Here is a 57,671-nt window from a genome sequence, read left to right as displayed (position 1 = left end):
TGGTAACGATGAATTCTGGCGAGAAGTTCTCGGTGATCGTCTCCCCCTCGGCGGTTATTTTAAGCGCGGACAAGCGATAGCCCTGCCAGTGCAAAATAAGTTTCGCCAGCAGGTTAAGGCTTGGGACAGCACCAGGATCTTGACTATCGCGACCATTGAGAATCAAAGGAATCACGGGCGGCTCGGCTCCAGCAAACAGCAGTCGCCCCTGATCATCATGAAATTGACGTTTGAAGATAAATGGGCTTGCCTGGAAAAGCTGCGAGCCGGCAGTCAACTGGCGCTCAATATCGGGCGAGTCACTCGGCCCCAAAAGCCACGCCGCCGACGCGGATGTGCCGGTATACAGATAGATTTGCGCCACGCCGGTCACCACTTTGCCGGTAAATAATTGCTTGATCTGGTCCAAACTGAGGAAAAAAGTGCTGCTGCCAAAATTCAGATCCAGTCCGGGGCGCGGCGCAATGGCCAAGGCCCGATAGTCTTGATCTTGGCCTAAAAAGCCGACACCGTAAAAATGTAGTCGCGAGGCCACCTGCTCGATCAGCGCCACGATTCGATCGCCGGAAACAGGCTGCTGGGAAGGTGTCGGTCGCAAAATCGTATCCTGGCTAGTTTGGTGCTGATAGGTGAACCCATTTAATTGATAATGCTTGACTGTCACCTGATCATCAGGTGCCGCGACTAAGCCCGAACCAGGCGCCCGCACACCGGCCAAAAGCGGTACCGTCTGTAATTCTGGCAGATTATCGTCACCGCGTGTTATGCTCGCGCCGCTTGTTTGCCTTGTGCCGGACTGCTTTTGTGCTGGCTGAAGCACTGCCGCATGCGCCACAGTGGTCGAAGATCCGCTCCCGCGCCAAGCCACCACGCTGCTGCCAGCCACCATCAACAACAACCCCCACAATAGACAAACACCAATTTGTTCTTGTTTCATTTCGACAAAGCTCCTTACCCTGATTGACGTTCCTCCATCTGATCCCGTTGCGAACACCACCTTGTGTCCCGACAACTGCAATTGATTTTTCCCATGTTTCAATTGACAAAAAATTGTTTATATTTTCATTATGGCTGCAGCGTGGTCGTTGACAACCAGGTCCAGCGGCAATAGTTGTCGGATAAGCGCCAGAAAAAAACACAAACCAGATTGGCTTGTGTTTTTGATGACGCAATAGATTGCTGATTGGATCAAAGGCGCTCGGTGCGGAGATACTTGATCGTCGCGCCGGTAAGCAAGGAAACGATAATCAAGCCCATTGCCACCATCGTCAGATTTTTCCGATCACCCGTTTGTGGTAAGGTCGCCTTTTTCGGATTCTTAGTGGTCGCACCACCAGTTTGGGGCAAGGTTGGTTTGACCGGGTCAGTTGGGATACTTGGTTTCGTTGGTTTTTCAGGCTTAGTTGGTTTTTCAGGTTTGGTTGGCTTATCTGGATCCACTGGCTTGCCACCATCATCCGCAACGACGGTAATCACGACCGTCCGGCTGATTCTGCCATTGCGATAAGTCAGTTCGTATTTGCCGACCCGGTTAACGTCCACGGTGCCCAGCACGTTGATCTGCTCAAAGGTCAAGCGCTTGTTGTTGTTGTCAGTCGCGCTGATAAAATTATCCTTGGCCTGCCAGTCGGCGCCTTGCTTGATCGTGGTTGCGGGCACAACTTCCAAGCTGGTGTGATCGATCACTGGCGGCACGACGGTTGGCTTTGAAATCGTCACGTCTGCCTCGGCCGTCGCTGACCCATAAGTGTAGACCAAATGGTAAGTACCCGGTCGACTCAGATCAAGTTGCCCGACTGTCGCACCATTCTGACTGATCGTAATCTTAAACTTCGAATCCTGACTAATTTGCGTTAAATCGACGGTCTGCCCATCCTCATCGGTGATCTTGGCAACGTTGGCCAGCGGATCCCAAGTCGCGCCAGTGGTGAGCGCAACGTTCTTTTCTTTGAGCGCTATACTGGTTTGATCCTCTTTGAAGACATAGTTAACTTCAGGATTCGATTCCGACAGTGTCCCGGTCTCATTGGTTGGCTTCTCGGTCAACAAGTACTTCTTTGCACTCAAACCAGCCACAATGGAACTGACGTCAGGATTCTGCGTCAAATCGTAATCATCGCCGACATTCCCCGTGAGTTGGTAGGGGTCGTGTAACACGTCATTGGTACTCTGACTGACGAAATTGACGTTTAGGTGTGTTGCGATGGGTTCCGATTGCTTGATCCTATAGGGACGAACCACACCACTCGAATAGTTCTTCAAACCGCCGTCAGTGTTTTTAGGATCAAACATCATGACGAGGTAGCCCTCTGGCTCTTTTAAATTGGACCAGATGATCTTTTCCCCATCCGCACTGAGCTCGCCATCAGCATCACTTTGTTGCTTTCGGATCGTCCCTTCTGATGTGAGCGGACGATAATTTTGGATAAACCACGTTTTATCGTTGTTCGCTTGCGGGAGCAGCTTGATTGGCTCCCCGTCGATTCCCGTCAATGACTCGATCGTGGTGCTGGTTTGATAGCCATCTTTTTGATCTGCTGGAATCTCCACCACAGGTAAAATAATCTGGTTGCCGGTCAAAAATGTTTTAGCAGAAAATCCCGAATAATCGCGAATTCGATTAAATGAAAACTGTCCGCCTGAGAACTTTGTTTTTAATTTTGAAACGTCAGATAGGTCGGTGTTCATGACTGTAAGATTAACGCTGGAAATATTATTCAATTTTGCTAAGGCATTAGCATTTCTCAATTTGCCCCGTTTCAATACAGATGAATCCACCTGAACAGATGAATCCACCTTAATCTTATCGAAAAACTCTTGCTCCATTGGTGCACGATAATCAAAACTTTGTAAATTTACAGCTTTTTCAATTCCCTGAAAAGATTCGGTTTCCAAAAAAGCATTGTAAAATTCTTCGGCGTATTTAACCGGTACATTCTTGTCCGCTAAGGCGGTCCACATAGAATCAAGCGGTGCCCCAGTTAGCTTCTCTTCAAGAATTGACGGCTGAATATCAGCTGGATATGGAAATGGCCATTGCTCACGTGGCTTAGTCACAAAAGACTTGTCTATCTTACGGTTCAACATGTACTGGACAATAATCTGAAAGTTCCTATCTGGCATCCACGAATCAATGTCATCTGGATCAGTCACTTTCTCATCCTCATCCTCCACAGGAGTGAAATTGGTCGGGCCCGCATCCACCGGCTCTCTTTGTGGTGTCGGAACAACCACGGCGTGAACTGGCTGGGCCCGCTTCGTCCCACCGACCGCCAAAATAAGACTTAAAAACAATAGCACAAACAGACTGGTTTTTCGTTTCATGGTTAACTCCCCCTGAATTGAATGACAAAAAACGCAACCACTCAAAAAGGCGGTTGCGTTGTGCACGCAATTATGTTGATATCCACCCCAATGAATAGTTTCCCAATAGTCAAAAATAACTGAATTATTATTCCCATTCAAGCGTATCTTCAGCGGCGCTAACCCGCGTCACCACTAGCTTTCTATGCTTCAACTGCCGTTTTGGCGGGGAGTTTGGCGGGGCTTAGTTGATCGTACTTCACCGCCTGATTCCCCACGAACCGCACCTGATTCTGACCCGCCGTTTTGATCGTAATATTACCCGCAATCTGTTCCGCGATATCTGCATCCAGCCCGCCCCACAAGTGCGAGTAGTGCTTCAGCGTAATCTCCGGCGACGAATGCCCTAGGCGCTTAGATAACACCAGCACCGAGACGTTGAACTCATTGATGAGATACGACGCGTGACTGTGGCGCAGTCCTTTGCCTTCGACTGGGTGCACCTGTGCCAATTTGGCATAGCGGTGGATAATCCGCGAAATCGTCGATTTAGTCATCGGCAAGCCGTCGTAGGTCATGATGAAGTCATCAACCCCACCCAGCCCGAAACTTGTCTGTACGGCACGCCAACGCCGCAGAATTGCCACGGTGTCATCGTCGTGCGTCAAGATGCGCTTGCCGCTGTCTGTCTTCGTGTAGTCGTGGCGTTCCCAGTCATGCCGGTTCTTCATCACCAGCATGTGATCAACGTGTAGCCGCTTCTTGGCGAGATCAACATCCCGCCACCACAGCGCCGTTCCTTCGTTGATCCGCACGCCAGTCAGGAAGTACAGCCACAACATCACGAAGTTCAGATGCCCATAGATATCATTAATGCAAATTTGCGCGATAACTTGTTCAAACTCGGCTTTCGTCCAAAACGGCACGCTGCTTTTGGCCTTGGGAATCGCCTTGACTCGCTTCGACACATTGCTGGACAGATACTGCATCTGCACCGCGTGATCGAGGGACTTGCGGAAGCAGCCGAACACCAATCCAGCATAGCCTTGCGAGTAGCCCGCACCACCGTCCTTTTCATCCGTGAGCAGCCACGTGCGGAAGTTCTGCACGTCAGTGATGTCGATATCGCGCAGCAACTGGTCGCCAAACCGTGCGATACAGATATCAAAACTGCGATTGCGGACAGCAAAGGTGCTTTCCTCCACATCGGTCTTATACGCTGGAATATACGCGTCCTTCATGAACTGACGGTAAGTCATGCGGAAGTTCGTAAACCCATGCGCCTCATGATATTCACGCTTCACCCGCGTCAGTTCCTTGTTCGCCGCAAACGCGGTGCTGAATGGCATTCCTTGACTGTCCTTCCGCCCTTTCTTGCGGACGCGCTTACCACTCATCTTGTCGGTGCCTAACTCGGTTTCATAGTAGAAGTTACCTTTGACGTCTATGAACACGCCTGGATATTTGGTTTTACTCATTCTCAACAGCTCCATTCATCGGTGATCCGAGAATGGACTCAACGACAGAACGCGGTACGCGCCCTAAGTTTCGGTTGAGATACAAGGGATAACCCTTTTGTACCATCCTTTGCTTCGCTTGTCTAATGATATCGCGCGCAGTATGCTGCTTAAATCCTAATGCCATCAGATCTTGATAGCAGACAAAACTCTTATCCAATTACGTCACTTCCTTCTCGTTGATTGAAGTGAGATAATCAAACCAGATAGAACCCATATCTTATCTGTGAAGAGTGACTACTTGCTTTGGTCGGCGTAGTCGCTCTTTTTTGATGTCTCACTTGGTTCTGCATCCGTCAAAACGCCATTACGGTGGTGCTGATAGTGATGGATCAAATCCCAGTGGCGCTGCGTCAGCTTGCCGCCGTCAATGATTGCCTTCAGCTCGGTGGTGCCGTTGTACTGATCAATCAGCTGCAACATCTTCAGCGATGGCGCGACCTGCTTCTTGAGCCAACGGGTAATATGCGCGTAACTCAATGGTTCAGGATTGGTTGACAGTCGCAGCTTGTCGCGATAATTGCCGATGAAAGCATCCCAACGCGGATCTGTCGTCCACTGACTCTTGGCTTTGTGGCTCGGCGTCAAAAAGCGAAGATAACGGTTGATGATACCGAACACAACTTTCTCAGGATCCCGCTCTGCCAACAAATTCTTAATTGCCGCAGCGGCGCGTTTGCGACGTAGCCGGACTTCAAACCGCGTGCGTATCGGCTGGTCTTCTATCGCAATCTCAGGGTGCTTCTGGTGTTGCTCAAATGCCTTGTCATAAATACAGAAGTACACCTCACTTTGCGGTGACCCCAGATACAAAGTTCTGCCCGACACCGCCCACTGCTTGGTGCGATTATCTCGGAAGCCATGAAAGCGCGAGGTGAATTCATCACGGTCACACTTCTCAATCAAAGTTGGCACGTCGAGCAAACCATTACGATCATTGATAGCGAGGTCAATGCGTGTGAAGTGACCGCCAAGGGCGATACAGGTCTCCAAGAAGTCGTACCAAGTTCTGTTCTGCTGACGCAAATACGATTCAACGTAGCGGCAGCCTTGGCCCTTCAGCTCAATCATCGTGCCGCTATCTTCGCTTGGATCATAGCCGTCTGCATTGACATCTTGATACGGTGACAGCAACACGTCGATTTCACCACATTTGAAAGTGGCACTGTAACCATAGCGTGCACCTTCTTTGAGATTAAAGTGATTCAGGTTAATCTGGAACAGTTCGGTCACCATTTCCTCATAGTCGTGCGACTTGAATGTGACGCCCAAGTAATCAATACATACGTCAATGTTGTTCTGGCCGGTCAGTGACCGCAGCGCTAACGTCAACCGCAGCCGTGCTTGTTCGTTAATCGGCTTATTCCCCGTCAGCAACTGATTCAAATGCGATCGACTGTAAGCAGCCGTCTTCGCTAATTGACCTTGAGTAATCTTATGCGTGCGCATCTCATCATGAAACTGGTTTAGCCAGTCGGTATTCGTCATCCCGCCGACTAAGTTCAAATCTTTCAGCATGTTAGCTCCTTTCGAAGTAACCTGACAGCAAAGCCGCCTTTCTGCTTACGCAAAGTGGCTTGCCATCGGCGCTTTCGTCCTACTTACGTGTATTTTGTCTCTAATATTTGCCCCCCTATTAGAGACCGGGGGCTTGTGGCGGCCGGCTAACGCTGACCGCCACCGCTCGCGCTAGCGGCTTTCGCGCTGCACGCCGCGCACGGCGGCGTACGTTGCAAGACCCTTCCGGAAGGTCTGTGAGAACTTTCGCTCTCAACATATACAGACGGTTTGTAGGACGCGTTTTGAAACTGAAAGTTGAACTGTAACGGGATCTTAATGTTCATTACCGAATTACGTGACTACTGCCCCGAAGCCATGCTATGAAAATTCACTCGCTAACAATATCAGCTGCATGGTGCAAAATGACCGTAAATTGCAAGAACAAGTTAGCCAGTCGTTGAGGACAATCCCAGAACAGGCCGTTATCAAATAGAAGTTGTGGCGCTAGAGAGACTACTGGGCCATGCGGCGAACGCGCCGAGCTTCGGCCTCAAAGTTTTGCTGGGGTGTGCAGTAGCCCTGTTGTTTGCGAGACAACTGATTCAAGCGGTCTTGCGTGGCCTGCACTTGACTAGGGCTAATGTCATCTAGGGACATGCCCTTAGGGAAGTCCTGGCGGATCATCCGGTTATGTGCCTCGTTGGTGCCACGGTCGCAGGACGTGTAAGGATGGGCGTAGAAGATCTCAGTTTCCGTCCCAGCAAAAGCAGTATTTAAGGCGGTGAACTCGGGTCCGTTGTCGGCTGTGATGGTCTTGATGCAAGCTCCTTATTCGCGCTTGATTCCACGCAATGCATAGCTCACAGAGTCTGCATCTCGTCCTTCGATCAAGCGGAGAAGTTGGCAACGGGTCTTGCGCTCAATCAGAGTCAAGATGACGCTCTCCTTGCCATTGCGTTTACCGACAATGGTATCCATCTCCCAGTGACCGAACTGCCTGCGTCGTTCAACGACCTTAGGCCGTTCCTCGATACTGCGGCCAGCCAGGCGCTTAGCCTTGGTGTGGTGCTGGTGAGAGGTCTTCCGCTTAGTCTTCTCCAACAGGTCGATATTTCGAATCTCTAGGCGTTGGTCGTCAATGTACTGATACAAAGTCGAGGCACAAACAAGCTCTTCAGGAGTAAACAGCTTGTGTCGCTTGGCATAGCCGATTGAAGCATCCGGCGACCATTTGTCCTGCTTAGCTCGCTGTACGTACCAGGCTAAGAAGACCTGTACGCTGGCGAACTTGTCAGGACGATGGCAGCTCAAGCGTGCAGTCTCGTAACGTGCCTGAGCAGCCTCTGTCAGGTATTGTCGATGGTAGACGCGCTTGCCATTACTCTTCTTGACCTGATCTACTGTACCTCGCTTGATTTCATTATTAATGGTCTGCGGGCAGACGCCAATTTCAGCAGCAATCCAACGATTGGACTTCCCAGCTTGGCGGAATCCGGCCACTTTTCCGCGCTCGAGTGATGTTAAGTGCTGACCTTTTTGGCGGTGTGTGCTATCCTGTTTCTGCATCAAGACAATATCCTCTTCCATTGTTTGTGTAGGAACTTCAATGATACAGGATATCTGTTCTTGATGTTTTTTATTGTCCAAAAAATTTTGAGACAGTGGCTAACTTGATTCTAAAATGCGCGTTTTAAATTAACTAGCACAACGGGTTTTACTATATACACAGAATCAACACACCGAATAGATGAGTGGTTAAATCAATAAAAAACTATCCACGACACTGATTTGCTTAATCCAACAATTCTAGTTTGGAAAGTTATCTGTCGTGCATAGTTTTTATTTTTTCTAATTTTTCTAATTTTCATTGTCTTCTTCACGGGCATATTTTTGCTTTATTTTTTCCGCATCTTTTTCAACCATCAGCCCATCTCTAATTTCAATAATCCGGTCACAGTACTGAACCAAGCGAATATCGTGTGTCACCATGATGATCGCTTTGTTTTTTTCCTTTGATTCTTTAGCCAAAATTTCTACAACTTCAAAAGCTCGTTCTGAGTCCAAGCTAGCGGTTGGTTCATCTGCCAAAATAATTGTAGGATCATTATATAACGCACGTGCAATCGCCACACGCTGACGTTCTCCGCCTGACAATTCCTCTGGATATTTTTTTACCAACTTAGAAACTCCTAGTTGATTAAATAATTTATCTTTCGATAAGTGCTGTTCCTTGCTACTAATTTTATCGACCAATTTCAGCTGATTTTCGACACTTAAAAACGGAATCAAATTTGAAGCTTGCAAGATAAAGCCAATTTTTTTAAACCTCAACTTGGCCCGCGTTTTTTCTTTTTCTTCACTAAAGTTTTCACCGTTGATTTTAACTTGACCCTCAGTAGGTGACTGTAGTCCCCCTGCAAGCGTAAGAAAGGTACTTTTTCCTGAACCAGAAGGGCCAATTATTGCGACAAATTCGCCTTTTTCAACTTTGAAATTTGTTGTTTTTAATGCTTCGATTGTTGTGTCGCCGTCTTTGAACTGTTTTTTAACATCAATGAATTCTATTGCGCTCACACTATCACTCCTAACCTATCGCCTTTAGAGGATCGATCTTTACAATCGTCCTAACTGAGAATAACGCACCTGAAACTGCGAACAATAGCATCAAAATACTAACACCTATCAAAAATAAGTAATTATTTTGATACGGAACCGCGGCTGGCAATAGAAAAGATGTCAAAATACTTGTTAAAGCACCTATTACAACACCCACAAAAGCCAATAAGAATGTTTGAACAATGACAGATTTAGCAATGTAGCCGCTCGAAATTCCTTGTGCCTTCATGACGCCAAATATTTTTTGCTTTTGCATGGTCAAGACATACACAAAAATACCAATAACAATTGCCGCAATAACAATAAGAAACCCAATCATAAAGCCAAAAGTAAGTACTTGTGCACTGTACCCTGGTAAATCATTGATGAAATTGCCCACTGAAATTTTTTCTAAATCATCAGGATATGCGGCAAGAGGTCCCCTAATCACAATGCCGTTGATTCGCGCATTCTCACTCGTATCCTCTTTTTCAAAGCGAATTTCTTGAAACGCGTTAATGCTCGTGTATAACACTGGTGAAACGCTAAATTTTGCATTTTCTGTAAAACCAACTACTGTGAGCTTTTTTTCATTCCCCGAAAGCGAAAGCTCATCACCTATTTTAATGCCGTATTGCTCCTTCACACTACTATCAGCAACCACTTCATCATTTGAAGCAAACATCTTTCCCTCAACTATTTTAGGTGCTAAGAAGCTGTCTGCCTCAATCCCCAAAAAACTAACGTCAATTTTTTCATTATCTTCTGAAGAATTGTCAACGATTACGCCAGGTGTTTGTGCAAGTAAGGCTTTATTTTTGGCATCTACATTGTCTAATTCCTTTCTGGCAATCATTGACATATTTAAATTTGAATTGGCTTCTTTACTCAATAAAATCGTATCTGCCTGCCATTTATCAATAGCTGTTCGATTGTCTTGTGCAAGTCCATAAGCAAGTCCTGTCAAGAAAAACACCAAATAGGCGATTAAGAACATTACGCCCATTACCAAGCTATATCTTAATTTAGCATGTTTTATTTCATTCCAAGCTAAAAACATATTGTCACCTCTACTAAAAAATGTTTATTTATATACGCTTAATAACATAACCACAACCCGTTGTGCTAGTGAATGCTGAACTAGGCTGCCGTAAATGACGAATCCCCAGTAACTTTGTAGTTAATTTGATACAACTTTGACGCCTTGGTAATAAGGTTCTTATGTCAAGATTTCGGCGCGCATTTTAGAATCAAGTTAGCCACTGTCTCAAAATTTTTTGGAAAATAAAAAACATCAAGAACAGATATCCTGTATCATTGAAGTTCCAACACAAACAATGAAAGAGGTATTGTCCTGATGCATGAACAGGATATCACACGTCGTCAACCAGGTCATCATTTGTCTCAAATGGAACGCGGTAGAATTGCAGAACTTTACGCCACCGGCACCTCCAAACGCGAAATTGCTGCCAAAATTGGCGTCTGCCATCAAACCATCAATAATGAGATTGACCGAGGGACTGTCAAGCAGGCTAAGCGCATTAATGGCATTAATGGCAAACTAATCTATCATACGGAATATAGTCCTGAAGCTGCTCAGACGCGCTATGAGACCGCACGTCTGAATTGTCATAGGCCGGATAAAATCGCCGCTACAAGCCACTTCCTGGCCTGGTATGTTAATCAGGCCAAGACTGAACACTGGTCGCCTGATGCAGCCGTTGGCGCCGCACGGCGAGCCAAGCTATTCACCCCTGAGGAGATGGTGTGCACAACCACTTTATATCGCTACATCGATGATCAACGCTTAGAAATTCGAAACATCGATCTCGTGGAGAAGGCAAATCGGCGGACCAAGCAACACAAGAGCACTAAGCATAAGCGCCTAGCCGGCCGCAGTATTGAGAAGCGTCCTAAGGCTGTCGAACGCCGCAAGCAGTTCGGACATTGGGAGATGGATACCGTTGTCGGGAAACGCAATGGCCGTGAGAGCGTCATCCTTAGCCTGATTGAGCGGAAGACTCGTTGCCAACTTCTCCGACTGATCGACGGCCGAGACTCGGACTCTGTGGAGTTTGCGTTACGAGAAATCAAGCTTGAGTGGGGTGACTGTCTGCGCACGATTACCGCAGACAATGGCCCGGAGTTCTCGACTCTGAATAAGGCCTTTGAGGATACAGATACAGACATCTTCTACGCGCATTCATACACCTCATGCGATCGCGGCTCCAACAAGGCCCACAATCGCATGATTAGACGTGACTACCCAAAAGGCGAGTCGCTGGATGATGTTAGTCCCAGCCAGGTGCTGGCTACCCAAGACCGTCTTAACGGGCTTCCCCGGAGAAAGCTAGACTACCGTAGCCCCTAGGAGTGTTTTGAGACCGAAGTGCGCCGGACTCGGCGTTCAGCACAACACGTAAGCTAAACAATGAACCACTCATAAGATAACAGACTGTTCTTGGGAGTGTCTCAACACCCCGGCTAACTTGTTCTTGCAATTTTGGGAATTCTTTTTTCCCCGCTTCGTTCATCAGTAAGCTCCTCTATTATGGTGCTATTTTGACGATAGACATCGTCGGTCGTGTAGTCCCTTGTCCAAGTATATCAATTATAAATTAGGAACTCAATGAACTGCCCAACATAGACTGCACAAAAATAGACTGCCTCCAGATAGATACATGTATCGCTTTTTTCGTAGATTTGAGTTAAACAAAAAAATCCCCGCCAACTCAGCCCTCAATCGGCCCAAACTTGGCGGGGATTTTGGCGGGGAACGTAACAATTCCCCCGCCAATCATATCCTTTGCATCTCCCGAAAGCGCCGTTAAATCAACATTCCGGGTTCAATTTACATGTACCTTTTATTCCCCAATAATAAACTCAACTGTATTATAACACGGGACTTATTCTAGTCAAGGTGAATTTTTTACCAATTTTGCCAGCCCTTTACCCGAAGCTGGGAACCACTTGCTGACACTGGTTATCTCTCCATTTTTCATGAAAAAATCTTTTTTTGTTGGTCGTTCCCCCCGTCATTCGCCATCCTTCACAACCACACCGCCGCGTCGTTGCTTCGCGGTGATGATTTGGCGCCAGAGGCCGATGACTTGGCCGACGAGCAGCGCGCTGAGAATGGTGCCGTAGCCGTAGTTGGCGCCCATCAGGATGCCGAGAATAATGAAGATCACGTCCATGGCGATGCGAGTCCAGCGCACGGGCCAGTGTAGCCGGGTGCTGCCGAACATCATCAGGCCTTCCAACGCGCCGTAGCCCAGCCGCCCATACATGTAGATCGCCGAGCCCGATCCGAGGAAGAAGATGCCCAGTAAACTGAGGATCAGGCTGGGCCAGTTTTGAGCGGTGATGAAGGCGTTAAAGCCAGTCAACAAGTCCACGGTCAGTCCGACGCAGGTGGCGTTGATCACACTGCCAACGCCTAACAGCCGCCGATCCAGGAAGAACAGCACGATCAACATGATCACGTTGAACGCGACGATCAGATTGCCCAAGGACCAAGGAATGAAGGTTTGCACGCCAGCCAGAAAGGTACTGAGCGGATCGATGCCGACCCCAGAATCCACCAACAAGGCGATGCCCAACCCAATCATAAAAGTCCCCACCACCGTGATCACCAAGCGCCGTAACATTTTCATCATCCCACTGACCCTTCCTGAAGCGTACCAATTATTAAAGCGGTTACATTGTATTTATTTTAACACATTGTTCCGACGATTTCGCTGGAAAACAGGCTGGCGGCCAAATAATTTATTTTTCTCAGTGGCGAGCGAGTTATTTAGGCTGCTGGACCGCCCGTTATTTAAGCCGCTGGATCACTCGTTGCTTAAGCTGCTGGCCCGCTCGTCGCTAGAAGCCGCGCCCGGTCTCCGTCGCAGGACTGATTTTGCTTAAGGGATGGTTAAGATGAGCGGGAATGATTGGGCGAGCCGCGGCGGGCTTGGTATAATGGAGCTAGCAATTATTAAATGAAAAACGAGGTTCGATCATGAAATCATTCTTGAAGAAAATCATCGCAACCATGGGCTTGACGCTCTTAGTCGGCGCGGCAGTCGGCTTCAGTCACGCCAACCACCAAACCGTGCTGGCGGCGGACGGCAGCAGTAGCGCCACTTGGACGGAACCGGTCCTGACTCTGGGCACCTCACTGACCGCGGCGCAAAAGCAAGGCACGATTGACACCTTGACCGCCAAAATCAGCGGCAACTATCAAACGATCACCGTTAACGGCGCGACTTTGGTCAAGTATCTCAATCCTTCTGGTTCAACTTTTACCACCAGTTCTGGCGTTTGGTCCAGCGCCCTGATCGAGAAAACGGCGACCGGAACCGGGATCAATGTGCAGATCCTCAATTATAATGGGCGCAACAACATCACGACCATCACCGCCGACCAGTACAAAAACGCGGCCTTGACCGCCGGCGTGACTGACGCGAATATTTACGTCACCTCCGCGACCCCGATCGACGGTTCAGGCGCACTGGCCGGTGTTTACGCCGCTTACGCTTCCACCGGCAACACGCTCAATCAAAGCCAAGTGACCGCCGCTCAGGAAGAAATGTCCACCCTCAGCGACATCAACAGTGCCAATAAAGATAAAGACGGTTACTCCGACGCCCAACTGAACAACGCCGTCGCCGCCGCCAAGAAAGAGATGGCCGAGAAAGGCAGCAACATTTCCACCGGCGACATCACCACCATCGTCAATAATCAGCTGACCAACAACGGCATCATCAACATCATCACCGACAATCAAAAGACCCAGATCATCAACATGTTGGTCAAGATCCGCGATTCGGGCGCCCTTGATTCGGCCGGTTTCAAGGAACAAGCCAGCAAACTGATCAGCAACATCCAGACTAACGCCAAATCGATTTTCAACAAATTAGACACCGAAGAAAACCGCAATTTCCTCCAGAAAATCGGTGACCAACTAGGCAAATTCTTCCAAAGCCTCTGGCAAACCATCAGCGGCTGGTTCAAGTAATTCAAGGCCAAAGTGCTGAAGCGGCAATTTGAGTCGCTTCATGATTCGACGATCAAACGACCCAGCAATTTGAGAGTTCACTGATTCGACGATCCACGGATTTAGCGATGCAACGATTTAACGAACAGACGGTAACGAAATTGGGCTTCAAAAAAAACCGATCGTCATCTGGCCAAGTAGCGCCGATGACGATCGGTTTTTTTGTTGAAGAATTATTGGCATGGTGGATATTGTGGTAAAAAAATAACCGCGTCCAACTTCTGACCAAGTTGCGGTTATCTAAGTAACATTCAGTCACCGTGTTTTCACGGTCCTGGGGAGCAGTCTTTGTCGCGACTGCTCTTTCGATGTCTTCATTATGGCAGATGAACCCAAATTCGCAACTTAGAGAAATCACAAAAATTTATCAGCGTCTTCTTGAACGAACAGCCAAAATCGTAAATCTGTCTGTTCCTTTTCTTTCCATTAGCTGATAGACTAGGTGTCACAGGGTAAGTTGATGCGGTGACTAATCTGATTCGAAAGGTTGTGGTCTTATGGCCAATACGATCATTCTTAGGTCGTAAATCTGGAGAAAGGAGTAGTCTGATGTCCGTCAAGGATGTCATCGTCTTGTTGTTCATGGCCGGAACTTTTGTTGTTCAGGTTGTTCAACTCGCGATTGATCTGATTAAATTAGGTCAAAAAAAATAACCGCGTTCAACCTATGATAGTATCGCGGTTATTTAAGCAATAACCAAGTCACCGTGTTTTCACGGCCCTGGGGAGCAGTCGTTGTAGCGACTGCTCTTTTTATATCTTCATTATAGCAGATGAACCCAAATTCGCAACTTAGAGAAATCACAAAAAAACACGCAACTTCTTGAACGAACAGCCAAAATCGCAAATCTGTCTGTTCCTTTTCCGCATATTAGCTGATAGACTAGATATTACAGGGTAAGTTGATGCGGTGACTAATCTGATTCGAAAGGTTGTGGTCTTATGGCCAATACGATCATTTCTAGGTCGTAAATCTGGAGAAAGGAGTAGTCTGATGTCCGTCAAGGATGTCATCGTCTTGTTGTTCATGGCTGGAACGTTCGTCGTTCAGGCCGTTCAGCTCGCGATTGATCTGATTAAATTAGGTCAAAAAAAATAACCGCGTCCAACTTCTGACCAAGTTGCGGTTATTTAAGTAACAACCAGTCACCGTGTTTTCACGACCCTGGGGAGCAGTCGTTGTCGCGACTGCTCTTTTTATATCTTCATTATAGCAGATGAATCCAAATTCGCAACTTAGAGAAATCACGAAAAACCACCAATATCTCATCGAACGAACAGAAAAAATCGTAAATCTGGAGAAAGGAGTAGTCTGATGTCCGTTAAGGATGTCATCGTCTTGTTGTTCATGGCCGGAACTTTTGTTGTTCAGGCTGTCCAACTCGCGATTGATCTAGTCAAATTAGGTCAAAAAAAATAACCACTCAACTTTTGACAGAGTTATGGTTATTTTTTAACTAAAATAATCAGTCACCGTGTTTTCACGGCCCTGGGGAGCAGTCGGTCCAACGACTGCTCTTTTTATATCTCCATTATAGCAGATGAACCCAAATTCGCAACTTAGAAAAATTACGAAAAACCACCAACAGTCTCACCCACCGCACCAGACAAAATCGCAAAACTGTCTGTTCCTTTTCTACATATTAACTGATAGACTAGGTGTCACAGGGTAAGTTGATGCGGTGACTAATCTGATTCGAAAGGTTGTGGTCCTATGACCAATACGATCATTTCTAGGTCGTAAATCTGGAGAAAGGAGTAGTCTGATGTCCGTTAAGGATGTCATCGTCTTGTTGTTCATGGCCGGAACGTTCGTCGTTCAGGCCGTTCAGCTCGCGATTGATCTAGTCAAATTAGGTCAAAAAAAATAACCGCGTCTAACTTCTGACAAGTCGTGGTTATTTTTGTAAAAAATAATCAGTCACCGTGATTTCACGGCCCTGGGGGAGCAGTCGGACCAACGACTGCTCTTTTTATATCTTCATTATAGCAGATGAACCCAAATCTGCAACTTAGAGAAATCACACAAAAACACGCAACATTTCATCGAACGAACAGAGAAAATCTCAAATCTGTCTGTTTCTTTTCCACATACTAACTGATAGACTAGGTGTCACAGGGTAAGTTGATGCGGTGACTAATCTGATTCGAAAGGTTGTGGTCTTATGGCCAATACGATCATTCTTAGGTCGTAAATCTGGAGAAAGGAGTAGTCTGATGTCCGTCAAGGATGTCATCGTCTTGTTGTTCATGGCCGGAACGTTCGTCGTTCAGGCCGTTCAGCTCGCGATTGATCTAGTCAAATTAGGTCAAAAAAAATAACCGCATCCAAACTTTTGACAAAGTTGCGGTTATTTTGAACAAATAATCAGTCACCGTGTTTTCACGGCCCTGGGGAGCAGTCGTTGGCGCGACTGCTCTTTTTATATCTTCATTATAGCAGATGAACCCAAATTCGCAACTTAGAGAAATCACAAAAAAACACGCAACATTTCATCGAACGAACAGAGAGAATCGTAAATCTGGAGAAAGGAGTAGTCTGATGTCCGTTAAGGATGTCATCGTCTTGTTGTTCATGGTCGGAACTTTTGTTGTTCAGGCCGTTCAGCTCGCGATTGATCTGATTAAATTAGGTCAAAAAAATAACCGCGTCCAACTTCTGACCAAGTTGCGGTTATTTAAGTAACAACCAGTCACCGTGTTTTCACGGCCCTAGAGAGCAGTCGTTGGCGCGACTGCCCTTTTTACATCCTCATTATAACAGAAAGGCCCAAATTCGCAACTTAGAGAAAGCACAAAAACCGACATCCCACCGCACGAACAGACAAAATTGTAAATCTGTCTGTTCCTTTTCTATCCATTAGCTGATAGACTAGGTGTCACAGGGTAAGTTGATGCGGTGGCTAATCTGATTCGAAAGGTTGTGGTCCTATGACCAATACGATCATTTCTGGGTCGTAAATCTGGAGAAAGGAGTAGTCTGATGTCCATCAAGGATGTCATCGTCTTGTTGTTCATGGCGGGAACGTTCGTCGTTCAGGCCGTTCAACTCGCGATTGATCTGATTAAATTAGGTCAAAAAAAATAACCGCGTCCAACTTCTGACCAAGTCGCGGTTATTTTGCAACAAAATAATCAGTCACCGTGTTTTCACGGCCCTGGAGAGCAGTCGGTCCAACGACTGCTCTTTTTACATCTTCATTATAACAGATGAACCCAAATTCGCAACTTAGAGAAATCACAAAAAAACACGCAACATTTCATCGAACGAACAGAAAAAATCGTAAATCTGGAGAAAGGAGTAGTCTGATGTCCGTTAAGGATGTCATCGTCTTGTTGTTCATGGCTGGAATTTTTGTTGTTCAGGCCGTTCAGCTCGCGATTGATCTGATTAAATTAGGTCAAAAAAAATAACCGCGTCCAACTCTTGACAGTATCGCGGTTATTTTAAACAAATAATCAAGTCACCGTGTTTTCACGGAGCTGGGGAGCAGTCGAACCAACGACTGCTCTTTTTATATCTTCATTATAACAGAAAGACCCAAATTCGCAATTCCGAAAAAAGCGAGGGATTGGGGTTAATTTTCCGTATTAACACCGTCATCCCCGCCCCTGATTTCCGGTGGAAACTTGATCGAGATCAATTATTTACCGATTCGCTTGATGTAGACTAGAATAGTAGTGGAAAGTAGGCAATCAGAATGGCGAAATTAACAATTACATTGGAACCGCTGGCCTGTCCAGCTTGTTTCGAGCATATTCAAGCACAACTGGAAGAGCAGTCCGGCGTTGGCGAGGTCGGCGCCCTTTTCGAAAAGAACGAACTGGAGCTCCAGTTCAACACGCAGACCACGACGGCGGCCAAATTGGCGCAGGTGGTCACCGATCTCGGTTATAATATTGCCAGTACCAAAATCGACTGAGCGAAAAGCTCCATATAACAAACAACAAACAACAAACAACAAACAACCACGCGGCTTCGTTTTTGGATCAAAGCTTGCGATGCTCAGCCGAGAGAGCCAAAATCAAGTCGCACGAAGCGTTTTATCCAACGCTAAATTATCAGTGAGGTGACACCGTCAATGACAGAACACGTTTGCGCGGAGATCGTGCCGATTTTTACCCAGCTAGACCATGAGGAATTGGTGCGGGTTTCGGCGTTGGTCAAGCATCATCATCTAACCAAGGGCGAGATCGCGCTGGGGCCGAACACGCCCAAACAGCTGGTGATCCTGGCCCAAGGCGCGGCCAAGGTCTACCAACTGGCCGCCAATGGCAAGGAACAATTATTGCGGGTCCTAGAGGCTGGCGATTTCGAAGGTGAGAAGAACCTGTTTGGGATCACCAATCAGGATCTGTACGTTGAGACGTTGAAAAACGCCAATTTTTGCGTACTGCAAGCGCAAGATTTCCAGCCTCTTTTGGAGCGTTATCCCAGTATCGCTTGGAAACTATTACAAAGCAACGCCAATAAAATCGACGCGTTGGAGCGGCAAAATCAGTTATTGAACCATGATTTGATCGAGCAACGGCTAGCGACTTATTTATTGGATCTGGCGAAGGTTGATGAGACAGAACAGGTCACGTTGCCAATGAAATTGAAGGAGTTGGCCAGTTTCTTGGGCACAACGCCGGAGACGATCTCTCGTAAGTTCAAGATTTTTGAGGACGAGCAGTTATTGCGGCGGCAGGGCAAAACTGTCAACTTGCTGGATGTGGACGGGTTGGCCGCTGTGCGTGATGCCTAACGCTTTTTACCTTGCGTGATGTTGATTTACTTCTCCAAAGTAGGTTGGTCGCAGCTTGCGCTACGCATGGTGTTGGTGGTTGGCAGATATGGTGGTGCTCCAGGTCGGGCTGGGGGTGGTGGAACGCTGCGGGCACGACTTGAAGCTTTTCGGAAAATCGCCGAAAATCTTCAAGCTCGGCCTTATTGTAGGCGATAAATCGCCAACAATAATATCGCGGCTGACTCACCCCCAGCCCGACCTTCCGCCAACTAGTAAACAGCCCACCAACGCCACGCTTCGCTCCAGCAGCTCAACATTTTAACAGCCGTTTGAGCACACACGCCGACTGGCCAGCTATGGTCAATTGATGGGGATTCCCGCAATTGACGGCCGTGGTTAGTGGTTACAAGCTTTAAATTGGTGACATCAGTACAGTCTGCCTGATGAACTCGGACAAAATTTTGGCGAATCAACTGAATATCGGTAAGTTTCAACCAATGGATTGTTAAAAAAGTGAGTAGAGATGTTCAGCCTCGCAAAGTGTCCCGACCTCCTAATCCTAATCAGTTGGTATTGTCATACCACCCCAAAAAGGCAATTTTTTGACCACCACACTTGCAAACCCACTTCGTCAAATCCTTCACTTCGATTGCAGATAACCGCAATTCTGTTCAGCAACCGGCTGGGACTGCGCGGCTCTATCCAGAGTGAGAGCCGACCTTGTCAGCTTCTGAGCATTAGCCTAGCAACTATTTTGGAGGCTGGTTTGTGCCTCCGGAATAGTTGCGTAGCTAAGCGGAAGAAGCTAGGTCGGCGAACACGTTTCAGTGGTGAAATTGTCCTTGGCGGCTTTGCCGCTTAGGACAAGGCTCGATTTGAAGACAAGCCGCGCACTTTGCGGATTGGCTCCAAACGACGCCCACCACGTTCGAAACAGAGTGCGAACCGACCCGGGTAGCTCCTGAGCATTAGCCTAGCAACTATTTTGGAGGCCGGTTTGTGCCTCCGGAATAGTTGCGTAGCTAAGCGCAGGGAGCTGGGTCGGTGAGCACGTTTCCAGTCCGCAACAGCAGTCCCAGCCGGTTGCGCTCACGCGCAACACCCTACTCTTCTGTAATCAAGCGCAGGTTCAAGAATAGAACTCGCAATTCATGCACACTCGCGGCAGCAAACTAAAACGCAAAGGCAAAATGGAAAGTTCAATTCCATTTACCTTTGCGTTATTTATATCCTCTGATTACTTGGGACAATTTAACGACCAGCGGGCATCGTTTTATTTTTCTCGAATGAACAATTCGACAACAAAAGTGATGCCGCCGATGACCGCGGCCACACCGAAGCTGGATAAAACTTTGCCGACCACGGTTCCGTTGGTGAGCCAGAACCAAACCAAGCCCGATACAAACCACAGCGTGAAAACAATCAATCCCACCACAAAATCCGCGCCGATGCGCTTAGCCATTACTTTCGTCCACCTTTCCCTTGCCTGCCCGATACCGCACCGATCAGCTAGCTGTTTCCGGCGGCAACGAAGCCGCGCCGGTTGATCGGTTCGCCGATCATGATTATCGTATCACATTATCTCCTGCCGCGAAACGGACCTTGCCCACAAAATTTCGCGATCAACCTATCTCAGTCAACCCATTGGCTCGCGCTGATCCGGCCTTTCCAGCCACCTGTCCCTCGGTTCCTCAGGTAAATTTCGAACCTGGCTCATCTTATTTCGTGCTCAAGGGTCAGCTCCCGGTTCCCGCAAGTGATTCTGATTCGACGATTTACCGCTCGCCTTCAATTCGCCACGCTTTGTCGCTGTCAATCTGCCAATCGCTCTCATTTTATGCCTTTTTTGCGAAAACCCCTCATAAATATTCACAAAAGATTACCATTTAACCAGTTGAATTGCGTTAAGATAAATAAGGGGTATCTCACGCTATTTTGTAAAGTGGTGGGCGTTGTTTGAAATTGATTTAGGCGTTGGGTTCTTATTCTGAACCTGCGCTTGACTGTAGATCTGGCGGGTTTGGTGGGGACGCAACCGCCTCAGGACGTTTGTCGTGGCTGGAACGCGGTGGGCGTCGTTTGAAGCCAATCTGCAATCGAAGCGGAGGATTTGACGAAGCGCTTTTGCGAGCTAGAGGTCAAACAATTGCCCGCTTTTGAGGTGGTACAGCAATACCAACGGATTTGGATTAGGCGGTCGGGACATTTTGCGTAGGCTGACCATCTCTGCTCGTTCCCTTAACAATTCATGGATGAAAACCGACCGATTCAGTTGATTCACTGAGAACTTGCCTTGGTTCAGCTGACAGACTGTACTGGTGTCACCAATTTGAAGCTTGTAACCACTAACCACGGCCGTCAATTGCGTGGCTCCCCATCATTCGACCATAGCTTGCTAGTCGGCGTGAGTGCTCAAACGGCTGTTATAACGTTGAGCGGCTGGAGCGGAGAAATTCGGGGTGAGATCGCCGTGAAATTGTCCTTAGTGGCTCTGCCACTTAGGACAAGGCCTGATTTTGAGACAAGCCGCGTACTTTGCGGATTGGCTCAAAACAGCGCCCACAGCGAGCTCACCCCGAATTTCGCAGCGCAAGCTGCGGCCAACATTGAAACGTGTTCGCCGACCTGGAGCCCCACCACATCTGCCATCCACCAACGCCACGCGTAGCGCTAGCCGCAGCCAACCTGTCAGCGCTTCACACTTTTTGTAAGCAAAACATAGGCATTCTCCCGCGTTTTAGCGTATGATGGGTAGTATCGGTATTTTTTATTTTACAATTACATAGGAGGTTGATATCTTGCTGAAAACACTCTCGCGCTCGATCCGCCAGTATAAGGGCTTGACGATTTTGTCGCCGATTCTAGTGGCGGTGGAAGTTGCCGTAGAAACGTTTATTCCCTTTCTAATGGGTAATATCATTGATGATGGGATCCAAAAAAGTGACATGAGTTACATTACCAAATATGGTCTGATCTTGTTGGCCATGGCGATCTTCTCGCTGATCTGTGGGGCGGCGGCTAGTTGGGTCGCGCCGCACGCGGCCGCTGGTTACGCGACCAATCTGCGCCACGATCTGTTCTATCATATTCAAGATTTCTCGTTCGCCAATATCGATCATTTCTCCGGGTCCAGTTTAGTGACGCGGCTGACCACCGATATTTCCAACGTCCAAATGGGTTATCAGATGATGATCCGGATGACGGTTCGGGCGCCGCTGTTGTTCCTGTTCTCCATTATGATGGCCTTTCGCGTCAATAGTCAATTGGCGCTGGTTTTCGTGGTGATGATCCCGATCCTGGCAATTTTCTTAGTGCTGATCTTGCACGCGGCTCGGCCGTTGTTCCGGGTCGTCTTCCGGCGTTATGACACTTTGAACCGAGTCGTCCGGGAAAATATCCGCGGCGTGCAGGTGGTCAAGACTTACGTGCGCGCTGACGAAGAAAGCGATAAATTCAAGCGCGCGTCGAAAGGCATCGCCGATGTCTTCACCAAAGCGCAACGGATCATGTCGTTGAACGGCCCGGCGATGATGCTGATCTTGAACCTGTCTTTACTGCTCTTATCTTGGTTCGGCGCGAAATTGATCGTTGGCGGGTCCTTACAAACCGGCGAACTGGTCAGTATGTACGCTTATTCTAATTCGATTTTGTTCAGCTTAAATATGTTGGCCATGGTCTTCACCCAATTATCCATCGCCCAAGCCAGTGGCGAGCGGATCACGGCGGTGTTGCAAGACCGGCCGACGATCAACGACCCTAAGGATCCGATAAAGTCGGTGGCCAATGGGGCGATCGAGTTCCAACATGTTAATTTCACTTTCAACGATTCACCCCGGGAGATCTTGCAGGACATCAATTTGCAGATCAAGTCCGGTGAAGTCATCGGGATCATTGGCGAAACCGGCGCTGGTAAAAGTAGCCTGGTTCAGTTGATCCCCCGGCTTTACGATGTGTCCCACGGGCGTTTGCGGATCGGCGGGCATAACGTGCGCCACTATGATCTGCGCACACTGCGGGATAATGTGGCGATGGTGTTACAAAACAACGTGCTTTTCTCCGGCACGATCGCCGAGAACTTGCGCTGGGGTAATGAAGACGCGAGCGATGAGGAATTGATCGCCGCGGCCAAAATCGCCCAAGCGGATGGCTTCATCAATGAATTCCCAGATGGTTACCAAACCCACATCGAACAAGGTGGGAGCAACGTTTCCGGTGGTCAGTTACAACGTTTGACCATTGCCCGGGCGCTGTTGAAGAAGCCGAAGATCTTGATTCTCGACGATTCGACCTCCGCCGTTGACACCACCACGGAGCGGATGATCCGCGAGGGTCTAGCCGAAGACCTACCTGACACCACTAAAATCATTATTTCCCAACGGATCGTCTCGATCAAAGACGCCGATCAGATCATCGTCATGGACCGCGGCCAGATCCAAGCTGTCGGTACTCATGATGAACTGGTCAAGAGCAACGCCTTGTACCGCGACATCTATCAATACCAAGAAAAGAAAGCAGGTGATGAAGCTAATGGCTAAAGTTAAACAGAAGAAAGAACCTTTTCGTAAAGATACCTTGAAACGGTTGTTGAAATATATTGTCCAAACTTACCCGGCACCTTTCATCATCGCCATGGTCGCCATTATCATCTCCGCGGCGGCGACGGTTTACGGCTCGCTTTTCTTACAACGGTTGATCGATGATTATATCGTGCCGTTGACGCAACAAGCCTACCCTAATTTCACGCCGCTGTTCCGGGCGATCGTGATCATGGGCGCCATTTACCTCTTGGGCGTGATCGCCACCTTCATTACCACGCAAACCATGGCCGTTTTGGGCCAGCGTTTACAGAAGAAGATCCGGGACGATATGTTCGATCACATGCAGTCCTTGCCGATCATTTACTTCGACCAAAACGATTACGGCGATATCATGAGCCGTTACACCAACGATGTGGATACCTTGATGCAAATGATCTCCCAAAGTATCCCCCAATTCGTTAACTCGGCGTTCAATCTGATCTTCGTGCTTTTCGGGATGTTGGTCTTAAGCCCGCTGTTGACCCTGATCACCTTGGCGATCTTCGGGTTGAGTATCGGCGTGGTCCGCTATTTGACCAGCCGTTCCGGTTATTATTTCAAGGAACAACAGAAGCAATTAGGGATCGTTAACGGTTATGTGGAGGAAGTGCTCAACGGCTTGAAAGTCGTTAAAGTTTTCTCCCACGAACCCCAGATCAAAGAAGAATTTGACGTTTATAACGACGAATATCGCGTCGACGCTGCCCGGGCCAACTCGTTTGCGGTCATGCTGTTCCCGATCATGGGGAACATTGGTAACGCCTTGTACGTCTTGATCGCGATTTTCGGCGGGATGATCGCCATCAACCATTGGGCGCCGCTGACTTTAGGCGCGATCGCGGCTTTCTTGCAGTTGAGTAAGTCCTTCAGCCAACCGATCTCCCAGATCTCCCAACAATTGAACTCGATCGTCTTGGCGTTGGCTGGGGCGGAGCGGATTTTCCAACTGGAAGACAGTCCGGTAGAAGTCGATGACGGCCAGGTCACCTTGAAACAGGATCTGACCGACACAGCCGCCGGTTCGCGCCGCTGGTTCTGGGAAGTTCCCAACGCGGACGGCACGATCAAGGAAGTTCCCGTGCTGGGGCGGATCGTTTTTGACCATGTTAATTTCGGTTACCTTCCGGGCAAAACCGTCCTCCACGACATCAATGTTACCGTGGAACCAGGCGAGAAAGTCGCCTTGGTCGGGGAAACCGGCGCGGGTAAAACCACCTTCAGTAGTATGTTGAACCGCTTCTACGAAATCGATTCCGGCACGATCACCTATGATGGCATCGACATCAAGCAGATCAAAAAAGCAGATCTGCGGCACTCGATGGCGATCGTTTTACAGGCCACCAACCTCTTCAGCACCACGATCCGTGAAAATATCCGCTTTGGGCGGTTGAACGCCACCGATAGCGAAGTCGAAGCGGCCGGCGAGTTGGCCCAGGCCGACGAGTTCATCGACGATCTGCCGCGGGGCTACGATACTCCGATCGACGGTGATGGTTCGGATCTGTCTCAAGGGCAACGGCAATTATTGTCGATCGCCCGGGCCAGCGTGGCGGACACGCCGCTGATGATTTTGGATGAAGCGACCTCCAGTATCGATACGCGGACTGAGCGGCAGGTTCAGGCGGGGATGGATAACTTGATGGCGGGGCGGACGACCTTTGTGATCGCCCACCGGTTGTCGACGATCGCCAACTCTGATCTGATCTTGGTGCTTGATCATGGGCGGATCATCGAGCATGGCAATCACGATGAACTGATGGCCTTGCAGGGTTACTACTACGAACTCTACACTGGTAAAAAAGACTTGGATTAATTGCCCCATTTCAAAAGCAGCTAACGTGGATTTGCGCGTTAGCTGCTTTTTCATTTGTTGTGCGGTTGAGATTGTCTGACCTGATTGAAAGTAGGTTGGCCGCAGCTTGCGCTGCGAAATTCGGGGTGAGCTCGCTGTGGGCGTCACTTTGAGCTTTTCGGAAGGGCGCCGAAAATCTCAAAGCTGAGCCTTGGCCTAAGCGGCAGAGCCGCTAAGGCCAATTTCACGGCGATCTCACCCCGAATTTCTCCGCTCCAGCCGCTCAACGTTTTAACAGCCGTTTGAGCACTCACGCCAATTGTCAAGCTATGGCAAATTGATACGGAACCACGCAATTGACGGCCGTGGTTAGTGGTCACAATCCTTGAATTGGTGACACCAGTACAGTCGGTCAGATGAACCAAGGCAAGTTCTCAGTGAATCAACTGAATCGGTCGATCTCCACCCGTGGGTTGTTAAGAAAGCAGGTAAAGATATTCAGTCTACGCAAAGTGTCCCAACCTTCTAATCCAAATTCGTTGGCATTGCCGTACCACTAAAAAAAGTGTGATGGTTTTGACCACCACACTTGCAAAAGCACTTCGTCAGATACCCAGCTTCAATTGCAGATAAGCTCGATTCTGCCTAGCAACCGCCTCAGGGCGTGTGGCTCAGCGGTGAGATTATTCTTAGCGATTTATCGCTTAGAATAAGGATCGATTTGAAGACAAGCCGCTGGGCTTGCGGATTGGCTTCAAACGATGCCCACCACGTTCAAAACAGAGTGTGAACCGACCCAGTTAGCTCCTGAGCATTAGCCTAGCAATTGTTTTGGAAGCTGCATTTTGCTTCCGAAACAATTGCTAGGCTAAGCGCAGGGAGCTGGGTCGGTGAGCACGTTTCCAGCCACGACAAACGTCCTGAGGCGGTTGCGTCCCCACCAAACCCATCACACCTGCAATTAGGCGAAAGATTAAGAACGGCATCTCGGCTTCCAGAATTAGTTGACATTGCCCTACCACCCAAAAAGTGGACAATTGTTTGACCTCTAGCTCGCAAAAGCACTTCGTCAGATACCCAACTTCGATTGCAGATAGGCTCAATTCTGCCTAGCAACCGGCTGGGACTGCGCGGCTCAGTGGTGAAATTGTCCTTGGCGGCTTTGCCGCTTAGGACAAGGCTCGATTTGAAGACAAGCCGCGCACTTTGCGGATTGGCTTCAAACGATGCCCACCACGTTCCAGTCCGCAACAGCAGTCCCAGCCGGTTGCGCTCACGCGCAACACCCACCCAAACCCGCAATCAAGCGCAAAACCAGTTACATTTCATCCATAGTTTTGTTCAAGAGCTCGTCAACGAAAATGTTGCCGGAATTGGTCGCGTGACCCTTGGCCCATTGAAAGTTCAGCTGACTAAAGTAGGTCAACAAGTGATCGATTTGTTGCCAAGCCTCCAAATTGGCAATGACTTTGCCTGTGGATTTACGCCAGTCGCGCTGGCGCCAATTGTTCAACCAACCTTTGCGGATCGGATCGAGCACATAGTGAGAATCGCTGGTGATCTGGATGGCGTTGCCTTGCAGATTTTCGGCTTGTAATTTCTCTAAAGCGTTGATCAGGGCCAGAAGTTCCATGCGGTTATTGGTGGCGCCAGTTTCGCCAGCGCTGCCGCTGAATTGTTGACCATCGGGAAGGATGATCAAGTAGGCCCAGGCGGCCAGGTCGTCACTTTTGACGTGCTGGCCCAGTTTATTGCCGGTGTTGCGGGAGCCGCCATCCGTGAAGACTTGGATGATATTCGGGTCTTGGACATCCAAATCCAGATGGAGCGGTCGGCGGTCGGGTTGCGTACTACTTTTGGCGGTCGAAGGCGTTGACTGGGTGGCGCTCGTGGCGGCGGTCGCTGGTTTGTCCGCTTCGATGGTCAACCAAGCTGCGGCCGCTTCCTTCGTGTCGAAGCTCTTGTAGCGGGCGTTGGAGAAGCCGAAAACTTCACCTTTGACCACTTCCCAATCGGTATAAATACCAGGCCGGCGCCCTCTTAATACTGCATAATAATTGCGAGCCATAAAAATTCCTCCATTTAAAGTTATGATAAAGTTGTTAATTTTCCTATTGATCAATATAATGTTACTAGAGAAGTAAGCTGTAGAATGGGTGGATAGTTTTTGAAAACGAATAAAAACACGACTAAAGCTTGGGCGCATTTTGCTTGTGGGGTCGCGACGGGCTTGGTCGGCGTAGGAGTTGCGCTGGGGCAACGGCGGCGGCTCAAGAGTCGCTATCAAACGGAACAATATGCAAAGGCGCAACAGCCGGGTCACGGCTTAACGGCGCAAGATCGCGCGCGGACAGATCAGGTGCCGACAATTTATGTTCACGGTTTTCGCGGCGGTGATTATACCACCAACAAAATGGTGCTCAGCGCGCAAAACGCCACCGACGCGGATACTTATTTGAAGGTGATCGTTGATTGGCGCGGTGACTTGACTTATGAGGGACATTGGTCAACAGACCCCTACCCGCTGATCCAGATCGTCTTCAAGGATAAGTGGATGCCGGTTTTGCAAATCGTGAACTGGCTAAATCTGGTTTTGCCAAAACTTAAGGCCCAGTTTGGCTTTTCCGAATATAATGCGGTGGGGCACTCGATCGGCGCCACGGCTTTGGTGCGGGTAGAAATGCGGAATTACGACAACGCCGCGTTCCCCAAGCTCAACAAGTTGGTGCTGGTGGCCGGTGTGTTCGATGGCGTGGTGGCGCTAGGTGACTGGCCCAATGTCAATCGCTTGAACCACGAAGGTCGCCCGGTGATCATGAATCCCCATTACTTGCAACTGTTATTGGGGCGCCACCGGTTTCCCGCCAATGTTAGCGTGCTGAATATTTACGGCAATATTGGTGACACCAGCAATACCGATAAATATATCAGCGTGATTTCGGCCAAGTCGATTCGTTACATCCTCGCGCCCATCGCCAAGACCTTCAAAGAAGTCGAGGTTTTCGGCAAAGACGCGGAACATTCCAAGTTACATGACGACGAGCGGGTGTTGGCAGTGATCAATCGCTTTCTATTCAATCATAACCATTAAGTTCAACGACGAGTCGCGGACAACTCCTAGGGAAGTCCTAGACTCGTTTGTCATTTCAAGCGCGCACCTACTTCTGCCCCGCCGCGAATCTGCCCCAATAATTGGGATTCAGTACCGGCCGGGAAATGTGCACGGATTAATTATCTCACAACCTTTTTAAATTTCAATCGTTAAAGGAAGCAAACATGACCAAATTTGAAAAATATCATCCCATTTTGACCGACCACTACACTTTGGACTGGTTGACCAACTCGCCGCTGAAAAACAGCCACGCCTTGCTCCAACAATTACCGCAATTGGCCGCGCAAACCAGTGACTATGCCCACACCGCCCAATTCATTCAAGGTCAAATGTTGGCGATCATGAAAAACCAACGTCTGCTGTGGGGAATCACGCAGCGAAGCACCGGCGCATTGGTGGGCGTGGCGCGGATCCTTCCCCGCCAGTTGTCCACGACAACCACTCAAACAGGCGCGCAGGCTTCAGCACCAACGACGGCCCAAGCGCTCACTGCCAGCCCCACTGCTACCGAAAAGACAGCGGAAGTACCGCCAGCGCTGGGGGCCAGTTTGGCGGTTTGGCCCAGTACGGCGTTAGTTCCCGCACAACAAGCGGCGCTATTTCTAGAGATCACCCGTCATTTGACCGCGTTTATTTTCGTCGAACTGGGCGGGGAATTGATTGACATGGCGGCGTCTAATCTAACGGCGGCGCAACAAACCAGTTTACGCACGCTGGGCTATCAGGTGACTCCCGGTGGCAGTTGGCAGATCCAACGCCAAGTCAAATGGCAAGCCTGAACCCTCACGACTTAACGGCGCCGGCAACCAACAGATGTTCGCTTTTTCCTCAGACTTAAGCACCAAAGTCACCGTTAACGCTAGTTTTTCCAGGCGGGCGTGGTAGAATGGTGACAAGCGCTTAGTGACAAATAGTCACGCGAATTCGACTTAACGGCGCCAGCGCCAGTTTGCGCGAAGTCAGCGCGTTTGAATGATGTCGGTTTTCAGTGATTCTGGTTCGGATTGATGCGGGTTCTGAACGATTCTGGTTCCGAATGATTTTGGCGCGAATGATTCTGCTTTGAATCAATCAAGGCGACTTAATCTGGTGCAAATTTTCCTCGCGTGCATTGCTTTTTCCTCGTGTGCATTGCTTTTCAATGAAAGGATGAGTGTGATGTTCTTCTTCGACCCAACTTATATTTTCGTGATTGTTGGCCTGATCATTACCGGGATCGCTTCGGCGCGGGTCAACAGTACTTTCCGCAAGTTCGACCAAGTTCATAGTCAAAATAATCTGACCGGTGCTGAGGCAGCGGCGCAGATCTTGGCCGCCTCGGGGATCACCGACGTGACGATCCAAGAGGTGCAAGGGCATCTGACCGACAATTATAATTCTGGTAATCGCACGCTGAGCCTGTCACAGGCAACCTATAATTCCACGTCGGTGGCGGCGATCGGCGTGGCTGCCCATGAAGTCGGGCACGCGTTGCAACATCATCAGAATTATGTGCCGCTGCGGATCCGCACAGGGATTTTCCCATTGGTCAATTTGGGCTCGACCATCTCCTTGCCCCTAATTATTATTGGGGTGTTATTCAGCTGGAACCAAACTCTGATCAACATTGGTATTTGGGCCTTCGCCTTGGTGCTGATCTTCCAACTGGTGACCTTGCCAGTGGAATTCAACGCGTCAGCTCGGGCTTTGAAAATTTTGAGCAGCGATGGGTTGTTGACCAGCGATGAAGTGCCGATGGTTCGCCAAGTGTTGACAGCGGCGGCAATGACCTACGTCGCGGCGGTGCTGTCCAGCTTGCTGCAATTGTTGCGGCTGGTCCTGCTTTTCGGCGGGCGCGATCGGGATTGAGCGCCGCAAACTGGGGTTAGAACAGGAAAACTGGGGTCAATTAGGGGAGTATTATGAATTTACGGATTGTTTTATTGATTATTATTGCGCTGTTGCTGATCAACACCGCGGGTGCGATCATTACCGTGTTTCACCGCCCGCGGAGTATTCCGGCGACGCTGGCTTGGCTGTTGGTCTTGGTGTTACTGCCGGGACTAGGCTTTTTGATCTACGCTTTTCTCGGGCGGGGCATCGCGCGGGAGAACATCTTCGCCCTGAATCACCAGGACCATATCGGGTTGGCCCACTTGAAGGACCTGATCGTCCACGACCTCCCCGCCAAAAATGACCACTCGGACCAAGCGGACACCACCAAACAGGCGGCAGGCTTGATCGAGTATTTCGACCGCGCCGAAGATTCACCGGTGACCCACCACAACAATGTCAAAATTTTCACCGATGGGGCGGCCAAATTCGCCGCTGTTTTCAAGGACATCGAAGCGGCGCAACGCTTTATCCATGTGGAATATTATTCGTTTTACAACGATCAAATCGGCAATGACTTCCTCGATCTACTGATCCGCAAGGCCCGGCAAGGCTTGGAAGTTCGTTTGATCTATGATCCTTGGGGCTCGCCGGGCACTAGTCGCAAATGGTTCAAGCCGTTGCGCGACGCTGGCGGCGAAGTGGTGCCGTTCATCACCTCCCGCGACTTGATCCGCAAGACGCGACTGAACTATCACTTGCACCGCAAAGTCGTGGTGATCGACGGCCAAGTCGGCTGGACAGGTGGCTTCAACGTCGGTGATCAATACCTAGGCCGCAGTAAAAAGTTTGGCTACTGGCGGGATACCCACGTCCGCATCGTCGGCACCAGCGTGTTGGCGTTGCAGGAGCGCTTTATCATGGATTGGAACGCCTCGATCGAACATTATCACCAGCGCATCTGGTTCCGCGAAGAATACTTCCCGCAAACGATCGCCTTGGCTCAGGGCCACACCCCGATCCAAATCGTTTCCGACGGTCCCGATACCGAAGAAGATATCCTTAAAGGCGGCATGATGAAAATGTTGCTGACGGCGAAGAAATCCGTTTGGATCCAGACACCTTACCTGGTCCCCGACGATTCAATGATCAGCGCCCTTTCCGTTGCCGCTCGTTCCGGCATCGACGTCCGCGTCATGGTCCCCTGCATGCCGGACCATCCCTTTATTTATCGGGCCACTCAGTATTACGCCAACCTTTTGACCACGTTTGGCGTGAAGATCTACATCTACACCAACGGCTTTCTCCATGCCAAGACGGCGGTGGTGGACGATCAATATTGCTTCATCGGCTCAATGAATCAGGACTACCGCAGTTATTCACTGAATTTCGAATGTAACGCCTACATTTACGACGCGCAAGTGAGTCAACAGCTCAGCGCGATTTTCCGCGATGATATGAAAAAAGCCTACTTGTTGACGCCGGAGATCATTGGGCGGCAATCGCATTGGTTGCGGTTCAAGCAGTATTTCTCCCGGTTGTTGTCACCGATTTTGTAAAATAGTGTTTGCTTGATTGCGGGTGTAGTGGGTTTGGATGTGGACGCAACCGCCTCAGGACGTTTGTCGTGGCTGGAACGCGGTGGGCATCGTTTGAAGCCAATCCGCAAGCCCGGCGGCTTGTCTTCAAATCGAGCCTTATTCTAAGCGATAAATCGCTAAGAATAATCTCACCGCTGAGCCACACGTCCTGAGGCGGTTGCTAGGCAGAATTGTGCCTATCTGCAATCAAGGCGAAGGATTTGACGAAGTGCTTTTGCAAGTGTGGTGGTCAAAACCATCACACTTTTTTTAGTGGTACGGTAATATCAACAGATTTAGATTAGGCGGTCGGGATAATTTTGCGTAAGCTGAACATCTCTGCTTGTTTCCTCAACAATTCATGGAGGGAAACCGACCGATTCGGTTGATTCACTGAGAACTAGGGCTGTTCATCAGACAGACTGTACTGGTGTCACCAATTTAAAGCTGGTGAACACTAACCACGGTCGTCAATTACGTGGATCCTCATCAACCGGCCATAGCTTGCCAGTTGGCGTGAGTGCTCAAACGTCTGCTATAACGTTGAGCGGCTGGAGCGGAGAAATTCGGGGTGAGATCGCCGTGAAATTGGTCTTAGTGGCTTTGCCACTTAGACCAAGGCTCAGCTTTGAGATTCGCGGGTTTTGCGAAGCTCAAAGTGATGCCCACAGCGAGCTCACCCCGAATTTCGCAGCGCAAGCTGCGGACATCATATTATACTTGCAACAAAAAAGGCGATGGAAAACCGACTGATTCAGTTGATTCACTGAGAAATAGCCCGGTTTATCAGACAGACTGCGCTGATGTCACCAATTTAAAGCTGGTGACCACTAACCACGGTCGTCAATTACGTGGATCCTCATCAACCGGCCATAGCTTGCCAGTTGGCATGAGTGCTCAAACGTCTGCTATAACATTGAGCGGCTGGAGCGGAGGTGAGTCAGCCGCGATATTATTGTTGGCGATTTATCGCCTACAATAAGGCCGAGTTTTGAGATTTTCGGTGCACTTCCGAAAAGCTCAAAATCGTGCCCGCAGCGTTCCACCACCCCCAGCCCGACCTGGAGCCCCACCACATCTGCCATCCACCAACGTCACGCGCAGCGCAAGCTGCGGACATCATTAAAACCCAATCACCACAACAACAATTCAAAAAAGCAGTAACGCAAAAATCGCGTTACTGCTTTTCATTTACTGTTCCCTTTTGTTCGCCAAAACACCGCAAGAACCGGCTAGTGGTTAAGTCAAATGATCGACTTCGATCTTGACCGTTTCCGGCAATAAATTAGCCAGCGTTTTCAATAGTACTTCTAGTCCTTGGTTGAAATTCATTTGAATCTGCTGAGCGTCATTGATCACAAACACAATGATCACCCGCACTTTACCATTAGGCAGCGTGACCGGCAACACCTTCAAAGCCGTGACCGTGGAATAATCCACCACGCGCGAGAAGAGCCCGCTGGTAACCAACCGTTTCGACCCGATCCCACCAACACCATCCATGAAATTCAAGGTGAAAAAGGCGGCCAATAAAATCACGAACGCGAAATTATTGATCGGTTCGCTCAAGGCCCAGCCACCGATCAGAATACTGAAAATCAGCGGTGTGTACTTGTAGCGAGCCCGGATCACGATCTGGGACTGCCAGTAAATACCAAAGAGCATGCTAGCCAGCAAGGCGGCAATTAATAGATAAATCATCATCGGCACAACACCTCCGTTACTTTTCTACACTTCTAATTCTACACTTATCCCCCGCAAATATCAGCAATTCTGTTCAAACTCCACCAATATCGGCCTTTAGTTGGAGAGGCGCGGCGCCGGAACGTGGATCAGGGCGATGATTATCCTTCTCCCCAGCAAAATCACCGCAATCATGGTATACTGGAGGCGAATCAAATAAGGTGTGCTTACGGGAAAAATAAATTTTCTCTAATTATTTCGTTGAGTTCGGTTACGGTGATTTCTTGCAAGATAAGCACCGTAAAATCCGTAGTTATTCTAAATAAGTTGTAGACAATTTTGTTCACTTACTGATGTAAGCATTGCTAGATCAGCGTTATTTCCCATTTTATTTAACTAATTTATAATCAGCTCTTTTTTAGACTTATTCTAATTTACATCACAATTCTTCTATGCTATACTGACGATGAACAAGTCAGGATGGCTTTTTTTAGTTGGACTGACTTCGAAGGAGGAAATTTTTATGGCACATCAAAAAAAATTTCTGACGGTTTTGGCAGTCGGATGTGTGGCTTTGATCACACAATTTCTGTTTCATCAGCCAATTGCAGCACAAGTTATCGTCACCGTGATGGGGGCGATTTTAGCCTTGTCCATGTTTGTGGAAATGGTCAAGACCTTGAAATCAGGTAAGTACGGCGTGGATCTGCTGGCGATCATGTCGATCGCGGCCACGTTAAGCGTCGGTGAATATTGGGCCAGCTTGATGATATTGGTCATGTTGACCGGTGGCGATTCATTGGAGGATTACGCCGCCAACAAAGCCGGCTCCGATCTGAAAAATCTTCTCGACAACTCGCCGTCCATCGCCCACGTTCAGGAAAATGGCGGTTTAGTGGATAAATCCATTGACGACGTGCAATTGAACGATTCGGTCGTGGTCAAACCTGGTGAAGCCGTGCCAGTAGACGGGATCGTCACCGCCGGCTCGGGGAGCTTTGACGAGTCATCGATGACTGGTGAATCCGTTTTGATTCCCAAGAAAGTCGGTAGCGACTTGTTATCAGGGACCGTTAACGGCGACACCGCGGTTACCATGCGGGTCACGCATTTGGCCGCCGATTCGCAGTATCAGACGATCGTTAAATTGGTCAAGGAGTCCGCGGACAAGCCCGCGCATTTCGTTCGGATGGCCGACCGTTACGCCGTGCCGTTCACGATCATTTCCTTGGTGATCGCCATCGTGGCTTGGATCATTTCCGGCGATCCCCATCGGTTCGCCGAAGTTCTCGTGGTGGCTTCACCTTGTCCGTTGATTTTGGCGGCGCCGGTGGCCTTGGTTTCCGGGATGAGCCGCTCCAGCCGCAACAGCATCATTATCAAATCAGGGACCAGCATTGAAAAGCTGGCCAAAGCTAAAACCGCCTTCTTTGATAAAACGGGGACGATCACCACAGGCCGCTTGAATGTGATCGCCGTTCACCCAGAAGCTTGGCTGTCTGAGGCTGAATTTATCAGCGCTTTAGGCAATTTAGAGATTCAATCGAATCATATTTTTGCCCGGGCGATCGTCCGCTATGCGAACGAACAACCTGATTTCGCCGCGGCGCAAGTCGATGATTTCAGTGAAGTCGCCGGTGAAGGTGTCCAGGGGCGGTTTTCGGAACACGAGATCAAAGCGGGCCGTGCGACCTTCATCGCCGCGGCGCCAGCGGAAGTTCAATTAAACGAAGGCGAATCCGTGATTTTCATGTCGATCAACGACCGTTTCGCCGGCTATGTCACCTTGGCCGATCGGATCCGCACGGAAGCACCACAAACCATCAAAACATTGCGGCAACAAGGTTTGTCACGACTGGCCATGTTGACCGGCGACAAGCAGGAAACAGCGGAACACATTGCCGCCCAAGTGGCGCTGACCGAAGTCCACGCGGAATGTTTGCCCCAAGAGAAAATCAGCCTGATCACCGAAGCGCCGGCTAGCGACCGGCCAGTGATCATGGTCGGTGATGGCGTCAATGACGCGCCGGCCTTAGCCGCCGCTGATGTGGGCATCGCCATGGGCGCGAATGGCGCTAGCGCCGCCAGCGAATCCGCCGACGCCGTGATTTTGAAGGATGACATTTCCAAAGTCGCCACCGCCGTCGAACTAGCCCGCGATACCATGAAAGTAGCGCGACAATCCGTGATGATTGGGATCATTATTTGTACCGTGCTCATGTTGATCGCCGCCACTGGTGTGATCCCAGCCTTGTTTGGCGCCATGCTCCAAGAAGTCGTCGATACCACTTCGATCCTTTGGGCGCTGCGGGCGCGGATGTCCCACGAGAAGTTGAACAAGCAGACCCCGCCAGCACAACACAAGACGGAAACGGCTTAGCCCAACCGCGACTCAACGAAACGAGCACACTAGGCGCTGAACACACAAATTCTGAATAAATGGACTAAAAATCGAACAGCGTCAATAAAAAAGCAATCACAGGAAAAATGTGATTGCTTTTTTGAAACGTGCTGCGAAGTGTAGTGGGTTTAGATGGGGACGCAACCGCCTCAGGACGTTTGTCGTGGCTGGAAACGTGCTCCGCGCAACTGACTTCTGTGCTTAGCTACACAACGGTTTCGGAAGCGAAGGATTTGACGAAGTGCTTTTGCAAGCTAGAGGTCAAACAATCGCCCACTTTTTGAGGTGGTACGGCAATACCAACGAATTCAGATGTCGGGACATTTTGCGTAGGCTGAACATCTCGACTTGTTTTTTAAACAATCCACGGATAGAAACCGGCTGATTCCGTTGATTCATCAAGAGCTTGACTTGTTCACCAGGCAGACTTCACTGGTGTCACCAATTTAAAAATTGTGACCACTAACCACGGTCGTCATTTGCGTGGTTCCCCATCAATTGACCATAGCTTGCCGGATGGCGTGAGTGCTCAAACGGCTGTTAAAACGTTGAGCGGCTGGAGCGGAGAAATTCGGGGTGAGATCGCCGTGTCGTTATTCTTAGCGGCTTTGCCGCTTAGGACAAGGCCTGATTTTGAGACAAGCCGCGTACTTTGCGGATTGGCTCAAAACAGCGCCCACAGCGAGCTCACCCCGAATTTCGTAGCGTAAGCTGCGGGCATGATTGAAACGTGCTCACCGGCCCAGTGCTTTCCGCTTAGCTACTTCCGTTTGTGGCGGATCAGGCTGACGATGCCCCAAATTACTAACGCTAATAATAACACGCCCGAAACGAGCAGATTGGCAGGCATTTGGCTTTCGCCAGCTTGCGGTAACTTGCCTGCTTGACCGGGACGTTTACCATCGCTGGTCAATTCTTGATCATCATCAGTGTCATGATCGTCTTTGTCTTTATCTTTGTCTTTAGCAGCTTGTGTGTTGGTCAAGGTGATCGTGTTCCCCTTGGTCTGCACACTGGTCTGGTAATCAGGGAGCTTGGTTGCTTCCGTCATTGAATAAACGAAATCTTCGCCGTGGTTATTGAACTTCGGTAGATAAACGTCCGTGCCATCGGTCAGGCTAACTTGACTGATCGTCTTTTGCCATTGGTCTGCCGCAGTCAACGTCAAAGGTGCCGAGGTCGTCCAGGCCGTCTGAGCGGTGGTTACGCCACGGGTCAAATGGACTTGGACCTGATCGGGGCGTTGACCCAAATGATTGTTTTGATCTTGCCACAACTTGATCAGACTTAACTTGACGCCTGGCGCTTTGACTGATGGGATCGGGAAGTCGAACTGTTCCTGACCTTCACTGGTTGGATCCAAGGTGGTCCGGCCATTGGTCAACAGCCAAGTTTCCGGCTTGAAATCGTTGGTCTCCGTATCGATCCGTACTTGGTAGGTCAAGGTCAGCTGCTCATTAGCGCCTAATTCGATCCCGGTCATCTTGATCTGACCATTTGCCGCGCTGACGGCCACACTGTCCGTCAAGAGCTGGTTCGATTCAGCCACCCAGTTGCCGCTGGCGTTTTTAACCTGACCAGTAAGCGACCAGCTCCCGTTAGGCTGCGAGAAATCACTGGCCAACAGTAAGCCACTGCCCATGGGATCGACCACAGTGCCATTGGGGATGGTATCATCGATTTGGGCAGAAATGCTATCTAAGGCTTCGCTCAAATCAGAGAGGTTCTCATCAATTTCCCGATAGCGGTCAGGCTTAGCGGCAATATTACGATCTAAGTAGTCACCTTGTTTCTCTGGCTGGACCCCAATCGAATAAGTCTCAAAGCCTGAATGATCACGCACATCTAGAATCGTGCCCATGGTATTCTGGACGATCTCCGGCGTCGTGCCTTCAATCAACTCTTTGGGTGATTTGGACTCACCGGAACTGATATAGCTGGCGATCAAAGGGAGTATCGTCCCAGTTGGATAGTTCGCTAATGGGGTATCCGGATAAGCCGAACTAGCAACAATGTTGACGCCGGGAACCGTGGCCCCTCGTTCATTCATGGTATAGGCCCGGTTAGCTTTGCCATCACCAACATGGATCAAGACACAGGTTCTCGCGTTGCCCGCGGCCCGATCATCCTGCAGTAGTTGCTGACCTCTGAGCAACCCCGCCTGCATGAAGGTTCCAGAAGTCGCCGTCAATCCGGGGGCCTTCAGGAAAGCATCAATTGCCGCTTTAGCGCCAGTTCCAGTGTGGAAGCCTGTCGATTGTACCTCGCGATTATAGGAAACTATGGCCAACCGTACTTCGCCCTTGGCAAAATAAGGCGCTAAGCCATCAATAAAATCATTGACCCCTGCGATGGCAGTGGCTTGCTTGTCACCCTTCATCGTACTGGAGTAGTCCATCACGATGGCGATATCCACTGGTGTATTCACAACCTGCGAATTACCCCGAATCGCCAAAGACACGTCAAATAACCCTTGGGTACTGGTTTCCTTAACAGATTTCTTCACTGAAGCTGCCGGTTGGACTGTGACACCATCGCGATTATAAGCGGTAAAATGTTCCGCATCGCCGCCATTATAATTCCAAGTATCCGCGCCACTATGATCTAAATCCGCTTCACCGTCATTCAGCGTCGTGCCATTATTTTGGTCATAGCCGAATGCGCCGATCGTCGTCGCTGCCGCTGCCCGTTGAACCTGCGCGCCACTGGCCACCCCGACCAGCAACAGCCCGGCCAACAATAAATTCCGTACTATTTTCTTCAAAAAATCCACTCCCTTACAACCTAATTCACCTAAATAACACACTGCCACAAAATTGACCCCTGCCAACAAAAAAAGCGTCCTCCAACTCGAGAACGCCGCGATGTCCCAAACTCTGTCGATCGCATTCTTCACAGCGAAACCGCTGTTTATCAGCGTTAACGATGGTACTCCTGATCATTGAACCGACTGCGAACTGATCGAAAAAAATTATCGAACCAATCAGTCAATCAATGCAACCCAAGTTTACCAAATCGGCGCTCAAACAACAAGTCGGAACCCAGATTTAGGCGGTATGATGTCCTGTTCGCACTGACCCTGAACGCCCCACGAAGCTGAACGTCCAAGAAACTGAATGTCCATCAAAGCTGAATGCCCATTAAAAATGCGGCGATCATCAAAAATGCGGCGATCAGTGATCGCCGCACGTCGTTAACCAGCCGAGCGAGGTTTTTACGCCAGAGCCGATTCGCTGACAGGATTCTAGTTTGACTCACCTTAGTGCAAGCTAGTGGCAGGCACTTGCTGAGACTTATTGCAGATCTTCCCACCGTTTGCTAAAGTACAGGATTCCTGCCAAAGTACTGAAACCAAGCAAGATCAAGCCTAGGATCTGGGCCCGCTGCGCTGATTGCTCTCCAGTTTGCGGCAGCACTGGCTTAGTCGCTGTGGGCTTGACCGTTTTGTCCCCACCACCGGTCACTGGCAAAATTGGTTTCGGTAAAACCGGTTTTTCTGGTTCGGGCTTAGGTTGCGGTGCTGGGTCAGGATTAGGCGCCGGGTCAGGATCCGGCGTTGGGTCGGGATCTGGATCTGGATCTGGCGTTGGATCTGGGTCGGGATCTGGTTTGGGATCCGGATCTGGATCTGGTTTGGGATCTGGATTCGGATTGGGCTTGGCGGCTTTAACGGTGACCTTAGCCGTTTTCGTCGTTGTTTTACTTGTTCCCTGATATTGATAGGTAACTTGATAGTCACCCGGCTTAACTGTTGTCAACGCATCCACGGTCACCCCATCTTGGCTAATCGTGTAGGTTAGACCAGGAATAGCGTTAATGTCTTTGCCAGTCAGATCCAACTCATTGCCGGCCGCATCGACGACTTTGACCACATTACCAATCGCTTGCCAAGTATCGCCAACGGTCAAGCTTGAATCCTTCACTTCTAAATCCGATTGGTCCACAGGCTCAGGCTGATCGGTCAGAACATAGACAACCTTGGCCATCTCAGCTTGATAGGTCCCCCTTTCAGAACCGTTGATCGCCTTAACACGCCAACCATTATTCAGTAAGCCGGTTAAAACGTCCTGAACACTCGCAACATTTTTCAAATCGTAGGTGGTTTCTAGAGTGCCACTCAAGGTCTGATTTGGCTTGAGCACGAGCCCGGCTTCCGTCTGAAAGCCCACGTCAACATTGCCAACATTCACATCCAGTTCATAAGGGGTCACGACCATTCCTCTAAAAGAACGTGTAGGGTCGCCCTGAAATGGATCATCCCAAGTTGAAATCAACGCCCCTTTATCCTCAAGATCAGTCCAAGTTACTTGATTGTTCGATCCAGCTACACCTGTGGCTGTTGTCAAATAGCCCAACCCATCATCGCCCTTCTTCACAGGAGTCAAAGGCACATTCTGGCTCTGGAGATTCCTGATCACAAATGATGGCGTTGTATACTCGATCACAGATGGATTTAAGTGAACCTTAGGTAAAACGATGTGCTGCTTTGATAGTGAAGCGGTAATGAATTTTTGATTGTTTAACGCCGAAATGTCAGCAATACTGTTGTAACTAAGATCGATCTTCCTCAAAGGGAAATTCTTAAAAAAAGAAATGTCAGAAAGGTAAGATTGATTGATTGCGAAATCCTTAATATTCTTGAGCTGTGCCAGTTGAGAAATATCGGAAATTTTTGAATAAGTCGTATTTATCTTATCCCACTTCACACTTGCGTTCCCTTCTGGATAAATCGCGATTCTTTGCAGGTTGGTCGCAAATTGCACGCCCTCGATCGAAGTGATGTTCTTAGCCGCCAAATAGAACGATTCCTCTTCGAATTGCTTCGTTGTGTCAGCTGAGATCTCCTTCATCTGACCAACAAGTTCTTTGGTGATATCATTGACCGTTACTGGTTCAATTAGCAATTTTTTCTTGACCAATGACGCCAAGACAATCTTTTGGAAGTTTTTGTCTGGCATCCACTGATCGATTGTTTCTGTACCCGGCGCCGGTGTCGGTTCAGCCGGCGCGGGCACAGCAGGCGTAGTCGCCGTTTCCTCGGTGGTCTGGGCCGATTGATCACTAGCCAGCACTTCATTGTTGGCTGACTCATCGCCCTGACCGACCGAAACCGAAACATTGTTCTGCTCTAATTCCTGTTCCGTCGCCGACGCTGCTACGGGCTGACGATCAGTTAGCGTGGCCTCAAGCTCACCCGTTGCCGCCCCAGCAGCAATGGCCGGTGAGCACACCGCACCCAATAAAATTGCCGTCGTCACCAAAACCGCAGAAAATTGTTTTCTATTCTTTTTCATCAATTATTCCCCCCAGAATAACTTCATTGACTATTCAACTATAAAAAGTGTTCACAAATAGACGGCGCACCTCCTAAATCCGCCAGAAGCCGAAAGCAATCAGAATTTCCCCAATAGAATTGATAATTATGCTTTAATTTTAACAAGCTAATACTCATTAGTAAAGGCTTTTTCCCGTATTATTTCTATCAAATTGTGAACGTGTTCGTGGTCAGTCGCACCGTCGATCTAGAGCCCCAGCCTTCCCCCGCCGGCCGGATTCGCAATTTCTCCGGCGATTTCCCGCTAGAACAGCTTACAGCCGCGCTAAATTATGCTAAACTTAGGGATAGCTAGAACGATGCGTGATCTGCTGGGCAAAACGCGCGCAGATCGAATAATTTGTTGACATACCCATCTTGAATTCAAAGTTAAGGCGGAATTTTTATGAAACTTTTCGGCAATCGCACCAAAAAAAACGAACCTGAAATCACTCCGGCCAAGCCAGAGGCAACCCCTGTGACACCGGCGCGGTTAGCGGAACCGCAAACGGCTGCACCATCGCCAGCGATCGCGACCCCAGTTGCTGTCCCAGCGCCAGCGCCGACGCCAACACCCGTGCCAACGCCAACACCGGTCCAAGAGTTGAGCACCCACGACCAACGGGTGGCTTTGGAGGCCCAGCTGGCGCGGATGGCCAGCGACTATCGGCAGGTCAAGACTCAGCTGAAGCAGCAATTGTTCACGGAGAAGCAGGAGAACCAAGCGCAGTTGGCGACGATCCAACAGGAATTGGCGGCCTTGGAAACTAAGGCGCAAGCTAACACGGACAAAATTGCCCAACTCAAGGCGATCAACGACAGCGCCGATCAGGCTGAGATCGATGAACTGGCCGGCGAATTGGCGGCTTTGGCCCAAACAACGACTCAAGAACAGACTCATTTGACCGGATTGCAGAAAGAAATCGACTCCACGACCAAGGCGATTCGCCAGGTTGTTTTGGAAATCGACGAGAACGAACAGGCCAGCAACCAACTCTCCACGGAGATCAAGGCTGAAACCGATCTGCAGAAAATGTACGAGCTAATGGCGGCACAGAAGCCGCAAGTCGACGCACTTTACAAGAAGCGCGGCCGTTTGATCAGCACGCGGGAAGAATTGAACGATAAATTCAATCAACTAAGCAGCCAGCGCGATGAATTATCGGCCCGGGTCAGCCAGCTCAATCAGCAAAACAACGCAAAAACGGGTCAACAGAAACAACTAGAGACGGCTTTGGCCAACAAAGTCGCCGAACGGCAACGCGAACTGACCAACGCGGAAAATGCCGGTCAACGTTTAGACCGTCAGATCACCACCGCTAGCAGCCAAGTCGCGGCCCTGACCGCAACCATCGCCGGACTGCAAGACCATGTCACCGAACTATTTGACAGTCCTTACTTACTGCGGGCGATCCAATATGACCCTCAGCACGATCATTTGGTTTTCACCCCGGAATTGACCAACACTGCCAGCACGGAGTTCGCCTTGTTGCGCTACTTACAAGCGACTTTGCCAGCAGCACCGACCTTGTTCACCGCTACCTATCAACCGGCGGGGGCAGCAGCAGTCACCGCGGTTTTGGCCCAGGCGGGGTTGACCGGGATCACTGTGATTGATCTCTACGACCAACTGCAACGAAGCGGCGACGATACCGCACCGCAAGTCGAATTGCCTCAGAATGATAATTGGATCCAACGGGTTGATCTGGAACATCACACCACGTCGATCTTCGATAAGGCCGATCATTTATTGATGACCATCCATCAAAATGACGGCGCCATCACACAGATCGACTACTTCACCAATGATCAGAAAGTTCGGAGTAAGCAATATAATCCGGCGGGTCAACTGTCCACCAGCGCCCAATTTGATGAGGACGCCCAGTTGGCGACCATCGATTATTATCGCATCGACGGCACCGTGGTCTTGACCAAAACCCTGACCGCTGGCAAGATCGAATCGCTCCAACTGTTCGATTCTCAAGGATTGGTCACCCATGTTTTCGCCAGCGAAGACGACTTAACGGCTTGGTGGCTGCAACATTATCTCGCGGCACAACCTCAGACGCCGGTGCTGGTCGGTGACATCCAGACTGGTTTCTACACGGTTCTCGCCCAGCGTCAAGCGGATTTGACCGTGATCCCCGTCCTAACGAATTTGCGGCCAGATAGCAAGCCTTTGCAGAAAGTGTTGCGGCACACGCCTGCCTTTCGCCGTTTCCTCGTCCAGACTGACCAAGATTGGCAAGCCTTGGCCGCGACGACCGACCGAGATCTGGAAGTCGATCTGATCGAAAACACGCAACCAACTTTACCGAAGAACCTGAGCACGCAAGATTAGTTCGTCAAAAGCAAAATAGACCAAAAATAGCCATGCCCTTCATATTCCGGGCATGGCTATTTTGTTGTGGTGCTTCGGGACGGCGGTGTCTGACTAGCTGGGAGGAAGCAAGTCAGACGGGAATTTTTAAATATGGGTTAGCGGCTCATCATTTAGAACGGCTTTAACTTAGTGAAGGTTAGCGTGGTTTGACCATTTTCCACAACCCGCGGACAACGGCGAACCCGGTCAGTAGCATCGCCAAAGTTCCCAGCGCCGTAAGAACAGAAGCATGGCGCTCATTTGCTTGCGGCAAGACCGTTGGTTGCTGGCCGTTTGATTGCGGTGTCCACGGTGTGCTCGGTAAATTCGGTTGCGGTGCTGTAACAATCAGATCTGGTGTCGCGGGTAATTGTGGATCTTGCGGATCCATCGGTGCAATTGGATTAGGCTCAGCTTCCGGTTCCGTTGGCTGCTCCGGTGTTTCCGGATTTTCTGGTTTTTCTGATTCGTCCGGTGTTTCCGGTACTGGTGCCTCGCCTGATTCACCCGGTGTTCCTGGAGTTTCCGGTTGCTCCGGTGTTGGTTTCTCTGGTTGTTCTGGTGTTGGCTTTTCCGGTTGCTCCGGTGTTGGCTTTTCCGGTTGTTCTGGTTCTCCTGGCGTTTCCGGTTCTTCTGGTGTTGGTTTCTCTGGTTGCTCCGGTGTTGGCTTTTCCGGTTGTTCTGGTGTTGGCTTCTCTGGTTGTTCCGGTGCTGGTTTCTCTGGTTGTTCTGGTGTTGGCTTTTCCGGTTCTTCCGGTGTTGGTTTCTCTGGTTGTTCTGGTGTTGGCTTTTCCGGTTGCTCCGGTGTTGGTGTTTCTGGTTGCTCCGGTGCTGGTTTCTCTGGTTGTTCTGGTGTTGGCTTTTCCGGTTCTTCCGGTGTTGGTTTCTCTGGTTGTTCTGGTGTTGGCTTTTCCGGTTCTTCCGGTGTTGGTGTTTCTGGTTGCTCCGGTGCTGGTTTCTCTGGTTGTTCTGGTGTTGGCTTTTCCGGTTGTTCTGGTGTTGGTTTCTCTGGTTGTTCTGGTGTTGGCTTTTCCGGTTGTTCTGGTTCTTCCGGTTCTCCTGGCTCTTCCGGGTCGACTGGTGGCGCTTCTAAATTGTTTGCTTCCACGGTCAACGTCACAATGCGTTGGTATGGTTTACCGCCATTGAGTGCCGCAGGAATCGTGAAAATCACTTGATAAACGCCAGGTTTAGTCACGTCCACACTGCTGGCGTCAACGTCCAGATCCTTCAGCGACAATTCGATTCCTTGAGCACCGACCGCGCTGTCAAAGTGAGCGGCTGGTGACCAGGCTTCGTTGGCTTTGATGGTCACGTCGTGGGCAACGATTTTCGTTAGTTGGTCAACAACTGTCAAGTGAGACTCGAATTTTTTGTCGTCATAATGATAGGTAACAGTATATTCACCAGTTTTCTTCACGACATCCGCTTCCGTGAACTTCAGGCCGTTGTAGTCAGAGACGATTGTCACCTTGATCTTATTCTGGTCAAGATCTAACGTCGACAATGGCATTTCTGCACCTTTCTTCGTGCGAACTTGAGTTAAATTATCTTTGATGCTCCAAACACTATCCTGCACAATTTCCCGGTCTTGGGCTCGTAACATTGGGTGATAAACAACTGTAACGGTTTGGGGTTCGTCAGTGACCTGATAAGCGAGTTGCTCTTTTTGGTCGACATAACCGGCGTGGGAAGGGTACTCATAGTATCCTTGTTGATTCAAAAGAGGCTGTGCTTCCGTCACACGGCGAACGTTACCAATTCTTTTCCCGTTCTCATCAACACTTTGAACAAACACAGGCTCGCCGACCAGATCGGTGTCATGATAAGGAATGATCACGGTTGCAACTGGCTCATCTGTTTCACCACGCTGATAGAGATTGACGAACATGGCATAACGATATTTGTGCGGTAAATCAGTCTGTCCCGCGAACGCCGCAGGTAGTCCAGGATAAGTTTCTTGTGCGGCCAGACCTTCATAAGTGACTTTAAACCCTGACACACTGCCATTACCCTGCGCGGCACCGTTCTCATAGACGCTGATTTTATTCTGGGGTCGACCTGCAGGCAGCGCCAAGTCGAAATGCTCAGATTGCTTGAAGTTAAGTTGAGGCGCACCGAACTGGTTTGCTAAAGTATCGCCTTTGAACGGGCGGAGGACCCGCGCAAGATCATAGGTTTCGCTGGTTTCCCCTTTCAAAACCCCAGTGTTTTTGGTCACAACCATCTGACCTTTGTAGTTAAATTGTTGCAGTTTTTCCTTTGTTATTCCGGAAAAATCCCTGATCGAATTGTTACTGATGTCGACAGACTTCAATTGAGGAGATAACCGTTGGATAAAGATAAAGGATTCTGCGCTTTGAAGTTGGTTGCCACTGACATCAATCGTTTCAAGGTGACGCAGATTAATCAACGGAAGCAGTGAGCGAATATTCCCCCGGCGTTGCGGTCGGCCGAGACCTTTGAGAACAACTGATTTCAGATTGACGGCTTTTTCTAACCCGTTCAATTGATATTCGCCATCGGGTCTGTACTTCGGCACCAATTCCGAAGAAAAAGGCGCAAAATCACCTAGATCGGCCATCGGTTCATTACTGAGCCATTGCAATTGGGCCATTTCCTGGGAGTGAATTTGATCCACTGAAGTCACGGCCACACCTTGGCGTTGGAGATTGTTCAGCACCAATTGCTGGAGATCGCGGTTAGGCATCCAATCGTTGATGTGTGACGGAGCTTGGGCAGCTGGTATGGTTAAGGAAGCGGCCGCCGTTGAAGCTGATGCGGCAGCCCGGTTGTCCGCAGCTGCGCTTGTTAATTGTGGATCCGATGTTTCAATGTTTTTGGTCGCGATTTCCTCGGTTTCGTTTTGTCCGCTTGGTGACTGCGCCACGTTGGATTCGTCCTCGCCCAAGGCTGCCTGCGCATTGGCCAACGCCGCTTGTTTCCCTAACAAATTATTTAGCAACGCCTCTGATTTTACCTGCTGCGTTGCGCTTGTCGGCGCAGCAACAGCGATTCGTCCGTCTGCGGCCGCCATTGTCGCCGTTGTCAGTGGTGTGCTGAATAGCACTGCCGCCCCAGTCATGCTTAGGATGAGCTGATATTTTTTCGTCTTCATTGCCTTCCCCCTGGTCCTCACCAGCCATTATCGTTGCAAAAAGCAAATCGTTTGCCGCGATTTACTGCTTCTCCCCCGAAATCACTGGGTGAGGCGTGTGATTGATCTTAGTCTTGGTTATTTTTCTGTGGCCGGATGGTTACCAGCCCAGTTAAGCCCAGTCCGGCCAAAATCGTCATGATCAGACCCATGATTGGTGCGCTGACCGTTTGCTGTTCGCCGGCTTGTGGCAACTGTGCCCCTTCAGCCAATTGTGACGAAAAATGCGGAAATTGCACGTTGTTGACGGTGCTGTCCTGGTTTTCGGGAACTGACACAATGCTGTCAGCACCTTGATGGTCGCCTGTTTGGCCGTGGTCAATGTTGTTGTGACTGTCATGGTTGTCATGTCCTCCTGTCAGGTCATCATCGTTTCCAGTATTTTCGCTACTGCTTCCTTGATTGTCGCTGGCTTGATCGTCATTGTTTTCGCCGGCATCGCTGAGATTCTCGTCACTTGAATTCTCGTCACTTGAATTCTCGTCGTTTGGCTTTTCGTCGCTTTCATTATTGGCATCTTGGTTGGCGTCTTGATTGTTGCCGTTGACCTCGCCGTTATCGGAATCTCCAGTGTTTGCATCTGGCTGGGTTTGACCGTCTGTCGTCCCATCCGCATCGCCGGTGCCTTGGTCAGTCGTGTGATCATTATCGGTATTTTCGTTGGGGCCATCTTGCTCCTCGGTACCTTGATTGTCGGTGTCTGGCTTGTCTGTACCTTGATTATCGGTGCTCGGCTCGTCTGTACTTGGCTTGTCTGTGCCTTCATCACCAGCATCTTGGTTGTCCGTATTTTCATTGTCAGTGTCCGGCTTGTCCGTGGTTTGATTATCGGTGCCTTGATTATCGGTATCTTCATCACCAGCGCCTTGGTTGTCAGCACCCTGATTGTCCGCATCTGGCTTGTCGGTATTTTCGTTCCCAGTACCTGAGTTATCCGTACTTTCATCGCCAGCATCTTGATTATCGGTGCTTTCGTTGTTAGTATCTTCGCTATCGGTTTCTGGGCTGTCGGTTTCTGGGCTGTCGGTTTCTGAGCTATCGGTGTTGCCAGGGTCAGCGTCTGGATCGGGTGTGTTTTCAATGGGATTTTCTTGATTGTCGGGACTTGTTTCCGTATCACCATCATTTGTTTCAGGGGGATTTTCAGTGCCAACGTCTTGATGATCCGTGTTTTCATCGCCAGCGTCTGCGCCACTGGTATCTTCGGAGTTGCTCTCTTGATTGGCATCGCTTTCGGGTGCTGACGGCTCACTTTCAGCACCATTGTCGGGTAGCGCCAGCTCATCGGGTGCTTGCGCGTCAGCGGCGGTGGTCAAATCAGTGGCGTTTTCGTTGAGCGTGGCTGCTTGCGCGGTCGTGGGCCAGATCGCCACACCTGCCATCACTGCTAAAGCTGCCAACGCAGCACCGGTGCGAAATTTTTTCTTCTTCAAAGGGTTTCCTCCTGTATAAAATAAAAATTCATTCATTATTTGTTCTGTCCTATCACCACCACAATCAGCAGCGAATCATTGAATCACCCGGCATATCTGGGGCGAAAGTTATCATATCAAGTCGAATCAAAAAACGCAATATGCATAATTGCATGAATATAAATACAAAGTTATGCTGGAATTTTCTTTTCACATTTTCACGATTAATATTTATCCATTCATTCCTGTAATAAAATACATGATGTCCCCGCCGCTCTTTTGGTCGCGCGGTGCCTCACAAATATTGGTCTAACCAATCCGTCAATCCGCCGGCGCGCTAGACCCTGATGCCACTTGGATAGACAGGTCGTCCTTGTCCAGGCAAGTGACCCAAGCCCCGCCAAAGTTTGTGCACGCTACACAATTTTTCAGCAACAACCCCCGCCTGTAAAAAATTTTCAAAGCCACACCGACCACGTCAGAAAAAATATTTTTTAAAGCACGAAAAAACACCACCAAGTTCAACTTGATGGTGTCCGCGATCACGTGAAGGTTAGGCTTGCCAATTGGCCCGTCTTAGCGTTATGCTCAATTGGTTGCCAGTTTAGTCTGCAAATAGGCCAGCAACACTTGGGCCTGATTATCCTGCTGATCCTTGGCGCCGTAAAGCAGGACCACATCGCCTTGGGCCAATTGCGTCTTGACCGTTGTCAGAAACGCGGGAAAGTCGGGATTGGCGTCCAGTTCCGCCTGATAGCGTTGCTGAAATTCAGGAAACTTCGCCGGATCATGATTGAACCATTTCCGTAATTCGGTGGTCGGCGCGACTTCTTTGGCCCAGAGATCCAACTGCGCCTTGACTTTCGAGATCCCCCGCGGCCAGACGCGATCAACTAAGATGCGATAAGTGTCTGGCACCACTGGATTTTGATAAATGCGCTGAATCGTTAACATGCGCTCACTTCTTTCCGGCAGCGTTTTGTCCGCCGATCGCGTTCGCGGGAACTTCCACGAACCCGCGAGATGATCGTGCTCAAAACTGGCTGCGCATAACTGATTTGCCAACTTCAATGATAAGGACTTGACCGAAAAATGCAACTAATGCCCCCTATTACCGACCCCCGCGGCCTTGATCCAGCCTTCTTCACCGGCCGGGACACCATGACGATCACCCAAGACTTGCTGGGAAAATTACTGATTTACGATAGTCCGGCCGGTCAAGTCGGCGGGTACATCGTCGAGGCGGAGGCTTACTTAGGCGCCGCTGACCCTGGCGCCCACGCCTATCAGAACCGGCGCGTTCCTTCCAACGAGCCACTTTACGGTCCGCCCGGCACGATTTATATTTACGCTATTCGCGGCTTTTATGATTTCGATGTGGTCACCCAAGCGGCTGAAGAACCGCAAGGAATCTTGATTCGCGCGTTGGAACCGGCGATCGGTCTGGATTTGATGCGGCACAATCGCCCGAAGCAACCAGATCTAAACTTGACCAGTGGCCCCGGTAAATTGATGCGCGCGCTTAATATTCACGACACGAAACTGAACGGGCTTGATTTCCATGAAAGCCCTTTGAAAATCATTTCTCAGGCCAGTCGCACGCCCACCCAGGTCACGACCACTGCGCGAATCGGCGTGCGCACCGGTACGAATTGGTCGGATCACTATCGCGCTTTCGTCACGGGAAACCCATTTGTGTCCAAAATACGTAAGCGTGATTATAATCTAAATGATTACGGATGGATAAGCTAAGTCATTGATACCAATGTTTGCGCCGATTTTCACGTTTAAATATTTTGAATATTTTTTGAAATATAAATTGTTCTCAATCTAATTAGGTGCTATAGTAGGTTTTGGGGAAAAGTGAGATCAGCTCGTGGGCAGCGAGTCGGTCTGACTTGATAAGTTTAAAAATACATTATTGGGGATTCAATCAGAACACTTTATTTTCTGAGGTTTTCAGAAAATAAGTGGGATGGTCGGGTCTCTTTTTCTTTTTTAAACCATGCGTGTTTCATGATTATTTCGTTGGGGAACGTCATTTTCTCTACTTCGTGGGAGACGAAGTGGATCGACTACACCGTCAAATCGGTTTGGATTGATCAACTAAGGAGAAAACTAAGCAATGAAAACTCGCAATATCACCCTGAAAAGATCCCATTTGGTTACGGGGGTCGTCGTCACTGCCGCTGTCGTTTTGAGCTCATTATCTTTGGGCACGAATCTGACCATCGCGATCAGTGAAGATACGTACGAACCAACGATCTCCGCGCAAGCTCAGGTCGCTTATCAAGCTAAACAACAGGAACATTTAGAGCTGAGTAAAGCCGCTAGTCAGAAGCAAGCCGCTAAATTCGCGGCGGCCAAAGCAGCGAAAGCAGCCAACGAAGCAACTAGCAATCAGACGGCCAAAGGGGCAACGACGTCTAACGCCGCTACCACAACGGTCAGCGCAACCAACCCAACCACAACCAACACGACTGCAGGGAATCAGGCGACTGCCGCAACAACGGCCTATAGCGCCTCAACCAGCAGTGCCTCGTCACAACAAGCGACGGTTACCAGCGGTTTGAATCTGTTCGGTCGACATTTTGCCATTGGCGGTTCCTTCACAGCGACTGCCAGCAATAAAGTTGTCCCTACGGATAGCGTTTATCGTTGGTCTTATCTGCCTTCTGTTATCCTCGTTGATGCTGGCAATGTTGCTGCGCACAATGCGGTGGTGCAATTGGGTGTCGGTAGTCATGTGGTGATCGATGGTCAACAATTGACGGTTACTGGCGTTTCTGGCGAAGCTTGGTCAACGCTCAACAACAACATTTATGACACGGTTGCGCGGTTGAAGCAACACCGGGCCGTTATTCAGACTTGTATGAGTTCTGGTAGTGATCCGTTTATTCGTCATATTTTCTTGGATTAGGTCGATTCTCTTCTCTTGAAAAATGGATCAGCTGGCACCGCGCAAGTTGCGCGGTGCTATTTTTTTGGTCGCGTGGACGGATTGGGCTGGTGGCACTGCACTTGGCTGGTAAAAGTAGGTTGGCCGCTGCTTGCGCTGCGAAATTCGGGGTGAGCTCGCTGTGGGCGCTGTTTTGAGCCAATCCGCAAAGTGCGCGGCTTGTCTCAAAATCAGGCCTTGTCCTAAGCGGCAGAGCCGCCAAGGACAATTTCACGGCGATCTCACCCCGAATTTCTCCGCTCCAGCCGCTCAACGTTTTAACAGCCGTTTGAGCACTCACGCCATTTGGCAAGCTATGGTCAATTGATGAGGAACCACGTAATTGACGACCGTGATTAGTGGTCACCAGTTTTAAATTGGTGACACCAGTACAGTGTGTCTGATGAACAAAGCTAGTTCTCGGTGGATCAACTGAATCAGTCGATTTTCCCCTCATGAATTATTTGTGAAGCGGGTAAAGATGTTCAACCGATGCAAACTGTATCAACATCAGTTGGCCTTGTCGTACACCCAAAAAGGGCGATTGTTTGACCACTTGCTTGCAAATACACTTCGTCAAATACCCAACTTCGATTGCAGATAGTCTCAATTCTGCCTAGCAACCGCCTCAGGACGTGTGGCTCAGCGGTGAGATTATTCTTAGCGATTTATCGCTTAGAATAAGGCTCGATTTGAAGACAATTCCCGCTTTTGGAATTGGCTTCAAACAATGCCCACCGCGTTCCACCACGACAAACGTCCTGAGGCGGTTGCGTCCCCACCAAACCCAGCACACCTGAAATTAAGCAAAAAACCAAGAACGGAGTCTAGGTATCCGGAATCCGTTGGCATGGTCGTACCACCTCAAAAGTGGGCAATTGTTTGACCTCTTGCTTGCAAAAGCACTTCGTCAAATCCTTCGCCTCGATTGCAGATAGGCTCAATTCTGCCTAGCAACCGGGTCGGGCCATGCGGCTCTATCCAGAGTGAGAGCCGACCTGGGCAGCTTCTGAGCATTAGCCTAGCAACTATTTTGGAGGCTGGTCTGTGCCTCCGGAATAGTTGCGTAGCTAAGCGGAAGAAGCTAGGTCGGCGAACACGTTTCAGTGGTGAAGTTATTCTTTGCGGCTTTGCCGCTTAGAATAAGGCTCGATTTTGAGACAAACCGCGCACTTTGCGGATTGGCTCAAAACGACGCCCACTGCGTTCCAGCCGCACAAATGGCCCGACCCGGTTGCGCTCACGCGCAACACCCACCCAAAAACCGCAATCAAGCGCAAGAACAAAAACCGCACGCGGTTCGCCCAACACCCGGTCGAACTTTTCCCGGAAATGTGCTATCTTTATGGTGTACGAATTTGGCGCTTTAGTGTCAATCATTTTTTCAGCAGATGGAGGTTATTTCATGTCCGAACAAAATATCGAACGTGCTTGTACGACGATTTTAGTCGGGAAAGACGCCAGCATCGACGGATCCACAATGATCGCCCGAAACGACGATACATTCCACGCCGTAGCGCCCCACCGATTCTATATGCATCCAGCGGTTCACGGTGAAAAGGGCCGTGTGCTCAAATCTTATCTCAATGGTTTCCAAATGGAATTGCCTGAAGATGGCTATCGCTATCCGGCGGTCCCTAACGTTGATTATCAGAAGCTGGGCTATTATGACGAAAGCGGGATCAACGAGAAAAACGTGGCCATGAGTTGTACCGAAAGTACTTATGGTAACGAGCGGGCCTTGGCCTTTGATCCGTTAGTCAAGGACGGTCTGGACGAAGACTGTATGCAAACAGCGGTTTTGCCTTATATTGACTCGGCGAAAGCTGGGGTAGAATATCTAGGCAGCCTGATCAAGAGATTCGGGTCGCCAGCGGGAAACTCGGTTTTATTCGGCGACAAGGATAATGTTTGGTACATGGAGATCGTCACGGGCCATCACTGGGTTGCCCAACGGATCCCTGATGACGCTTATGTGATCGCGGCAAACCAAGTGGCGATCCAACAAGTCGATTTCAATGATCATGACAACTTCCTCTGGTCCGAAGGCATCCAAGATTATGTTGAAGAACACCATTTGAATCCAGACCAAGCTGGCTGGAACTTCCGGCATATTTTCGGCACGGACAATGAAAAAGATCGGCATTATAACACGCCACGGGTTTGGTATGGTCAACATATCTTGAACCCGGAGATCGACCAAGATCCTGAAAGCAGCGATCTGCCGTTCATTTGTCGGACTAGCCACAAAATCTCACCTGATGATATTGAATATATTCTCGGTTCGCATTACAACGAAACGCCTTATGATCCGCTAGGCAAAGGCGCTGACGCTGATAAGTATCGTTATCGTCCAATCGGTTTGAACCGGACGCAAAACTCGCATATTTTGCAGATCCGTAATGACGTGCCGGCAGAACACGCCGCGGTCATGTGGTTGTGTATTGGTTACCCAACCTTCAGCCCTTATCTGCCGTTTTACACCAACGCCAACGACACCGACCCGTCTTACAGCGATGTTTCCTTGGACTTCAATATCAAGGAGGCCCACTGGATGTACCGCGCCTTGTCCGTTTTAGTGGAATCCAATTACAGCCATTTCGTTCAAGATGATCTGGATTACTTGAAGGAATGTCGCCAAGAGTTGCGCGCCCAAATCGCCGCTGTTGACGCCCAAGCCGCTAATTATTCGGGTGAAGCGTTGACCGCCTTCTTGACGGAAAAGAACCACGAGACCGTTGCGCTGATGCGGGCCAAGACCGAAGCGTTCATGGGCCGCCTGTTCACCAAGGGCATTACGTTATCGCGGTTAACTTTCAACATGGATCGCAATCTTTAAGACCACAATTTCAAAAAAATGAGCGCGAAAAAGGCAGTCGGCAACGGCTGCTTTTTTTAATGTCGCCATGACCATGCTGGTTTGGCGCGCTGGTTTCTTGCGCGGGTTTAGCGAATTGGTTTCCGCGGATAAAATAGTGCCGTTGATCATTCCACATCTGGTCAACAAAACTAACGCCGCCCAAGTTGCCCAAACTGTCAACACCCTGATCCCGGTAGTCGCCGCCCTATTTCCCCAGTCAACGTAACCAGCTTCCGACAGACGTGCTGGTCGACTGACATCATTTACGCCAGCACAAAATTTTCCGACCCGACACTGGCAATCTATGATAGGATAAGAGATAGATTTAGACGCGCTCTGCGTCAGTTGGAGGACACTCATGCCGAAAAACCAAAAAATAGATTACGCCGCCATGGTCGCCAGTGCCGTGGTGATGATGCTCCTTTATTTCCTGATCGACCCTCACAGCAAAATCTGGTCAACGATCGTCTTGATTCTGTTGATCGTGTTCGTGGCGACGATCCAAAGTGTACGCAAGGCTTCTCAGCGCGCCAAAGTCAAACAAGTCTTGGCAACCAAACGGATCCGCCGCAAGGACCTGGCCGAGGCAGCGAACATCAGCAAAATTGAGCTCAACGATTTCGTTGACGCCGGTGTGATGGCCAGCAAGAAGCGTTACCGCTTGGAAGCCCTGATCGACCGGAAATTCCCCGATCTTTTACAAAAATAGCGCTAACTAGCCAGTCAGGATCGTCGCTGACTGGCTTTTTTATACGGGCTCCACACTCTATGGTGGGCGTTGTTTGGAACCGACTGGCGATTACCCGTTGTTCTTAATCTTTTGCCTGAATGCTGATGTGCTGGGTTTGGATGTGGGCGCAACCGCCTCAGGACGTTTGTCGTGGCTGGAACGCGGTGGGCATCGTTTGAAGCCAATCCGCAAAGTGCGCGGCTTGTCTTCAAATCGAGCCTTATTCTAAGCGGCAAAGCCGCAAAGAATAATCTCACCGCTGAGCCACACGTCCTGAGGCGGTTGCTAGGCAGAATTGAGCTTATCTGCAATCGAAGTTGGGTATCTGACGAAGTGGTTTTGCAAGCTAGATATCAAACGATTGCTCACTTTTGGGGTGGTACGGCAATGCCAACTGAATTGGATCAAGAGGTCAAGACATTTTGCGATGGTTGGACATCTTTACCTGCTCCCTGAACAATTCTTGTTGGAAACAGACCGATTCAGTTGATTTTCCGAGAACTAGCTTCGATTATCAGACCGACTGCGCTGGTGTCACCAATTTAAAGCTGGTGACCACTAGCAATGGCCGTCATTTGCGTGGCACCTTATCAATTGACAATAGCTTACCAATTGGCGCGAGTGCTCAAACGGCTGTTATAACGTTGAGCGGCTGGAGCGGAGCGTGGTGTTGGTGGTCTGTTTACTCGTTGGCGGAAGGTCGGGCTGGGGGTGAGTCAGCCGCGATATTATTGTTGGCGATTTATCGCCTACAATAAGGCCGAGCTTGAAGATTTTCGGTGCACTTCCGAAAAGCTTCAAGTCGTGCCCGCCGCGTTCCACCACCCCCAGCCCGACCTGGAGTCCCACCACATCTGCCCACCACCAACGCCACGCGCAGCGCAAGCCGCGGCCAACCTACTTTTGTATACGAAGTCGCGCCGCTCAAACTGCATCAATATTAGGAGACCTGAGCGGACCCGGTCCATGTTATAATGATTCCGTTACTAGGGGGCACGTCATGTCAATTTACAACCGTTTCGTTCAAAATACCAAACTGCGCCGCACTGTCGTTTTATTCAGTATCATCTTATTGCTGTGGCTAGCCCGGGGGATCATGAGCTTAATTTTGCTCACGTTCATCTTCGCTTTTCTGGTCACCCGGGCAATCAATTTCGCCCGGCGTTTCGGCAAAGTCCCGGCCTGGGTGGTGGTCGCACCGCTTTACATTCTGATCGTCGCCGGACTATCCTACACCATTGTCCATTATGTGCCCGGCATCGCCAAGCAAACCGCGCATCTCTACAACTTGGTCGTGAACTTCTACAACAGCGACGAATTCGCCCACAATCAAACGATCCAGTGGTTGCTTAAATCGATCAATGAAACCAATCTCAAAGGCCAGCTGCAAGCCGGGATCACCACCGTTTTAGAATACGCTGGCAGCGTTACGGCCATGGGCGTGACCGTGATTTTGTCATTGATCCTTAGCTTCTTCTTCAGTGTCGGCATCGACGAGCTGAAGGACTTCGGACAAAACTTCCTCGACTCACCTTTTGGCTGGTATTTCGCCGATTTGAAGTTTTTCGCTACTAAATTCATCAACACATTCGGCGTGGTCATTGAGGCCCAGATCTTCATCGCCGTGGTCAACACCCTGATCACCACCGTCACGCTGATTTTCATGAAAATGCCCAACATTCCCGGACTGGCCCTGATGGTGTTCATCCTCTCCCTGATCCCCGTCGCCGGCGCGATCATTTCCGTGATCCCCTTGTCGATCGTCGCCTATACCGTTGACGGCTTCCGCGGCATCGTCACGATCTTGATCATGATTTTGATCATCCACGCGCTGGAAGCCTACGTGCTCAATCCTAAGTTCATGAGTAGTCGCACCAAGATCCCCGTCTTCTTCACCTTTGTCGTGCTCCTCGTGGGCGAGCGCCTGTTGGGCACATGGGGCCTGATCATCGGCATCCCCGTGTTCACCTTCTTCCTCGACATCATCGGCGTCAAAAAAATCCCCGGCAACCCGACCACGCCGAAAACACCAGATTCACCGGGTTCAAACACACCAACAGACTTGGCAGTTTCAGCAACTTTAGGCAATTCAGTTGATTCAGCCAGTCCGACTCATTCAACAACAGCACCTGATTCAGCCGATTCAACTGATACACCGACATCACCTGATTCATCCAGTCCGACCGATGCGCCAACACCACTGGACTCAGCTACCCCAGCGTCAACGAAGGCGCCAACCGCCGCGACACCACAAAATTCCGACAAATCATAAAAAAGTCCTGACACATTTACAGATGTGTCAGGATTTTTTCATTGGGATCATTCGTAATCAAACCGTTTTTTGCCGACCGGAATTTGAGCCTGAAATTTAGCTGAACCGCGTCCAATCACCGGTCCTATTTCGCTGAATCTGATGGTCAAGCCAAGCGCCGCTTATTTAGCCGTATCGCGTTTGATGTCTTTGATCATTGCCGCGCCTTGAGCGTCTGAACGAACAATAATGACCGAACATGACGCGTAGCGTGCTAAATAGGCCGCATGGGTCCCTAAAGTTTTACGCCGACCGCTCTTAGTTTCCGAGCCGATCACCAACAAGTCTGGCTTGAACGAAGGAATCAATTTCTCGGCGATCTCCCGGCCAGGGTTCCCCTCTGCCAGCAAAGGCTGCACGTCGAGCACGCCAAACTCCCGGGCTTTCTCACAATAAGTATTTAAATCGCGGGTGATATTTTCCCGCCAATCGCTGAGTGTCTCCGGCGACAATGATTGAAACACGTTCATATCACCAGTTTCCAAAACCATCGCCACGCCCAAAGGAATGTTGTAGATCTTGGCAACGGTGCAAGCATAATCAAAGGCCCGCCGCGACGAAATGAAATCATCATCATCCACCGCGATCAGAATTCGTGAATAGTGCATGGTGCCAACTTGATATGACGCTAAATCTTCCATAACACTCACCTCCGGGTCTAGTATACTGCTTTCCGGAAAATGGGGCTACCAAAAACTTGGGTGGTGGCGTGGTGTGTTTCAATGTTGGCCGCGGCACTCGCCAGATAAAAGTAGGTTGGCCGCGGCTTGCGCTGCGAAATTCGGGGTGAGGTCGCTGTGGGCGCTGTTTTGAGCCAATCCGCAAAGTGCGCGGCTTGTCTCAAAATCAGGCCTTGTCCTAAGCGGCAGAGCCGCCAAGGACAATTTCACGGCGATCTCACCCCGAATTTCTCCGCTCCAGCCGCTCAACGTTTTAACAGC

Annotated in this window: 49 protein-coding genes and 2 pseudogenes (1 of these 51 running past the window's edge); 28 read left to right on the top strand and 23 right to left on the bottom strand. The window is 49.7% G+C overall.

Translation table 11 applies throughout. The features are described 5' to 3' along the window. From EKM94_RS12635 to EKM94_RS08425, 8 genes and pseudogenes are all read right to left on the bottom strand, one after another. A protein-coding gene (locus EKM94_RS12635) for a hypothetical protein (RefSeq protein WP_125600383.1) crosses the window boundary here: on the bottom strand, nucleotides 1-937 show its beginning. 1,184 nt of this gene lie to the left of the window's left edge; 937 of the gene's 2,121 nt are visible here — the first part of the coding sequence; its start codon is at nucleotides 935-937; its stop codon lies beyond the left edge, outside the window. Nucleotides 938-1,188: 251 nt separating this feature from the next. After that, nucleotides 1,189-3,324: a bacterial Ig-like domain-containing protein gene (locus EKM94_RS08455; RefSeq protein WP_125600380.1), complete on the bottom strand. Its 2,136-nt coding sequence runs from the start codon at nucleotides 3,322-3,324 to the stop codon at nucleotides 1,189-1,191. A gap of 182 nt (nucleotides 3,325-3,506) precedes the next feature. Then, nucleotides 3,507-4,781, bottom strand: a complete 1,275-nt coding sequence (locus EKM94_RS08450; protein ID WP_125600377.1) for a tyrosine-type recombinase/integrase — start codon at nucleotides 4,779-4,781, stop codon at nucleotides 3,507-3,509. Beyond that, nucleotides 4,774-4,980, bottom strand: coding sequence for a DUF3173 domain-containing protein (locus EKM94_RS08445; protein ID WP_003575700.1), 207 nt, complete (start codon nucleotides 4,978-4,980; stop codon nucleotides 4,774-4,776). The genes EKM94_RS08450 and EKM94_RS08445 overlap by 8 nt, the downstream gene beginning before the upstream one ends. 77 nt (nucleotides 4,981-5,057) lie before the next feature. After that, a complete protein-coding gene (locus EKM94_RS08440; protein WP_125600374.1) occupies nucleotides 5,058-6,338 on the bottom strand; it encodes a replication initiation factor domain-containing protein in 1,281 nt (426 codons plus the stop codon). Nucleotides 6,339-6,833: 495 nt separating this feature from the next. Continuing rightward, nucleotides 6,834-7,886, bottom strand: a pseudogene (locus EKM94_RS08435) (IS30 family transposase). Between the two features lie 291 nt (nucleotides 7,887-8,177). Then, nucleotides 8,178-8,894 (bottom strand): ABC transporter ATP-binding protein, encoded by a 717-nt coding sequence (locus EKM94_RS08430; protein WP_101398032.1) that lies wholly within the window; start codon nucleotides 8,892-8,894, stop codon nucleotides 8,178-8,180. Between the two features lie 10 nt (nucleotides 8,895-8,904). Then, nucleotides 8,905-9,975, bottom strand: coding sequence for an ABC transporter permease (locus EKM94_RS08425; RefSeq protein WP_125600371.1), 1,071 nt, complete (start codon nucleotides 9,973-9,975; stop codon nucleotides 8,905-8,907). 297 nt (nucleotides 9,976-10,272) lie between these two features. Here EKM94_RS08425 and EKM94_RS08420 point away from each other — a divergent pair, with 297 nt between their 5' ends. Next, a complete protein-coding gene (locus EKM94_RS08420; protein WP_125600367.1) occupies nucleotides 10,273-11,286 on the top strand; it encodes an IS30 family transposase in 1,014 nt (337 codons plus the stop codon). A 664-nt stretch (nucleotides 11,287-11,950) separates the two neighbouring features. Here the strand turns inward: EKM94_RS08420 and EKM94_RS08415 are convergent. Next, complete coding sequence (locus tag EKM94_RS08415; protein ID WP_125600363.1) at nucleotides 11,951-12,574, bottom strand: YczE/YyaS/YitT family protein; 624 nt, start codon at nucleotides 12,572-12,574, stop codon at nucleotides 11,951-11,953. A 347-nt stretch (nucleotides 12,575-12,921) separates the two neighbouring features. On the opposite strand from EKM94_RS08415, the gene EKM94_RS08410 reads away from it, so the two are divergent. From EKM94_RS08410 to EKM94_RS08400, 5 genes are all read left to right on the top strand, one after another. Then, nucleotides 12,922-13,920 (top strand): DUF1002 domain-containing protein, encoded by a 999-nt coding sequence (locus tag EKM94_RS08410; RefSeq protein WP_125600360.1) that lies wholly within the window; start codon nucleotides 12,922-12,924, stop codon nucleotides 13,918-13,920. A gap of 588 nt (nucleotides 13,921-14,508) precedes the next feature. After that, nucleotides 14,509-14,613, top strand: a complete 105-nt coding sequence (locus EKM94_RS12630; RefSeq protein ID WP_225422195.1) for a putative holin-like toxin — start codon at nucleotides 14,509-14,511, stop codon at nucleotides 14,611-14,613. A 1,888-nt stretch (nucleotides 14,614-16,501) separates the two neighbouring features. After that, nucleotides 16,502-16,645 (top strand): hypothetical protein, encoded by a 144-nt coding sequence (locus tag EKM94_RS12430; RefSeq protein WP_164511166.1) that lies wholly within the window; start codon nucleotides 16,502-16,504, stop codon nucleotides 16,643-16,645. Nucleotides 16,646-17,660: 1,015 nt separating this feature from the next. Beyond that, the gene (locus tag EKM94_RS08405) at nucleotides 17,661-17,882 is read left to right on the top strand and encodes a cation transporter (protein ID WP_125600357.1); all 222 of its coding nucleotides are present in this window, start codon (nucleotides 17,661-17,663) and stop codon (nucleotides 17,880-17,882) included. A gap of 159 nt (nucleotides 17,883-18,041) precedes the next feature. Next, complete coding sequence (locus tag EKM94_RS08400; protein ID WP_125600354.1) at nucleotides 18,042-18,707, top strand: Crp/Fnr family transcriptional regulator; 666 nt, start codon at nucleotides 18,042-18,044, stop codon at nucleotides 18,705-18,707. Nucleotides 18,708-18,958: 251 nt separating this feature from the next. Here EKM94_RS08400 and EKM94_RS08395 read toward each other — a convergent pair whose 3' ends face one another. After that, nucleotides 18,959-19,183 carry a hypothetical protein gene (locus EKM94_RS08395; RefSeq protein ID WP_125600352.1) on the bottom strand — a complete coding sequence of 75 codons (225 nt, stop codon included), beginning with the start codon at nucleotides 19,181-19,183 and terminating at the stop codon, nucleotides 18,959-18,961. 336 nt (nucleotides 19,184-19,519) lie between these two features. Here EKM94_RS08395 and EKM94_RS12820 point away from each other — a divergent pair, with 336 nt between their 5' ends. Beyond that, entirely contained in the window at nucleotides 19,520-19,654 is a 135-nt protein-coding gene (locus EKM94_RS12820) for a hypothetical protein (RefSeq protein ID WP_263853241.1), read from the top strand. A gap of 308 nt (nucleotides 19,655-19,962) precedes the next feature. On the opposite strand, the gene EKM94_RS08390 is transcribed toward EKM94_RS12820, so the two are convergent. Further along, nucleotides 19,963-20,151, bottom strand: coding sequence for a hypothetical protein (locus tag EKM94_RS08390; protein ID WP_125600349.1), 189 nt, complete (start codon nucleotides 20,149-20,151; stop codon nucleotides 19,963-19,965). A gap of 831 nt (nucleotides 20,152-20,982) precedes the next feature. Between EKM94_RS08390 and EKM94_RS08385 the strand changes: the two genes are divergently transcribed. The 3 genes from EKM94_RS08385 to EKM94_RS08375 all read left to right on the top strand — a co-directional run bounded on the left by EKM94_RS08385 (nucleotide 20,983) and on the right by EKM94_RS08375 (nucleotide 25,079). Continuing rightward, nucleotides 20,983-21,357 carry a hypothetical protein gene (locus EKM94_RS08385; RefSeq protein WP_125600346.1) on the top strand — a complete coding sequence of 125 codons (375 nt, stop codon included), beginning with the start codon at nucleotides 20,983-20,985 and terminating at the stop codon, nucleotides 21,355-21,357. 130 nt (nucleotides 21,358-21,487) lie between these two features. After that, a complete protein-coding gene (locus EKM94_RS08380) occupies nucleotides 21,488-23,224 on the top strand; it encodes an ABC transporter ATP-binding protein (RefSeq protein WP_125600343.1) in 1,737 nt (578 codons plus the stop codon). After that, nucleotides 23,217-25,079, top strand: coding sequence for an ABC transporter ATP-binding protein (locus EKM94_RS08375; protein WP_125600340.1), 1,863 nt, complete (start codon nucleotides 23,217-23,219; stop codon nucleotides 25,077-25,079). The genes EKM94_RS08380 and EKM94_RS08375 overlap by 8 nt, the downstream gene beginning before the upstream one ends. A gap of 143 nt (nucleotides 25,080-25,222) precedes the next feature. Here the strand turns inward: EKM94_RS08375 and EKM94_RS08370 are convergent, their stop codons facing one another. The 3 genes from EKM94_RS08370 to EKM94_RS08360 all read right to left on the bottom strand — a co-directional run bounded on the left by EKM94_RS08370 (nucleotide 25,223) and on the right by EKM94_RS08360 (nucleotide 27,126). After that, nucleotides 25,223-25,483, bottom strand: a complete 261-nt coding sequence (locus EKM94_RS08370; protein ID WP_125600337.1) for a hypothetical protein — start codon at nucleotides 25,481-25,483, stop codon at nucleotides 25,223-25,225. Between the two features lie 394 nt (nucleotides 25,484-25,877). Next, nucleotides 25,878-26,348 (bottom strand): hypothetical protein, encoded by a 471-nt coding sequence (locus tag EKM94_RS08365; RefSeq protein ID WP_125600334.1) that lies wholly within the window; start codon nucleotides 26,346-26,348, stop codon nucleotides 25,878-25,880. Nucleotides 26,349-26,376: 28 nt separating this feature from the next. Then, entirely contained in the window at nucleotides 26,377-27,126 is a 750-nt protein-coding gene (locus EKM94_RS08360) for a ribonuclease H family protein (RefSeq protein WP_125600331.1), read from the bottom strand. 99 nt (nucleotides 27,127-27,225) lie between these two features. Here EKM94_RS08360 and EKM94_RS08355 point away from each other — a divergent pair, with 99 nt between their 5' ends. The 7 genes from EKM94_RS08355 to EKM94_RS12425 all read left to right on the top strand — a co-directional run bounded on the left by EKM94_RS08355 (nucleotide 27,226) and on the right by EKM94_RS12425 (nucleotide 32,544). Further along, on the top strand, nucleotides 27,226-28,149 hold the full coding sequence (locus EKM94_RS08355) for an alpha/beta hydrolase (protein ID WP_125600328.1): 924 nt from the start codon (nucleotides 27,226-27,228) through the stop codon (nucleotides 28,147-28,149). 185 nt (nucleotides 28,150-28,334) lie between these two features. Beyond that, on the top strand, nucleotides 28,335-28,949 hold the full coding sequence (locus tag EKM94_RS08350) for a hypothetical protein (RefSeq protein WP_125600325.1): 615 nt from the start codon (nucleotides 28,335-28,337) through the stop codon (nucleotides 28,947-28,949). A gap of 370 nt (nucleotides 28,950-29,319) precedes the next feature. Beyond that, nucleotides 29,320-30,018: a zinc metallopeptidase gene (locus tag EKM94_RS08345; protein ID WP_379861166.1), complete on the top strand. Its 699-nt coding sequence runs from the start codon at nucleotides 29,320-29,322 to the stop codon at nucleotides 30,016-30,018. A gap of 53 nt (nucleotides 30,019-30,071) precedes the next feature. Beyond that, nucleotides 30,072-31,541: a cardiolipin synthase gene (gene cls, locus EKM94_RS08340; RefSeq protein ID WP_125600319.1), complete on the top strand. Its 1,470-nt coding sequence runs from the start codon at nucleotides 30,072-30,074 to the stop codon at nucleotides 31,539-31,541. 68 nt (nucleotides 31,542-31,609) lie between these two features. Further along, entirely contained in the window at nucleotides 31,610-31,735 is a 126-nt protein-coding gene (locus EKM94_RS12815) for a hypothetical protein (RefSeq protein ID WP_263853240.1), read from the top strand. Nucleotides 31,736-32,012: 277 nt separating this feature from the next. Next, the gene (locus tag EKM94_RS08335; protein WP_125600316.1) at nucleotides 32,013-32,315 is read left to right on the top strand and encodes a hypothetical protein; all 303 of its coding nucleotides are present in this window, start codon (nucleotides 32,013-32,015) and stop codon (nucleotides 32,313-32,315) included. Nucleotides 32,316-32,385: 70 nt separating this feature from the next. Continuing rightward, the gene (locus EKM94_RS12425) at nucleotides 32,386-32,544 is read left to right on the top strand and encodes a hypothetical protein (RefSeq protein WP_164511165.1); all 159 of its coding nucleotides are present in this window, start codon (nucleotides 32,386-32,388) and stop codon (nucleotides 32,542-32,544) included. A gap of 257 nt (nucleotides 32,545-32,801) precedes the next feature. Here the strand turns inward: EKM94_RS12425 and EKM94_RS08330 are convergent, their stop codons facing one another. Next, a complete protein-coding gene (locus EKM94_RS08330) occupies nucleotides 32,802-33,266 on the bottom strand; it encodes a hypothetical protein (protein ID WP_125600313.1) in 465 nt (154 codons plus the stop codon). A gap of 502 nt (nucleotides 33,267-33,768) precedes the next feature. On the opposite strand from EKM94_RS08330, the gene EKM94_RS08325 reads away from it, so the two are divergent. Both EKM94_RS08325 and EKM94_RS08320 read left to right on the top strand, forming a co-directional pair. Then, the gene (locus EKM94_RS08325; protein WP_125600310.1) at nucleotides 33,769-35,625 is read left to right on the top strand and encodes a heavy metal translocating P-type ATPase; all 1,857 of its coding nucleotides are present in this window, start codon (nucleotides 33,769-33,771) and stop codon (nucleotides 35,623-35,625) included. 476 nt (nucleotides 35,626-36,101) lie between these two features. Then, on the top strand, nucleotides 36,102-36,356 hold the full coding sequence (locus EKM94_RS08320; RefSeq protein ID WP_125600307.1) for a hypothetical protein: 255 nt from the start codon (nucleotides 36,102-36,104) through the stop codon (nucleotides 36,354-36,356). Between the two features lie 50 nt (nucleotides 36,357-36,406). Here the strand turns inward: EKM94_RS08320 and EKM94_RS08315 are convergent, their stop codons facing one another. Both EKM94_RS08315 and EKM94_RS08310 read right to left on the bottom strand, forming a co-directional pair. Continuing rightward, on the bottom strand, nucleotides 36,407-38,410 hold the full coding sequence (locus EKM94_RS08315; protein WP_125600305.1) for a Cna B-type domain-containing protein: 2,004 nt from the start codon (nucleotides 38,408-38,410) through the stop codon (nucleotides 36,407-36,409). Nucleotides 38,411-38,939: 529 nt separating this feature from the next. Next, nucleotides 38,940-40,940, bottom strand: a complete 2,001-nt coding sequence (locus tag EKM94_RS08310) for a bacterial Ig-like domain-containing protein (protein ID WP_125600302.1) — start codon at nucleotides 40,938-40,940, stop codon at nucleotides 38,940-38,942. Nucleotides 40,941-41,366: 426 nt separating this feature from the next. Between EKM94_RS08310 and EKM94_RS08305 the strand changes: the two genes are divergently transcribed. Further along, entirely contained in the window at nucleotides 41,367-43,301 is a 1,935-nt protein-coding gene (locus EKM94_RS08305) for a coiled-coil domain-containing protein (RefSeq protein ID WP_125600299.1), read from the top strand. Nucleotides 43,302-43,479: 178 nt separating this feature from the next. Here the strand turns inward: EKM94_RS08305 and EKM94_RS08300 are convergent, their stop codons facing one another. From EKM94_RS08300 to EKM94_RS08290, 3 genes are all read right to left on the bottom strand, one after another. Next, nucleotides 43,480-46,440 carry a bacterial Ig-like domain-containing protein gene (locus EKM94_RS08300; protein WP_125600296.1) on the bottom strand — a complete coding sequence of 987 codons (2,961 nt, stop codon included), beginning with the start codon at nucleotides 46,438-46,440 and terminating at the stop codon, nucleotides 43,480-43,482. A gap of 107 nt (nucleotides 46,441-46,547) precedes the next feature. Further along, nucleotides 46,548-47,912, bottom strand: a complete 1,365-nt coding sequence (locus tag EKM94_RS08295) for an LPXTG cell wall anchor domain-containing protein (protein ID WP_164511164.1) — start codon at nucleotides 47,910-47,912, stop codon at nucleotides 46,548-46,550. Between the two features lie 567 nt (nucleotides 47,913-48,479). Further along, nucleotides 48,480-48,845 carry a DUF488 domain-containing protein gene (locus EKM94_RS08290; RefSeq protein ID WP_125600290.1) on the bottom strand — a complete coding sequence of 122 codons (366 nt, stop codon included), beginning with the start codon at nucleotides 48,843-48,845 and terminating at the stop codon, nucleotides 48,480-48,482. Between the two features lie 138 nt (nucleotides 48,846-48,983). Between EKM94_RS08290 and EKM94_RS08285 the strand changes: the two genes are divergently transcribed. Both EKM94_RS08285 and EKM94_RS08280 read left to right on the top strand, forming a co-directional pair. Next, on the top strand, nucleotides 48,984-49,643 hold the full coding sequence (locus EKM94_RS08285) for a DNA-3-methyladenine glycosylase (RefSeq protein ID WP_225422194.1): 660 nt from the start codon (nucleotides 48,984-48,986) through the stop codon (nucleotides 49,641-49,643). Between the two features lie 373 nt (nucleotides 49,644-50,016). Next, the gene (locus EKM94_RS08280; protein ID WP_125600287.1) at nucleotides 50,017-50,811 is read left to right on the top strand and encodes a hypothetical protein; all 795 of its coding nucleotides are present in this window, start codon (nucleotides 50,017-50,019) and stop codon (nucleotides 50,809-50,811) included. On the opposite strand, the gene EKM94_RS08275 is transcribed toward EKM94_RS08280, so the two are convergent. Next, nucleotides 50,786-51,286, bottom strand: a complete 501-nt coding sequence (locus EKM94_RS08275; protein WP_125600284.1) for a hypothetical protein — start codon at nucleotides 51,284-51,286, stop codon at nucleotides 50,786-50,788. The genes EKM94_RS08280 and EKM94_RS08275 overlap by 26 nt on opposite strands. Nucleotides 51,287-51,938: 652 nt before the next feature. On the opposite strand from EKM94_RS08275, the gene EKM94_RS08270 reads away from it, so the two are divergent. From EKM94_RS08270 to EKM94_RS08245, 6 genes and pseudogenes are all read left to right on the top strand, one after another. Further along, nucleotides 51,939-52,199 carry a hypothetical protein gene (locus EKM94_RS08270; RefSeq protein WP_125600280.1) on the top strand — a complete coding sequence of 87 codons (261 nt, stop codon included), beginning with the start codon at nucleotides 51,939-51,941 and terminating at the stop codon, nucleotides 52,197-52,199. A gap of 35 nt (nucleotides 52,200-52,234) precedes the next feature. Further along, nucleotides 52,235-53,668: a C69 family dipeptidase gene (locus EKM94_RS08265; protein ID WP_125600277.1), complete on the top strand. Its 1,434-nt coding sequence runs from the start codon at nucleotides 52,235-52,237 to the stop codon at nucleotides 53,666-53,668. Between the two features lie 379 nt (nucleotides 53,669-54,047). Then, nucleotides 54,048-54,398, top strand: coding sequence for a hypothetical protein (locus tag EKM94_RS08260; RefSeq protein ID WP_125600274.1), 351 nt, complete (start codon nucleotides 54,048-54,050; stop codon nucleotides 54,396-54,398). 171 nt (nucleotides 54,399-54,569) lie between these two features. Continuing rightward, complete coding sequence (locus EKM94_RS08255; protein ID WP_125600271.1) at nucleotides 54,570-54,875, top strand: hypothetical protein; 306 nt, start codon at nucleotides 54,570-54,572, stop codon at nucleotides 54,873-54,875. Continuing rightward, complete coding sequence (locus EKM94_RS08250; protein WP_125600268.1) at nucleotides 54,842-55,177, top strand: hypothetical protein; 336 nt, start codon at nucleotides 54,842-54,844, stop codon at nucleotides 55,175-55,177. The genes EKM94_RS08255 and EKM94_RS08250 overlap by 34 nt, the downstream gene beginning before the upstream one ends. Nucleotides 55,178-55,419: 242 nt before the next feature. Next, a pseudogene (locus EKM94_RS08245) lies at nucleotides 55,420-56,427 on the top strand (AI-2E family transporter); the annotation flags it as partial. Nucleotides 56,428-56,852: 425 nt separating this feature from the next. Here EKM94_RS08245 and EKM94_RS08240 read toward each other — a convergent pair. Together EKM94_RS08240 and EKM94_RS12420 are read right to left on the bottom strand one after the other, a co-directional pair. Continuing rightward, a complete protein-coding gene (locus tag EKM94_RS08240) occupies nucleotides 56,853-57,371 on the bottom strand; it encodes a universal stress protein (protein WP_225422193.1) in 519 nt (172 codons plus the stop codon). A 78-nt stretch (nucleotides 57,372-57,449) separates the two neighbouring features. Then, the coding region (locus EKM94_RS12420; protein ID WP_164511163.1) for a hypothetical protein at nucleotides 57,450-57,671 on the bottom strand (222 nt) is incomplete at its 5' end.

This window comes from Lapidilactobacillus achengensis (assembly GCF_003946655.1).
Taxonomy (GTDB): Bacteria; Bacillota; Bacilli; order Lactobacillales; family Lactobacillaceae; genus Lapidilactobacillus; species Lapidilactobacillus achengensis.
This window is presented reverse-complemented; position numbering and strand designations above follow the sequence as displayed.

Bases quoted from the DNA above. Each gene is read 5' to 3' on its own strand.
- EKM94_RS08420 (WP_125600367.1), top strand. From the start codon at position 10,273: ATGCATGAACAGGATATCACACGTCGTCAACCAGGTCATCATTTGTCT.
- EKM94_RS08260 (WP_125600274.1), top strand. From the start codon at position 54,048: ATGCCGAAAAACCAAAAAATAGATTACGCCGCCATGGTCGCCAGTGCC.
- EKM94_RS08425 (WP_125600371.1), bottom strand. From the start codon at position 9,975: ATGTTTTTAGCTTGGAATGAAATAAAACATGCTAAATTAAGATATAGC.
- EKM94_RS08285 (WP_225422194.1), top strand. From the start codon at position 48,984: ATGCAACTAATGCCCCCTATTACCGACCCCCGCGGCCTTGATCCAGCC.
- EKM94_RS08415 (WP_125600363.1), bottom strand. From the start codon at position 12,574: ATGATGAAAATGTTACGGCGCTTGGTGATCACGGTGGTGGGGACTTTT.
- EKM94_RS08305 (WP_125600299.1), top strand. From the start codon at position 41,367: ATGAAACTTTTCGGCAATCGCACCAAAAAAAACGAACCTGAAATCACT.
- EKM94_RS08350 (WP_125600325.1), top strand. From the start codon at position 28,335: ATGACCAAATTTGAAAAATATCATCCCATTTTGACCGACCACTACACT.
- EKM94_RS08440 (WP_125600374.1), bottom strand. From the start codon at position 6,338: ATGCTGAAAGATTTGAACTTAGTCGGCGGGATGACGAATACCGACTGG.
- EKM94_RS08360 (WP_125600331.1), bottom strand. From the start codon at position 27,126: ATGGCTCGCAATTATTATGCAGTATTAAGAGGGCGCCGGCCTGGTATT.
- EKM94_RS08275 (WP_125600284.1), bottom strand. From the start codon at position 51,286: ATGAGGGGAAAATCGACTGATTCAGTTGATCCACCGAGAACTAGCTTT.
- EKM94_RS08375 (WP_125600340.1), top strand. From the start codon at position 23,217: ATGGCTAAAGTTAAACAGAAGAAAGAACCTTTTCGTAAAGATACCTTG.
- EKM94_RS12430 (WP_164511166.1), top strand. From the start codon at position 16,502: ATGTCCGTTAAGGATGTCATCGTCTTGTTGTTCATGGTCGGAACTTTT.
- EKM94_RS08345 (WP_379861166.1), top strand. From the start codon at position 29,320: ATGAGTGTGATGTTCTTCTTCGACCCAACTTATATTTTCGTGATTGTT.
- EKM94_RS08410 (WP_125600360.1), top strand. From the start codon at position 12,922: ATGAAATCATTCTTGAAGAAAATCATCGCAACCATGGGCTTGACGCTC.
- EKM94_RS08455 (WP_125600380.1), bottom strand. From the start codon at position 3,324: ATGAAACGAAAAACCAGTCTGTTTGTGCTATTGTTTTTAAGTCTTATT.
- EKM94_RS08310 (WP_125600302.1), bottom strand. From the start codon at position 40,940: ATGAAAAAGAATAGAAAACAATTTTCTGCGGTTTTGGTGACGACGGCA.
- EKM94_RS08450 (WP_125600377.1), bottom strand. From the start codon at position 4,781: ATGAGTAAAACCAAATATCCAGGCGTGTTCATAGACGTCAAAGGTAAC.
- EKM94_RS08330 (WP_125600313.1), bottom strand. From the start codon at position 33,266: ATGATGATTTATCTATTAATTGCCGCCTTGCTGGCTAGCATGCTCTTT.
- cls (WP_125600319.1), top strand. From the start codon at position 30,072: ATGAATTTACGGATTGTTTTATTGATTATTATTGCGCTGTTGCTGATC.
- EKM94_RS08290 (WP_125600290.1), bottom strand. From the start codon at position 48,845: ATGTTAACGATTCAGCGCATTTATCAAAATCCAGTGGTGCCAGACACT.
- EKM94_RS08280 (WP_125600287.1), top strand. From the start codon at position 50,017: ATGAAAACTCGCAATATCACCCTGAAAAGATCCCATTTGGTTACGGGG.
- EKM94_RS08240 (WP_225422193.1), bottom strand. From the start codon at position 57,371: ATGGAAGATTTAGCGTCATATCAAGTTGGCACCATGCACTATTCACGA.
- EKM94_RS12630 (WP_225422195.1), top strand. From the start codon at position 14,509: ATGTCCGTCAAGGATGTCATCGTCTTGTTGTTCATGGCCGGAACTTTT.
- EKM94_RS08265 (WP_125600277.1), top strand. From the start codon at position 52,235: ATGTCCGAACAAAATATCGAACGTGCTTGTACGACGATTTTAGTCGGG.
- EKM94_RS08405 (WP_125600357.1), top strand. From the start codon at position 17,661: ATGGCGAAATTAACAATTACATTGGAACCGCTGGCCTGTCCAGCTTGT.
- EKM94_RS08325 (WP_125600310.1), top strand. From the start codon at position 33,769: ATGGCACATCAAAAAAAATTTCTGACGGTTTTGGCAGTCGGATGTGTG.
- EKM94_RS08300 (WP_125600296.1), bottom strand. From the start codon at position 46,440: ATGAAGACGAAAAAATATCAGCTCATCCTAAGCATGACTGGGGCGGCA.
- EKM94_RS08400 (WP_125600354.1), top strand. From the start codon at position 18,042: ATGACAGAACACGTTTGCGCGGAGATCGTGCCGATTTTTACCCAGCTA.
- EKM94_RS08390 (WP_125600349.1), bottom strand. From the start codon at position 20,151: ATGGCTAAGCGCATCGGCGCGGATTTTGTGGTGGGATTGATTGTTTTC.